The 56191-nt window shown below is 69.6% G+C and carries 52 protein-coding genes and 5 tRNA genes (1 of these 57 cut by a window edge); 26 read left to right on the top strand and 31 right to left on the bottom strand.

Features of this window, described 5'->3' with window-relative positions:
- Nucleotides 1-529 (top strand): hypothetical protein (locus OXI49_15575; GenBank protein MDE2691926.1); only part of this gene is annotated, 529 nt, incomplete at its 5' end.
- Here the strand turns inward: OXI49_15575 and OXI49_15580 are convergent.
- From OXI49_15580 to OXI49_15605, 6 genes are read right to left on the bottom strand one after another with little or no spacing between them, the layout of a single operon-like run.
- Nucleotides 519-1994: a sulfatase gene (locus OXI49_15580; protein MDE2691927.1), complete on the bottom strand. Its 1476-nt coding sequence runs from the start codon at nt 1992-1994 to the stop codon at nt 519-521. The two genes, OXI49_15575 and OXI49_15580, sit on opposite strands and share 11 nt — an antisense overlap.
- Nucleotides 1984-2571, bottom strand: coding sequence for a 2-oxoacid:acceptor oxidoreductase family protein (locus OXI49_15585; protein ID MDE2691928.1), 588 nt, complete (start codon nt 2569-2571; stop codon nt 1984-1986). The genes OXI49_15580 and OXI49_15585 overlap by 11 nt, the downstream gene beginning before the upstream one ends.
- A complete protein-coding gene (locus tag OXI49_15590; protein ID MDE2691929.1) occupies nt 2568-3404 on the bottom strand; it encodes a thiamine pyrophosphate-dependent enzyme in 837 nt (278 codons plus the stop codon). The genes OXI49_15585 and OXI49_15590 overlap by 4 nt, the downstream gene beginning before the upstream one ends.
- On the bottom strand, nt 3397-4659 hold the full coding sequence (locus OXI49_15595; GenBank protein ID MDE2691930.1) for a 3-methyl-2-oxobutanoate dehydrogenase subunit beta: 1263 nt from the start codon (nt 4657-4659) through the stop codon (nt 3397-3399). The genes OXI49_15590 and OXI49_15595 overlap by 8 nt, the downstream gene beginning before the upstream one ends.
- Nucleotides 4656-4964, bottom strand: coding sequence for a 4Fe-4S dicluster domain-containing protein (locus OXI49_15600; GenBank protein ID MDE2691931.1), 309 nt, complete (start codon nt 4962-4964; stop codon nt 4656-4658). The genes OXI49_15595 and OXI49_15600 overlap by 4 nt, the downstream gene beginning before the upstream one ends.
- Complete coding sequence (locus tag OXI49_15605; protein MDE2691932.1) at nt 4954-5940, bottom strand: phosphoglycerate dehydrogenase; 987 nt, start codon at nt 5938-5940, stop codon at nt 4954-4956. The genes OXI49_15600 and OXI49_15605 overlap by 11 nt, the downstream gene beginning before the upstream one ends.
- 67 nt (nt 5941-6007) lie before the next feature.
- Here OXI49_15605 and OXI49_15610 point away from each other — a divergent pair, with 67 nt between their 5' ends.
- Genes OXI49_15610 through OXI49_15630 form a run of 5 tightly spaced genes read left to right on the top strand, consistent with a single transcriptional unit; the run spans nt 6008 to nt 12251 of the window.
- The gene (locus tag OXI49_15610) at nt 6008-7867 is read left to right on the top strand and encodes a DUF3604 domain-containing protein (GenBank protein MDE2691933.1); all 1860 of its coding nucleotides are present in this window, start codon (nt 6008-6010) and stop codon (nt 7865-7867) included.
- On the top strand, nt 7864-9348 hold the full coding sequence (locus OXI49_15615; protein MDE2691934.1) for a VCBS repeat-containing protein: 1485 nt from the start codon (nt 7864-7866) through the stop codon (nt 9346-9348). Before OXI49_15610 ends, OXI49_15615 begins: the two co-directional genes overlap by 4 nt.
- A gap of 13 nt (nt 9349-9361) precedes the next feature.
- Complete coding sequence (locus tag OXI49_15620; protein MDE2691935.1) at nt 9362-10366, top strand: hypothetical protein; 1005 nt, start codon at nt 9362-9364, stop codon at nt 10364-10366.
- A complete protein-coding gene (locus tag OXI49_15625; GenBank protein MDE2691936.1) occupies nt 10366-11361 on the top strand; it encodes a hypothetical protein in 996 nt (331 codons plus the stop codon). The genes OXI49_15620 and OXI49_15625 overlap by 1 nt, the downstream gene beginning before the upstream one ends.
- Entirely contained in the window at nt 11358-12251 is an 894-nt protein-coding gene (locus OXI49_15630; GenBank protein MDE2691937.1) for a hypothetical protein, read from the top strand. The genes OXI49_15625 and OXI49_15630 overlap by 4 nt, the downstream gene beginning before the upstream one ends.
- Here OXI49_15630 and OXI49_15635 read toward each other — a convergent pair.
- The 4 genes from OXI49_15635 to OXI49_15650 all read right to left on the bottom strand — a co-directional run bounded on the left by OXI49_15635 (nt 12248) and on the right by OXI49_15650 (nt 17038).
- Nucleotides 12248-12742: a cytochrome c gene (locus OXI49_15635; protein MDE2691938.1), complete on the bottom strand. Its 495-nt coding sequence runs from the start codon at nt 12740-12742 to the stop codon at nt 12248-12250. The two genes, OXI49_15630 and OXI49_15635, sit on opposite strands and share 4 nt — an antisense overlap.
- Nucleotides 12743-12857: 115 nt before the next feature.
- The gene (gene soxC, locus OXI49_15640; GenBank protein ID MDE2691939.1) at nt 12858-14066 is read right to left on the bottom strand and encodes a sulfite dehydrogenase; all 1209 of its coding nucleotides are present in this window, start codon (nt 14064-14066) and stop codon (nt 12858-12860) included.
- Nucleotides 14067-14094: 28 nt separating this feature from the next.
- Entirely contained in the window at nt 14095-15150 is a 1056-nt protein-coding gene (locus OXI49_15645; protein MDE2691940.1) for a phosphotransferase family protein, read from the bottom strand.
- A 13-nt stretch (nt 15151-15163) separates the two neighbouring features.
- Nucleotides 15164-17038, bottom strand: coding sequence for a PQQ-binding-like beta-propeller repeat protein (locus OXI49_15650; GenBank protein ID MDE2691941.1), 1875 nt, complete (start codon nt 17036-17038; stop codon nt 15164-15166).
- 119 nt (nt 17039-17157) lie between these two features.
- On the opposite strand from OXI49_15650, the gene OXI49_15655 reads away from it, so the two are divergent.
- On the top strand, nt 17158-17574 hold the full coding sequence (locus OXI49_15655; GenBank protein MDE2691942.1) for a hypothetical protein: 417 nt from the start codon (nt 17158-17160) through the stop codon (nt 17572-17574).
- Complete coding sequence (locus tag OXI49_15660) at nt 17571-18860, top strand: PQQ-dependent sugar dehydrogenase (GenBank protein MDE2691943.1); 1290 nt, start codon at nt 17571-17573, stop codon at nt 18858-18860. The genes OXI49_15655 and OXI49_15660 overlap by 4 nt, the downstream gene beginning before the upstream one ends.
- Nucleotides 18861-18874: 14 nt before the next feature.
- Here the strand turns inward: OXI49_15660 and OXI49_15665 are convergent, their stop codons facing one another.
- From OXI49_15665 to OXI49_15675, 3 genes are all read right to left on the bottom strand, one after another.
- Nucleotides 18875-20734: a DUF3604 domain-containing protein gene (locus tag OXI49_15665; GenBank protein MDE2691944.1), complete on the bottom strand. Its 1860-nt coding sequence runs from the start codon at nt 20732-20734 to the stop codon at nt 18875-18877.
- Nucleotides 20735-20851: 117 nt separating this feature from the next.
- Nucleotides 20852-21763, bottom strand: coding sequence for a PP2C family protein-serine/threonine phosphatase (locus tag OXI49_15670; protein ID MDE2691945.1), 912 nt, complete (start codon nt 21761-21763; stop codon nt 20852-20854).
- Between the two features lie 287 nt (nt 21764-22050).
- The gene (locus OXI49_15675; protein MDE2691946.1) at nt 22051-22212 is read right to left on the bottom strand and encodes a hypothetical protein; all 162 of its coding nucleotides are present in this window, start codon (nt 22210-22212) and stop codon (nt 22051-22053) included.
- A gap of 96 nt (nt 22213-22308) precedes the next feature.
- Here OXI49_15675 and OXI49_15680 point away from each other — a divergent pair, with 96 nt between their 5' ends.
- A complete protein-coding gene (locus OXI49_15680) occupies nt 22309-24657 on the top strand; it encodes an ATP-binding protein (protein MDE2691947.1) in 2349 nt (782 codons plus the stop codon).
- A gap of 24 nt (nt 24658-24681) precedes the next feature.
- On the opposite strand, the gene OXI49_15685 is transcribed toward OXI49_15680, so the two are convergent.
- Nucleotides 24682-24770 (bottom strand) — tRNA-Ser (locus OXI49_15685).
- Nucleotides 24771-24795: 25 nt separating this feature from the next.
- Nucleotides 24796-26088, bottom strand: coding sequence for a serine--tRNA ligase (gene serS, locus OXI49_15690; protein ID MDE2691948.1), 1293 nt, complete (start codon nt 26086-26088; stop codon nt 24796-24798).
- Between the two features lie 51 nt (nt 26089-26139).
- Between serS and OXI49_15695 the strand changes: the two genes are divergently transcribed.
- The 5 genes from OXI49_15695 to OXI49_15715 are packed head-to-tail and all read left to right on the top strand — an operon-like array spanning nt 26140 to nt 33700.
- Nucleotides 26140-28005: a hypothetical protein gene (locus OXI49_15695; protein ID MDE2691949.1), complete on the top strand. Its 1866-nt coding sequence runs from the start codon at nt 26140-26142 to the stop codon at nt 28003-28005.
- A complete protein-coding gene (locus OXI49_15700) occupies nt 28002-29117 on the top strand; it encodes a glycosyltransferase (protein MDE2691950.1) in 1116 nt (371 codons plus the stop codon). The genes OXI49_15695 and OXI49_15700 overlap by 4 nt, the downstream gene beginning before the upstream one ends.
- A complete protein-coding gene (locus OXI49_15705) occupies nt 29114-30022 on the top strand; it encodes a glycosyltransferase family 2 protein (protein ID MDE2691951.1) in 909 nt (302 codons plus the stop codon). The genes OXI49_15700 and OXI49_15705 overlap by 4 nt, the downstream gene beginning before the upstream one ends.
- A complete protein-coding gene (locus tag OXI49_15710; protein ID MDE2691952.1) occupies nt 30019-32208 on the top strand; it encodes a glycosyltransferase in 2190 nt (729 codons plus the stop codon). Before OXI49_15705 ends, OXI49_15710 begins: the two co-directional genes overlap by 4 nt.
- A 52-nt stretch (nt 32209-32260) precedes the next feature.
- Nucleotides 32261-33700 (top strand): sugar transferase, encoded by a 1440-nt coding sequence (locus OXI49_15715; GenBank protein ID MDE2691953.1) that lies wholly within the window; start codon nt 32261-32263, stop codon nt 33698-33700.
- Here the strand turns inward: OXI49_15715 and ricT are convergent, their stop codons facing one another.
- The 7 genes from ricT to OXI49_15750 form a co-directional block, all read right to left on the bottom strand.
- Nucleotides 33701-34426 carry a regulatory iron-sulfur-containing complex subunit RicT gene (gene ricT / locus OXI49_15720; protein ID MDE2691954.1) on the bottom strand — a complete coding sequence of 242 codons (726 nt, stop codon included), beginning with the start codon at nt 34424-34426 and terminating at the stop codon, nt 33701-33703.
- Nucleotides 34423-35805 carry a phosphoribosylamine--glycine ligase gene (gene purD, locus OXI49_15725; protein MDE2691955.1) on the bottom strand — a complete coding sequence of 461 codons (1383 nt, stop codon included), beginning with the start codon at nt 35803-35805 and terminating at the stop codon, nt 34423-34425. The genes ricT and purD overlap by 4 nt, the downstream gene beginning before the upstream one ends.
- Nucleotides 35715-36578, bottom strand: a complete 864-nt coding sequence (gene ispH / locus OXI49_15730) for a 4-hydroxy-3-methylbut-2-enyl diphosphate reductase (GenBank protein MDE2691956.1) — start codon at nt 36576-36578, stop codon at nt 35715-35717. The genes purD and ispH overlap by 91 nt, the downstream gene beginning before the upstream one ends.
- Nucleotides 36579-36652: 74 nt before the next feature.
- A complete protein-coding gene (locus tag OXI49_15735) occupies nt 36653-37168 on the bottom strand; it encodes a hypothetical protein (protein MDE2691957.1) in 516 nt (171 codons plus the stop codon).
- Nucleotides 37169-37195: 27 nt separating this feature from the next.
- Nucleotides 37196-37702, bottom strand: coding sequence for an Rrf2 family transcriptional regulator (locus tag OXI49_15740; GenBank protein MDE2691958.1), 507 nt, complete (start codon nt 37700-37702; stop codon nt 37196-37198).
- 162 nt (nt 37703-37864) lie between these two features.
- Nucleotides 37865-39205 (bottom strand): hypothetical protein, encoded by a 1341-nt coding sequence (locus OXI49_15745; protein ID MDE2691959.1) that lies wholly within the window; start codon nt 39203-39205, stop codon nt 37865-37867.
- 60 nt (nt 39206-39265) lie between these two features.
- Nucleotides 39266-40297 (bottom strand): hypothetical protein, encoded by a 1032-nt coding sequence (locus OXI49_15750; protein MDE2691960.1) that lies wholly within the window; start codon nt 40295-40297, stop codon nt 39266-39268.
- A gap of 88 nt (nt 40298-40385) precedes the next feature.
- Here OXI49_15750 and OXI49_15755 point away from each other — a divergent pair, with 88 nt between their 5' ends.
- From OXI49_15755 to OXI49_15765, 3 genes are all read left to right on the top strand, one after another.
- Nucleotides 40386-40670, top strand: a complete 285-nt coding sequence (locus OXI49_15755) for a hypothetical protein (protein ID MDE2691961.1) — start codon at nt 40386-40388, stop codon at nt 40668-40670.
- 135 nt (nt 40671-40805) lie between these two features.
- A complete protein-coding gene (locus tag OXI49_15760; GenBank protein ID MDE2691962.1) occupies nt 40806-41351 on the top strand; it encodes a hypothetical protein in 546 nt (181 codons plus the stop codon).
- Between the two features lie 89 nt (nt 41352-41440).
- Nucleotides 41441-42370 carry a tyrosine-type recombinase/integrase gene (locus OXI49_15765; protein ID MDE2691963.1) on the top strand — a complete coding sequence of 310 codons (930 nt, stop codon included), beginning with the start codon at nt 41441-41443 and terminating at the stop codon, nt 42368-42370.
- Between the two features lie 26 nt (nt 42371-42396).
- Here OXI49_15765 and OXI49_15770 read toward each other — a convergent pair whose 3' ends face one another.
- Genes OXI49_15770 through OXI49_15785 form a run of 4 tightly spaced genes read right to left on the bottom strand, consistent with a single transcriptional unit; the run spans nt 42397 to nt 45094 of the window.
- Nucleotides 42397-43164 carry an HAD-IA family hydrolase gene (locus OXI49_15770; protein ID MDE2691964.1) on the bottom strand — a complete coding sequence of 256 codons (768 nt, stop codon included), beginning with the start codon at nt 43162-43164 and terminating at the stop codon, nt 42397-42399.
- A complete protein-coding gene (locus OXI49_15775) occupies nt 43161-43727 on the bottom strand; it encodes an NUDIX hydrolase (protein MDE2691965.1) in 567 nt (188 codons plus the stop codon). The genes OXI49_15770 and OXI49_15775 overlap by 4 nt, the downstream gene beginning before the upstream one ends.
- Nucleotides 43728-43741: 14 nt before the next feature.
- Nucleotides 43742-43996, bottom strand: a complete 255-nt coding sequence (locus OXI49_15780) for a hypothetical protein (GenBank protein MDE2691966.1) — start codon at nt 43994-43996, stop codon at nt 43742-43744.
- 12 nt (nt 43997-44008) lie between these two features.
- Nucleotides 44009-45094, bottom strand: a complete 1086-nt coding sequence (locus OXI49_15785; protein ID MDE2691967.1) for a glycosyltransferase family 9 protein — start codon at nt 45092-45094, stop codon at nt 44009-44011.
- A gap of 67 nt (nt 45095-45161) precedes the next feature.
- Here OXI49_15785 and OXI49_15790 point away from each other — a divergent pair.
- From OXI49_15790 to OXI49_15805, 4 genes are all read left to right on the top strand, one after another.
- Nucleotides 45162-45235: transfer RNA gene (locus tag OXI49_15790), tRNA-Pro, on the top strand.
- 49 nt (nt 45236-45284) lie between these two features.
- Nucleotides 45285-45361: transfer RNA gene (locus tag OXI49_15795), tRNA-Arg, on the top strand.
- A gap of 31 nt (nt 45362-45392) precedes the next feature.
- Nucleotides 45393-45468 (top strand) — tRNA-His (locus OXI49_15800).
- A gap of 27 nt (nt 45469-45495) precedes the next feature.
- Nucleotides 45496-45572: transfer RNA gene (locus tag OXI49_15805), tRNA-Arg, on the top strand.
- An 11-nt stretch (nt 45573-45583) separates the two neighbouring features.
- Here the strand turns inward: OXI49_15805 and OXI49_15810 are convergent.
- The 5 genes from OXI49_15810 to OXI49_15830 form a co-directional block, all read right to left on the bottom strand.
- Entirely contained in the window at nt 45584-47908 is a 2325-nt protein-coding gene (locus tag OXI49_15810) for a UvrD-helicase domain-containing protein (protein ID MDE2691968.1), read from the bottom strand.
- 4 nt (nt 47909-47912) lie between these two features.
- Nucleotides 47913-49199 (bottom strand): NTP transferase domain-containing protein, encoded by a 1287-nt coding sequence (locus OXI49_15815; GenBank protein ID MDE2691969.1) that lies wholly within the window; start codon nt 49197-49199, stop codon nt 47913-47915.
- Nucleotides 49196-49696 (bottom strand): hypothetical protein, encoded by a 501-nt coding sequence (locus OXI49_15820; GenBank protein ID MDE2691970.1) that lies wholly within the window; start codon nt 49694-49696, stop codon nt 49196-49198. Before OXI49_15820 ends, OXI49_15815 begins: the two co-directional genes overlap by 4 nt.
- Nucleotides 49697-49780: 84 nt before the next feature.
- Nucleotides 49781-50344 carry a GNAT family N-acetyltransferase gene (locus tag OXI49_15825; protein MDE2691971.1) on the bottom strand — a complete coding sequence of 188 codons (564 nt, stop codon included), beginning with the start codon at nt 50342-50344 and terminating at the stop codon, nt 49781-49783.
- Between the two features lie 12 nt (nt 50345-50356).
- Entirely contained in the window at nt 50357-51844 is a 1488-nt protein-coding gene (locus OXI49_15830; protein ID MDE2691972.1) for a glycosyltransferase, read from the bottom strand.
- 13 nt (nt 51845-51857) lie between these two features.
- On the opposite strand from OXI49_15830, the gene OXI49_15835 reads away from it, so the two are divergent.
- The 5 genes in view from OXI49_15835 to OXI49_15855 are tightly spaced (at most 36 nt apart) and all read left to right on the top strand, a layout consistent with a single transcriptional unit that may run on beyond the window.
- A complete protein-coding gene (locus tag OXI49_15835; protein MDE2691973.1) occupies nt 51858-53273 on the top strand; it encodes a glycosyltransferase 87 family protein in 1416 nt (471 codons plus the stop codon).
- Nucleotides 53270-54028, top strand: coding sequence for a tRNA pseudouridine(38-40) synthase TruA (gene truA / locus OXI49_15840; GenBank protein MDE2691974.1), 759 nt, complete (start codon nt 53270-53272; stop codon nt 54026-54028). The genes OXI49_15835 and truA overlap by 4 nt, the downstream gene beginning before the upstream one ends.
- Entirely contained in the window at nt 54025-54873 is an 849-nt protein-coding gene (locus OXI49_15845; GenBank protein ID MDE2691975.1) for a phosphatidate cytidylyltransferase, read from the top strand. Before truA ends, OXI49_15845 begins: the two co-directional genes overlap by 4 nt.
- Nucleotides 54870-56066, top strand: coding sequence for a 1-deoxy-D-xylulose-5-phosphate reductoisomerase (gene dxr / locus OXI49_15850; GenBank protein ID MDE2691976.1), 1197 nt, complete (start codon nt 54870-54872; stop codon nt 56064-56066). The genes OXI49_15845 and dxr overlap by 4 nt, the downstream gene beginning before the upstream one ends.
- A 36-nt stretch (nt 56067-56102) precedes the next feature.
- Nucleotides 56103-56191: the 5' portion of a site-2 protease family protein gene (locus tag OXI49_15855; protein ID MDE2691977.1), read on the top strand. It continues 1222 nt past the right edge of the window; only the first 89 of its 1311 coding nucleotides appear in the window; the start codon lies at nt 56103-56105; the stop codon falls past the right edge of the window.

Genomic DNA, 56191 nt, shown 5'->3' on the forward strand with positions numbered 1-56191 from the left:
GTTCGTCCTCTCCGGCACGCGCGACGTCGGCCGCGGCAATCGCGGCGTCTACGTCGACGACCGGCGCTACGGCCGCGTGCTCGTCTCGTGGGAGGCTCTCGGGCGGCTCGACTTCAGCGACGCGGTCGGAGAGAGCGGCCCCGCCTACGGCGACTTCCCGGCCGGTCAACCCCTCTCAGGCACCGTCACGACGCGAACGGGCACTCGCCTCGCCGGCCGGCTGGTCTTCGACCTGGACGAAAGCGAAACGACCGAAACGCTGGACGCACCGGCGGGCGGCATCGACTACACGATCCCGTTCGCCCTGGTCGCGTCGATTGTGCTTCCGGACCAGGAGGGACGCGGCGACGGCCGCCATGCCGGCGTGACGCTCCACAGCGGCGAGACCCTGGAACTCGAGTGCACCGGCGACCTCGGGGAAGGGAACGCCGGCATGCTGATCTTCACGGACGGTGGCGACAGCGCCGAGTACGTACGCTGGGGCGACGTCGAGCGGATCGACCTCGAGCCCGTCGACGTCAGAAGATGAGCTCGATCGCCTCGTCGTCGACCGTGCCGGCGGTACCCCGGTTGCTCCACCACCGCGGCTCGACGAGTTCGCCTTCCCAGGCGTCGAGAGCGCGCCGGAGTTCGTCGAGGATGGCCTGCTCGTCGTCGGCGACGGGGGACCGCTCGCCGAGGTCGTTCGCCAGGTCGTGCAGCCGGTTCAACTGGCCGAGCGGCGACCCGTGGGGCGCTTCCCAGTCAGGGAAGAGAGCGCCGAGCAACTGGAGCGAAGCGACCTGTTCCTCCGAGGCGCGGTTGACCTGCCAGAGCTTCCAGTCGCCGCGACGGACGGCGCGGTTCGGGCCGGCCCGCCAGAACAGGGTCTCGTGGGGAACGCCGTCGACCTCGCCGCGCAGGTAGGGAAGGAGGTCGACGCCGTCAAGCGGCTTCTCGGGAAGCGGCGCGCCGGCAGCGGCGGCAAACGTCGGCAGCAGGTCGAGCGACGACACCGCCGGCTCGTAGACCTGTCCCGGCTCCACGCCCGCCGGCCAGTTCAGCAGGAAGGGCACGCGGATGCCGCCCTCGAAGAACCAGCGCTTGCCGCCGCTGAGCGGACCGTTGGTGCACCCGCCCTGGAGGTAGAAGGCGCAGCCGTTGTCGGAGAGGAAGACGATCAGGGTGTCGTCCTCGACGCCGTGCTCCCGCAGCCGGGCCCTGACCTCGCCCACGCTGTCGTCGACGGCCGAGACCATGGCCGCGAAGATGCGCACCCTCGGGTCCTCGATGTGCCGGTAGCGGTCGATGTACTTCGCGGTCGCCTGCAGCGGGGTGTGCGGCGCGTAGTGGGCGAGGTAGAGAAAGAAGGGCCGGTCGTGGTGCCGGTCGATGAAATCGAGCGCTTCGCGGGTCAAGACCTCCGTCAGGTACTCACTCTCCTCGACGACCTCCCGGCCGCGGAAGATGGGGCGCTCCCGCACCTCGGCGAGCGGCAGCGGGCTCCAGTTCTCGACCCCTTCGGCGGACGGCTCAATGTAGATCGTGCCGCTCTGCATGCCGAAGAACTCGTCGAAGCCGCGGTCGAGGGGGTGCTTGCCGTCGCCCCAGCCGAGCTGCCACTTGCCGACGGCGCCGGTCGCGTAACCGGCGGAGCGCATGACCTCGGCCAGCGTCGTCTCGTCCGGGTTCAGGCCGTAGTCCCGTCCCGACGGGTTGAACTCGTAGCCCTGCCGCTGCGGGTAGCGGCCGGTCATCAGGCCGGCCCGGGACGGGCTGCAGACGGCCGCGGTGACGTAGCCGGCCTCGAAGCGGACGCCGCCGCGGGCGAGTTCGTCGATGTTCGGGGTGTCGATGATCTCGCTGCCGTAGATGCCGACGTCGCCGTAGCCGAGGTCGTCGGCGAGGATGAAGACGACGTTGGGCGGGCGGCTTGCCTGTTCGGTGGCCGGCTCCGCGGCGCAGCCGAGTGCGGCGACGAGGACCGCCGCCAGTACGAAGTGTTTACGCAACACGGTATTCCTCCGGATCGATCTGCGACACGGCCTCGAGCACCGCCCGGTTGCCCGGTAGCAGCTTGTGACGCCACACCGGCAGGTAGTCCTCCATGCCGGCGAGCAGCTCATCGATGGTGAAATGGCCGACGATCAGGTTGTAGAGCCCGAGCATGCCCATGTTGGCCAGGCCGGGCGCGCCGCCGTCGCGGGCCAACTGGAAGACGGGAACGCCGTACGAACGGACGCCTTCGAGCGCCGGTGGGTTCCGGACCCGGGAGCTGTCCCAGAGGATGAGCCCGCCGGGTTCGACGCCCGGGCCGTACGACAGGTAGCCGGCGTGGTCGAACGCGAGCACCGCGGTGTAGGTCTCGATCACCGGGTTGTCGATCGGCTCGTCGCTCGAGAGGACGACCGTGCCCTCGACCAGGCCGCCACGGGTCTCCGGGTTGTAGTCGGAGGTGTAGGCCATGTGCCAGCCCTTCGCGGCCGCCGCGTAGCCGAGCGTCTTGAGGCAGGTCAGGAGCCCTGCGCCGCCGGTGCCGGCGCCGCCGACACGCTCCACGATGCCCCCGGTCGGACTCGCGTCGACGCTCATCGGACCCGGATCGGCGGGTAGCCCTCGGGCACCGTCGCCTCACCCATCTGGAAGTACTTCATGATCTGGTCTTCGATGAACTGGTTCGAGCTCTCCGGCGTGAAGGTCACGCCGCCGCCCTTCCAGTTCACGTTGCAGTTGCCGAGACAGTCGATGACCTTCATCCCCTTGATGCCGGCGAGGTGGATGTCGAACGCGCGCCGGATCATCCGGCTCGCCTCGCGGTAGCGAACACCCGAAGTCAACGCGCAACGCCCCGCGTACACGACGCCGGGGAAGTGCTCCAGCGTCTTGATGATGTCCATGGGATAGCCCATGACCTCCTCGTCGCGGCCACCCTGGAAGGTGGTCGTCGGCACCTCCTTCGTCGTCGTCGGGCCCATCTGGCCGCCCGTCATGCCGTAGGCGTTGTTGTTGTAGATGACGACGATGAAGTTCTCGCGCCGGTTGCAGGCGTGCATCAGGCCCGCCAGGCCGATGCCGCAGGCATCGCCGTCGCCTGAGTACTGGACGACGATCCGCTCGGGCGCCATGCGGGAAACGCCGGTCGCCGTGTCGCTGGCGCGGCCGTGCGGCGAGAGCACGGTGTTCACCTCCATCTGCGCCGCGATCGTCGAGCCGCAGCCGACGCCCAGCGCCAGGATCGTCTTCTCCGCCAGGTCGAGCTCGGTCACCAGGTCGCAGAGGATCTGGCTCACCGAGCCATGCCCGCAACCGGGGCACCAGGACGACGGCAGCCCGGTGTGGACATCGAGTTGCGGCGAGATCTTGCGCGCTTCGACGCCCTCCGGAGGCGTGTAGCGGGCCGGCGCGCGGGCGGCTGGTTCACTCACGTCCGACCTCCGGGATCACGGTGTTCTTGCGGATGCCGAGCAGGTTGTCGAGCATGGCCTGGGCGCCCTCCTGTCCGCGCCGGGCGGCGAGTTGGTCGAGCATCTGTTTCCTCGCCGGCGGATGGGTGTCGGCGAGGTGAAAGGCGGTCGGATGGACGTCATGGAAGCCCCGGGGTTCCACCGGTTGCCCGGCGGTCATCTGACGGATCGCCGCGAGCACGGCCCGGGCCGGGATTGCCAGAGCCGGCTGTCCGAAGAACTGAACAGGACACCGGCCGGCGACGGCAAGGCGCACATCGGTGAGGACCTGGCCGAAGTTGATCTCGACGGTCAAGACCTCGCGGACCTGGGAGGCGAGCTCCCCGAGCGGCGCTTCCGGGAACGGGAACAGGGTGACCGGCCGGAACAGGCCGACCTTGATCCCTTCCTCGCGGGCCTGCTTCACGACCTCCTTCGCGATCCGGGCCATGATCCCGTAGGCGACGACGACGAACTCCGCGTCGTCGCAGCGGTAGCTGTCCCAGCGCGTCTCCTCCGCGCGCATCCGCTCCAGCTTGTGCTGGATCTCGTAGCAGACCATCGTGTCGAGTTCGGGGGTCCGGGCGGCGCCCACGACCCGCCGCTTCTCGCGCAGGGAACGGTCGAGCGCCCAGCTCTTGTCCGGCAGGTCGCGTTCCGGCACCTCGAACGGCTGCAGCGTCTCGATCATGTTCGCCATCTTGCCGTCGATGCAGACCACGGCCGGGATGCTGTAGAGGTCGGCCACGTCGAAGGCCTCGGCCGTGAGCTGCACCGTCTCGGTGATCGTGGACGGCGCGAACAAAGGCAACTGGTAGTCGCCGTTGCCGAGACCGCGGAGCATGCGGATGTCCGACTGCGCCGGATAGAGACCGCCCGAGACGCCCACATGGGCGCGAGTGAGCGCCCCCAGCACCATCGGCGTTTCGGCCCCGGCGGCGTTCGTCAGGCCGTCGATCATGAGGGTCAGCCCCGGGCCGACCGACGCGGTCATCGCCCGCTTGCCGCAGGCGGCGGCACCGAACACCGCCATCACGCTCGAGATCTCGTCGCCGAGTTGCTGGAAGACGCCGCCCTGCTCGGGCAGGGCTTCGGCGACGTACTCGAGCAGTTCGGTCTGCGGCGTGATCGGGTAGCCGGCGAAGTAGTCGAGGCCCGCGGCCATCGCGCCGATGCCCATCGCGTGGGCGCCCATCGTCGGCTTGCCGATCGGCGGCACGAAGGGTTGCTCGCTCATGGCAGTTCCTCGTGCGGGAGCGGCTGGTCGAAGCGGAACACCTCGATCGCCTGGTCGGGGCAGACCATCGCGCAGAGGTTGCAGCCGATGCAGTACTTCATCAGGTCCGCCTCCACGATCACCGGCCGCCAGCCCATCATGTTGGCGCCCTGCCCGGGCTCGATGATTCGCACCGGGCAAGCCGGGATGCAGAGGTCGCAGCCCTTGCAGAGCTGCTCGAAGATCTCGATGTAGCCGCGCTGCGCGTCGGGACGCGGCACCTCCTTCGCCTCGATCAGGTGGCCCGATGCGCCGTCAGCAGACACGATGATGCGGCTCCTCCCCGCGCAGGACGCGGTTGATGTTGGCGATGCTCTCCCGGATCGCGTTTATCACGCATTCGTTCGTGCTGCCGCCGCTGTGGGGAGAGAGAAAGGCGTTCGGCGCGCCGAGCAGCGGGTTGTCCGCCCGAATCGGCTCGACGCTGAAGACGTCGATGGCGGCTCCGGCGATCCGGCCCTTCGCCAGCGCGTCGGCGAGATCGTCCTCCTTCACGATGCCGCCGCGCGACGTGTTGACCAGGAACGCCGAAGGCTTCATCAGCGCGAGTTCCGAAGCGCCGATCAGATCCCGCGTCGCGCCGGTGAGCGGTACGTGGACGCTGACCACGTCGGCCTCCCGCAGCAACTGCTCGAACGGAAGCCGGACGACGCCGAGCTCACGTTCGCCGGCGCCCGGCTCCAGCCCGCGCTCCCGCTCGCGCTCCGGAGCGCTTGCCGAGAGCAACTCCATCTCGAGCGCCAGGGCCCGCTTCGCCACTTCGTGCGCAATCGCCCCGTAACCGACGAGTCCCAGCTTCTTGCCACGTACCTCGTTGCTGCCCCGGGCGAACAGGGACGGGTAGGGGTTCTCGAACCGGCGCAGGGCCGCCGTCGCGTCCGCCATGCGTCGCAAGAGAAAGATGCACGCCATGATCACGTACTCGGCCACCGACACGGCGTTCGCCTGGGGTACGTTGCACACCGGGACACCGAGTTCCCGGGCCGCGTCGACGTCGATGTTGTCGACGCCGACCCCGACCTGCTGGATCAGCTCCACGCCGTTCAGGAGTTCCAGTTCGGCCCTTCCCACCAGGTAGGGGTGCGTGGTCAGCAGGGCGCGAGCGCCCTCCGTCAGCTCGGCGGTCAGGTCGTCGTTCCGGTGGACGAAGCAGGCCTCCCAGTGATCCGGAAACCGGGCGATCCGGTCACGCGGACCCGGCGGCACGAGACAGATCACCTTGTTGCCCCGGTTTCCGCTCATCTTTCTCGTTTCTGCCTGAGGAGTACACTCTGCATCCTACTCCCAACCACGTTCGAGAGATCCCTCCATGAGATGGAACCGCCCTGCGGCCCTCACCGTGCTCCTCCCCGCCCTCCTCATCGGCTGCGGGAGCCCCGCCGGCGACACCGACGACGGCCCGGACGCGCTCGACCAGGCAACCGCGCCGCAGCCCAATCCGCTGCGCGATGCCTACTTCGGCGACCTGCACGTCCACACCCGCTTCTCGATGGACGCGTACATCTTCGACGTGCGGGCCACCCCGGACGACGCCTACCGCTTCGCCCGCGGCGCGCCGCTCGTTCATCCCGCCGGCCACACGATGCAGCTCCGCCGGCCCCTGGACTTCCAGGCGGTCACCGACCACGGCATCCTGCTCGGCGTGCTGCCGGCGATGGACGACCCCAACGACCCGCTGTACCAGGTGCCGCTGGCCAGGGAACTCCGCGAACTGGGGCCCTCCGAGGGCTTCCAGCGCGGGCTCCAGGCCTACCGCGACGGCGAGTTCCACAAGATCGACGGGCGCAAGGCGAACCGTACCGCCTGGCTGAGAATCGTTGAGTCCGCGGAGCGCCACAACGACCCGGGCGCCTTCACAACCTTCATCGGCTACGAATACACCACCACCGCCGCCGACACGGGCAACCTCCACCGCAACGTGATCTTCCGCGGCAGCGAGGCGCCGGAGGTGCCGTTCTCGGCGATGGACTCGGACAACCCGGAGGATCTGTGGGCCTGGCTCGACAACCTCCGCGACAACGGCGTCGAAGCGCTCGCCATTCCCCACAACTCGAACGGCAGTAACGGCAACATGTTCAGGCTGTTGACGTTCGGCGGCGCCCGGCTCGACGCGGAGTACGCCGAGACGCGGATGCGCAACGAGCCGATCGTCGAGGTGACCCAGGTCAAGGGCACGTCGGAGGTCCATCCGATGCTGTCGCCGAACGACGAGTGGGCCGCCTTCGAGATCATGCCCTTCCGGGTGAGCAGCACCCTCCCGAGCGAACCCCAGGGAAGCTACGTGCGCACCGCCTACCTCGACGGGCTGCTGCTCGAGGAGACCCAGGGCTTCAACCCCTTCCGATTCGGCCTGGTCGGCGCGACGGACAGCCACAACGCCGGCGGCACGCCGGACGAGGACAACTACCACAGCAAGGTCGGCAGGCGGGACGGCACGCCGCAGCTTCGCGGCTCCGTGCCGCTCGACGAACCGAACCCGGACGGCTCCCCCGCCTACGCCCAGACCTACTTCCAGATGTGGGGCGCCTCCGGCCTGACCGGAGTCTGGGCCGAGCAGAACACGCGCGACTCGATCTACGACGCGTTCCGGCGCAAGGAGACGTTCGCGACGACCGGGCCGCGGATCCAGGTGCGGTTCTTCGGCGGCTACGACTTCGACGCGGGACTCGCCGACGACCCCGACCTGATCGCCAGGGCCTACGAGCAGGGCGTCGCGATGGGCGGCGAGCTCCTGGCGGACGGCAAGCGAGCGCCGAAACTGCTGTTGTGGGCCGCGGGCGACCCGGAGGGCGCCGGCCTGCAGCGGCTCCAGGTCGTCAAGGGCTGGGTCGACGGCGGCGAGGCGCACGAAACCGTCATCGACGTCGCCTGCTCCGACGGCGGCACGCCGTCGGGCGACCCGGCGCGCTGCCCCGACAACGGCGCCACCGTCGACCTGTCCGACTGCAGCATTTCCGAGGACCTCGGCGCCGCCGAGCTCCACGCCGTGTTCGAGGACCCGGGGTTCGATCCCGGCCAGCGGGCGGTCTACTACCTGCGGGTGCTCGAGAACCCGACCTGCCGCTGGTCGACCTGGGACGCGATCCGCGCGGGCGTCGAGCCACGGCCCGGCCTGCCGCCAACGATCCAGGAACGCGCCTGGTCGTCGCCGATCTGGTACCGGCCATGAGATCGGCCTCTCTCATCGTTGCCCTTGCCCTGGCGCTGCCGGCCTGCCAGTCCGCCACCGAGCCTGCGACCTCCAGCCTCGTAGCCGACACACCCACTCGCGCCCAGTCCGCCGACGGCCAGTGGATCTCGTGGCGCGAGCACATCATCGACGACGTCGCGACCTCCGGCGTGCCCATCCGCGGCGGCGACGGACTCGAGATGGCGGACCTGGACGGCGACGGCCACCTCGACATCGTCTCGGTCCACGAGTCGGACACCGAGTACGGCAACGTCGGCCAGGGCCACGTCCGCCTGGCCTTCGGCGGCCCCGATCCGGACACCTGGAACCTGGCCACCCTCGCCGAAGGGGACGAAGCCGCGGCCGCCGAGGACGTCGCGATCGCCGACTTCGATGGTGACGGCGATCTCGATGTCGTCGCCGCCTGCGAGCTGGCCCATCTCATCTACTTCGAGAACCCCGGCACGGCCAGCGAGGAGGCGACCGCCGCCCTCCGTAGCGGCGACTGGCCGCGGGTGATTCCGGCAGTCACGAAGGACCGCGGCTCCTACATCCGCGTGTTCGCCGGCGACCTCGACGGCGACGGCCGACCCGAGGTCGTCGCCCCGAACAAGGGCGCGCAGAACCCGGATCGGCGGACCACGGAGAAGCACGCGATCTCCTGGTTCGACACGACCGCCGACGCGATCTCCGGCGACTGGGTCGAGCACGAGATCGTCCGGGTGATCTGGCCGATCAACTCGCAGACGGTCGATCTCGACGGCGACGGCGACACGGACATCGTCGGCGGCTCGACCGGCGAGGGTCGCATCTTCTGGTTCGAGAACCGCAGCGCCGGCGACGGCGGCGTCGACCTCGTCGAGCATTCGATCAACATCGACGGCACGACGACCGCCGAGGACACTTCCCGGCCGCCGAACGCGCCGTCTACCGGTGCCCTGCTCAACGGCTTCAACATGGCCTTCGTCGACCTGTCCGGCGACGGCCTACTGGACCTGGCGACGGTCGAGTTCGGCGGCGTGCTGGTCTGGCTGGAGCGACCCGCGGATCCGGCCGACTCCTGGCGGCTGCGGCCGATCGGCCGCCTCACGCCCGACAACCTCGTCGGCTTCGCCTTCGCCGACATCGACGGCGACGGCGACCTCGACACCATGTCCGGCGCCTACAGCCGCAGCGGCCGGGCGGAGGACGGCGAGGTCGAGCCCGACACGCCGCTCGGGCGGCTCGCCTGGTTCGAGAACCCGGGCGACATCGACGGCGAGTGGACCCGGCACGACATCTCACGCCGCAAGCGCGGCATGTTCGACAGCTTCGTCGCCCGCGACCTGGACGGCGACGGCGACATCGACTTCGCCGGCACCCGGGGCAACACAGCCGAGTTCGACGGCGTCTACTGGCTCGAGCAGGTTCGCAGCGACGAACCGGTCGCCGCTTTCGACCAGGCGCGGGAGGTCGAAAGCGAGCAGATGCCGCTACCGTAAACGCCGAGTGCGCTTGAGCGAAGGCACCACAAACGGCGACGAGCACGTGTCGACCGAGGTCGAAGCGACGGCAACAGATCTCGCCATCGACCTGATCGGCTACGCCTCGACGACCGATCTCGAGCAGCGCCTCGACGCGCGTCACCGGCCTTCCACGCTGAGCCCGGAGGCCCGCACCCTGATCGTCCTCGGCAAGCGCACCCTCCGCGGCGTGCTCTGGGCGAAACACCTGCCCAGCAAGCAGCTCGCCGGTGGCCGCACCCTCCGCGCCCTGGAGTTCGCCGCCGAGCGGATCGCCTTCGACCTCGAACGTCGAGGCGCTCTCGCCCTGCCCGTCTCGCCGGCATCGCTCGACTTCGAGAAGAGGACGCCGGGCGACCTGCTTCCCGCCGGCCAGGGCTCGCCGCTGCTGCGCGAGGGCGCGGTGCTCGCCGGACTAGGCACGCTCGGCCTGAACCGGATGGTGCTGACGCCGGAGTACGGTCCGCGCGTCTTCTTCGCGGGTGTCCTGACCTCGGCCGAGGTCCCACCGGGATCCGAACTCGACGAGGAGCTCTGCCTCGGCCTCGAGGAGTGCGGCCGCTGCGCAGCGATCTGTCCCGCCGACGCAATCCCAAGACGCGCCCCCCGAGATGCCGACGTCGCCTCGATCCGCGGCCTCGACGAAGGAGCCTGCGCCCGGAGCTGCCAGCCGTTCGGCTTCGAGGCATTCAGCGACCACCTCGCGTCGATCTTCGACGCCCGCACCGGCGACGAGATGTGGCAGCGGATGCGCGGCCGCAAGTCCGGCGAGATCTGGTCCGAGATGGCGATGATGAAGGAGGCGGCGCTCACCGGCTGCAGCGAGTGCGTCCAGGTGTGTCCCGTCGGCCGCGACTACGAGCGCCTGCACACGTCCGCCCATCGCCGCCACGACCTGCCCGACCGCCTGCCGCGCCGCGAGGCGGACGGCCTCGTCGAGATCGAGAACCTCGGGCCGCAGATGCGACGCCGCACGACCTGGGAGCAGGAGCGGTAGTGAGCCCGAACCTGAAGCAGGACCTCGCCCGCTACGCCTTCGAGCGGGGCGCCGACTCGGTCGGCGTCGCTGACGTCGCCGCCTACACCGCCGCTGTCGAGAGCGGCCAGGTGCCCGACTATCTCTGCGAGGGAATGAAGAGCATCGTCGTCGTCACCAAGCACCTGCTGACCGGCGCGATGGCGCTCCAGGACGTGGCGACCCAGTCGACGAACTCGCACCTGGCGCTCGACTCGGCCGAGGAGACCGCCTGGGAGATCGCGGAGTGGCTTGAGGAGCGCGGCCACTGCGCGCTGCCCGTCTCCGGCGAGTACGCCGACCTGGACCTCAAGTGGACCGGAGCGGGCCTGCTCGACCTCAAGTGGACGGCCGAGTTCGCGGGACTCGGTCACGTCGGCCTCAACCTGAACTTCCTGACCCCCGAGTACGGCTCCCGCGTCTACCTGGGCGCGCTGATCACCGACGCCGACCTCGAGCCGGACGCGCCGCTCGACCGCGACCTATGCCCGGGGCTTCGCTGCGGCCGCTGCGCGGTGATCTGCCCGCCCAAGGCGATTCCGCTCAGGGCCGCGAAGGAAGAGAGCGTCAACGACATTCGGGACCTCGACCAGCGGGGCTGCTCGCAGGCGGCGATGCGGATCAGCATCCGCTCGCTCTACGTCGTGTTGCGCAAGCTGCTCGGCGCCGAGGTCGACCTCGACCTCTCCGAGGTGCTCGACAACCGCTACTGGCGGGACTTCTTCCTCGCCACGAACAGCAAGCGCGGAGCGTTCGCCGCCTGCTTCGAGTGCATGTACATCTGCCCGGTCGGGTCGCAGGACATCCGCAAGATCATGCGCATCCCCTACCGCCGGCAGGACCTGCCGCCTGGCAGCGTGGTGCACATCCGCGGCGACGAGGAACACGAACTCGTCTTCCGCGGCCCGCCCGGCGAGCGCGACCCCGAGTACATCCGCGACCGCGATTTCGACCACCTGGTACACCTTGGCGGATGAGCGCTCCGGCGGGCGGCAACGGCGCGGGTCCGGCCATCGACGCCGAGGCGATCCGATCCCGGGCGAAGACCCTCGGCATCGATCTGGTCGGCTTCTGCTCCTGGCAGGAACTCGAGACGGAGGCCCCGGACTACGACAAGCCGTCGCAGCTCTCGACCTACCTCACGCGGCTGGTCGTGCTCGCCAAGCGCTACCCGACCGGCGTCGCCCGCTCGCCCGACGCCGCGTTCCGCCAGTACGCCGTCGGCCGCGTGGCACGCCATCTCGAGGAGGCCGCCGGCGGGCTGGCCTACTGGCTGGAGCAGCGTGACGCGATCGCCTGCATCCTCTCGGCGGCGATCCCCGACCTGCGGCGCCAGCCGATGGCCTACGCCGGACCGGGCGGCCAGGGCTCCCTGCTCCTGAGGCAGGCCGCGGCCGCGGCAGGCCTGGGCACGCTCGGTCTGAACGAGATGATCCTGACGCCGGAGTACGGACCGCGCGTGTTCCTTGCGGGAGTCCTGACCGATGCAGCGGTCGACTGCGGGCAGCCCTTGGAAAAGGACCTCTGCCCCGGCCCGGAGGAATGCGGCCGCTGCGCCGAAGTCTGCCCCGTCGCGGCCATTCCGGACTCAGCGCAGGACGGCGCACCGCTGGCGGAGGTCCGCGGACTCGAGGCCGAAGCCTGCGCCCGGGCCTGCCAACCGTTCGGTCCCGACCGGATGGTCGAGCACCTCGCCGACCTGTTCGCGTCGAAGTCCGCCGCCGAGGCGGTCGAGATCGCCGAAAGCCCGGCAACGCAGCAGATCTTCTACAACCTCACCGTGCAACGGCAGGGGGCCTACACCGGCTGCCAGAGCTGCCAGATCGTGTGCCCGGTCGGCGAGGACTACGCGGGCCTCGTCGACTAGTTGGTATCCGGCCGATCGTCCGGCACGAAGCCGTCGCGGTTCGGCATCTCGACCCCGGGCAGGGTCTCCTGGTCCAGTACCGCGTCCGCGCCGACGATGCCTCCCAGGTGCAGCAGGTGGGCGACGACGGCGTAGATCTCGTCGTCGCTGAGCGAGCCCGGCGACTCATAGGGCATGGAGCGGCGAATGTAGTCCCAGAGGCTCGTGGCGTACGGCCAGTAGCTCTCGACCGTGCGCCGCGGCCGCTCTGAGGTCAGGCTGTCGCGGCCGCCGACGAGCGCCGCGGCCTCGTCGCCTTCGGCGTTCCGGCCGTGACAGGCGGCGCAGAACTGCTGGTAGACGGCCTTGCCCTCGCTGACAGTGCCGCGGCCTTCGGGCAGACCCTTGCCGTCGGGGAAGACGGTGTAGCCGGCGGCACCTAGTTCTTCGGCGGTGGCTTCGTGGCCGAGACCCGTGCGCTCCGATTCGTCGGCAGCGTGGGTAACTGGCACGGCGAGAAGGAGGAGGACGGCGCAGAAAGGAGCGAGGCTGACGCCTCGCGCGTTTCGACGCCGCCTTCGGCGGCAGCGGGTCAGAGGACCCGCGCACCCAGCGAGAAGCGAGCCCCTAAGCCTCGGCATTCGTCACCTCGCCCGACTCCTGGACCTCCCAGGCCTTGATCCGGTTGTTGTGGTAGATCGTCGACCTGCCTCTCGCCTCGAGCAGCGCCGCCAGGGTCGGCTGAACGTAGCCCGTGTCGTCCGTGGCCCGGGACATCAATACGTGCCGGCCGCCGTCCCAGCGCCAGGGCGAGCGGAAGCGGGTGAACGCCTTCGCAAGGCGCGGCCCCTCGAGTTCGGCATCCGTCCACGAGTGGCCGCCGTCCGTCGAAACCTCGACGCGGGAAATCGCGCCGCGGCCGGACCAGGCCAGGCCGCGAATCTCACAGAAACCGGGGCGGTCCAGCTTCTGCTCGCCCGAGGGCCGGGTGATGACGGACTTCGCGTCCATGACCAGCGTGAACTGGCGCGCCTTGCCATCCGGCAGTAGGTCCGTGTACTTCGACGTCTCGTCGCGGGCCATCGAGGGCATGTGGGCGACCTCGATCCGGCGCAACCACTTGACGCTGATGCTGCCTTCGCAGCCAGGCACCAGAAGCCGGAGCGGGTAGCCCTGCTCCGGCCGGACCGCCTCGCCGTTCTGGCCATAGGCGATCATCACGTCGTCGAGCGCTCGCTCCAGCGGCACGCTGCGACTCATCAGCCCCGCGTCCGCGCCCTCCGCGACGACCCAGCTCGCCTCCGGCTTGACTCCGACCTCGTCCAGCAGGTCGGCCAGCAGCACGCCGGTCCACTCGCTGCAGCTCGCCAGGCCGTGGCTCAACTGCACGTTCGGCGCGCCGGCCGGCGACCACTCGCGGGCGCTGTTGCCGGAGCACTCGATGAAGTGGAAACGCGACACCGAGGACATCCGCACGAGGTCGTCCATCGTGAAGACGAGCGGACGGTCGACGAGCCCGTGAATCGTGAGCCGGTGGGTGTCCGGGTCGATCGCCGGCACGCCCGTGTGATGGCGCTCGAAGTGGAGCCCGGATGGCGTGACGATGCCCTCCAGGTCGGCAAGCGGCGTGTTCGAGGACGACGCCGTGGCGTCGGGGGCCCGGCTCCAGCGCTTCGAGTCCTCGAACGGCGATCGCTTGCCGTACTCGGTGGGGGTCTCGCCGAGATCGCGGATGGCGCCTGGCGTCTGGGCACGCGCAGCGGGGTGGAGCGAACTCGCCGCGGCGGCGCCGGCGAGTCCGAGGAAAGCGCGCCGGCTTGGTCTTCGCTTTCTCATGCCACTCTCCTCCTGAATGTGAGTTCGGTCAGAGACGGTTGACCGCTTCTTCCGCCAGGTCGAGCGTCCGCACGATGCGCTGGCGCATCTCGGGCAGGTCGACGCCCGCAGTGCTCTTCTTGCCTTCCATGTAGCGGGCATACACGCCGTGCACGATCGCCGCCGACTTCCATCGGTTGAAGCCGACGTAGTAGTCGAGATTCGAGAGGTCGCGGCCGGTCCGCTCCGCGTAGCGGTCCAGCAGTTCCTCGCGCGCGGGGAAACCGGGCGCCGCGGTGGCGCCGCCGGCGCCGGTGGGCATCGTGTCGGTCACCGGCATCCACTGGTTCATCGCGTAGGCCAGGTCGGCCAGCGGATCACCGAGGGTCGAGATCTCCCAGTCGACGACGGCGGCAATCGTCGAGTCCGGCCCGACCAGGCAGTTGTGCAGCCCGTAGTCGCCGTGGACGACCCGCGCCGGCCCCTGGTCCGGCAGGTGCTCGAGGAAGTAGCGCTGCAGCTCGTGCGCCCGGGGATCGTCGAGCTGCGCCGGCTCGACGGACGCCGTCCACGACCGGTACCAGGTGCGAAGCTGCCGCCCGACATAGCTGTCGCGTTTGCCGAGCTCGCCGAGGCCGACCTCGTCCGGGTCGACGGCGTGGAGTTCGGCCAGGACGTCGATGAACGAATGCGCCAGCTTCGGGCGGCGCTCCCGCGGCACCCACTCCTCGGTGTGGGCCGAGCTGTAGAGCGGCCGGCCGTAGACCAGGCCCATCACGTAGAACCAGGCGCCGGTGACGTCCGGGCTCTCGCAGAAGGCGATCGCCGGCGGCACCGGCACCGGGGTCGGTCCGAGCGCCGAGATCAGCGCCCACTCGCGGCTCATGTCGTGCGCCTTGGGCAGGAGCTTGCCCTGCGGCGGCCGGCGGATGACCGCGGCGCGGCCCTCCGTGTCGTCGATCCGGTAGGTCAGGTTCGAGTGTCCGCCCTGAAGCCGGGTCCACTGGAGGGGCGGCGCCAGGCTGTCGACGTGGTCGGCGATCCAGGCCTCGACTGCGGGTTGGTCATAGCCCTCCGGACCCGTGCTTTCGTCGTGTGTCGACATGATCGTCGGAACTCTACGGTAACCGGAACGCGACCAGCTCTTCCGTCGCCGTCACCGCCACGTACTGCTGGCCGTCCGCTGCCAGGTAGGTCATCGGGTTCGCGTTGCCCAGGAGCGGCAGCTCCGCCGACCACAGTTCCTCGCCGGTCTCCACGTCGAGCGCCCGGAAGCGGCGATCGTCGGTCGCGGCGATGAAGGCGAGCCCGCCGGCGGTGACGATCGCCGAAGCGCGGCCCGGGCGGCCGGTCTCCCGCCTCTCCGCCGGCAGTCCCTCGGTGACGCCGAGCGGCCGCCGCCACGCGACTTCGCCGGTATCGGCATCGACCGCGGTCAGCGTTCCCCAGGGCGGTTTCTGGCACGGCCAGGACACGTCGCCGATGCGGACCGCGAAGGAGAACGGCCGGGCCACTCGCAGGACGTACGTCGCAAGATCGGCCTCCGTGTCCTCCTCGACCCAGCCCATCGTGCCGACGTCCTGGCTGAAGGCGAGCAGCCGGCGCGTCGCCGGATCGAAGGCGACGCCGCCCCAGTTCGGCCCGCCGGCCAGGCCCGGGAACAGTAGGGTGGCGCCGCGATCCTCGGCCTCACGGTGCATCCAGGGCGTATACGGGCCCGCGTTGTGAAGTGGTCCGGCGCTCTCGACCAGTTCGGCGCAGGCTTCCGCATGCTCGGCGGTCGTGTCGTCGGCGGTCACCAGGTCCTCCGCCTCGTAGCCGACTCGCCCCAATGCCGGCGTCACACTCGGAATCGGCTGGCTCGGGTGGGTCTGCTCCCCGGGCACCTCGCTCGGCGGCATCGGCCGCTCCTCGACGCCGAAGACCGGCTCGCCGTCCTCGCGGCCAAGGACGAAGAGGTAGCCGGACTTCGTCGTCACGGCGAGGGCGTCGATCGTCTCGCCGCCCCGCTCGACCTCGAACAGCACCGGCGGCGCCGGCGGATCGTGGTCCCAGATGTCGTGGTGGATCGTCTGGAAGTGCCAGCGATACTCACCGGTCCGGATGTCGACGGCGACCACGGCGTTCGCGAACAGATTGGCGCCGTGCCGGTCGCCGCCGTAGGCGAAGGGAATCGGCGCGGCGAGCGGCAGGAACACGATCTCCCGTTCCTCGTCGACCGTGAAGTAGAAGGGCCAGGCGTTCCCGCCCAGGCGACCACGCCAGCTCTCGCCCTCCCAGGTCTCGTGGCCGACCTCGCCCGGCCGGGCCACGGAGTTGAACTCCCAGAGCTTCTCGCCGGTGACGGCGCTGAACGCCCGGGCGTTGCCGATGCCGCCCGCGGTTCCCGGCGGCGTGTTCGCGCCGACTACGACGATGTCCTCCCAGACCAGCGGCACGGAGTTGTAGGGGACGCCGATGTCCACCGCGCCGCCATCGCCGAACTCCGTCGCCGGCGCCCCGGTGGCCGCGTCGAGCGCAATCAGCCGCGCGCCGGCGCAGAACACGATGCGAGGCGCCGCCGCGTCCGCGCCGCCGCCCGGCCAGTACGAAACGCCCCGTCGCGACGGGGCGCCGTCCGCCACCGTGTGGCGCCAGACCTCCTCTCCGGTCGCCGCGTCGAGCGCGACCACCGCGGCGGCCGCCGGCAGATAGAGCACGCCGTCCACCGCGATGGGCGTCGCCTGGGAGCGCGCCGGCCGACCGGGATCGCCCACCGCACCCTCGCCCGCGGGCGAAGAGGCGAGCGCGAAGCTCCAGGCCGGCTCGAGGCTGCCGACGTTGGCAGTCGTGATCTCGGCCAGCGGCGAGTACCCGGTTCCCGCGGCGTCGCCGCGGTACATCGGCCAGTCGGCGCGCGCCGGACCGCCCGCGGAACCGCCGCCGCAGCCCAGAACGGCCACCGCCGCGATCGTCGCCGCCAGAGGCCGTATGATCCTCGCTCCAGACTTCATCGCTGTAGTTCCGGGAGTACCCGCCGGGAAGGGACTAGACTGTAGCCGAGACCCGTTGCCGGCTCTAGTCCAGACTGCTGAGGCGGCGCGGGTCTCTCGGTTTGAAAGGAAGAGAACGCATGAACACACGTCCCCGGTTGGCCTTGGCTCTCGCGCTGCTGGTCGCCGGCGCGGCCGGCGCACCGCCGGTGGGCGGACAGGACGAGGAGCAGGTCGACTACGCCAGGGACGTGCAGCCGATCCTCGAAGCGTTCTGCTACGAGTGCCATGGCGAGGACAGGTCCCTGCGCGAGGCGGATCTCCGCCTCGACATCAAGGAGATGGCCTTCAAGGACCTCGGCGGCTTCCCCAACATCGCCCCCGGCGACCCGAACGACAGTGAGCTCTACATCCGCGTGAGTTCGGAGTTCCTGGAGATGCGGATGCCGCCGTACGAGGCCGGCACCCAGTTGACCGAAGAGCAGATCGAGACGATCCGGCTGTGGATCCTGCAGGGAGCCGAGTGGCCGGAGAAAGTGGAGGGAGACGGACAATGAAACGAAAGACCGCAACTCGAATGACCCGGATCGCCGTGTTCTTCCTGGCCGCCGCCATCGCCGGCCAGGCCGTCGCCCAGACGGGCTACGGCGGCGGCCGTAGCGGCCTTGCCCGCGTCGAACTGCCGGACGAGCCGTGGATCATGAACACCCACCTGATTCCCGAGGTGAAGGTCTCCGTCGTCGCCCGCGGCATCAACCGGCCCTGGTCCCTCGCCTTCCTCCCCAAGGGCGACATGCTGGTCACTGAGCGCGGAGGCGACCTGCGCCTGATCCGCGACGGCGTGCTCGTCGACGAGCCGATCGCCGGCGTCCCCGACGACGTCCTCGCCCGCAGCCTCGCCGGCATGATGGAAGTCGCCATCCACCCGCACTTCGCCGACAACGGCTACGTCTATCTCACCTACACCCGGCAGGTCTCCGGCCGGGAGGGCACCGTCGCCCTGGTCCGCGGCAGGCTCGACGGCACCTCGCTCGTAGACGTCGAGGACGTGTTCGTCGCCGAGCCCTGGGGCGGCTCGATCGCCGCCGCCCGGCTCGCCTTCGTTCCCGGCGAGAACATCATGTACATGACGATGGGCGGGGCCTTCGGCGCCGACCTCGTCGACGGCACCCAGAGCTTCTTCGGCCACGCCAAGCTGGCCCAGGACCCCAACAGCCACGCCGGCAAGACGCTGCGGCTGCGCCTCGACGGCAGCGTGCCCGACGACAACCCCTTCGTCGGCAAGGAGGGGCACAAGCCCGAGATCTACTCGATGGGCCACCGCAACCAGATGGGTCTCGCGCTCCACCCCGAAACCCACCAGCCCTGGACCACCGAGCACGCCCCGCAGGGCGGCGACGAACTGAACGCGATCGAAGCCGGCAAGAACTACGGCTGGCCGGTCGTCTCCTACGGCCGCCACTACAACGGCGTGCGCATCTCCGAGCGCTTCTGGGCCGAAGGCATGGAAGAACCCGCGATCTTCTGGCTGCCCTCCATCGCCCCCTCCGGGCTCGCCTTCTACACCGGCGACGCGTTCCCCGAGTGGAAGGGCAACCTCTTCGCCGGCGCCCTGATGACCGGCCGGATGCCCAACACCGGCCATCTCGAACGGCTCATCTTCAGCGAGAAGGGCGAGGAACTCGGCCGCGAGTGGCTGCTCAAGGAGGTCGGCAAGCGGATCCGCGACGTCCGCCAGGGCCCCGACGAGTTCCTCTACGTCATCACCGATGAGCGGGACGGTGCGGTGATCAAGCTGGAGCCGGTCAAGAAGGCGGAAGAGGCGGAAACCGCCGCCGGGTAGCCCCACACTGGGAACTACGGCGTGTACCAGATGGGCGAACTCCACGCCCGTTCCTGGTGGATCGCGTGGAGATCGGGGTTCGGTTCGATGCCGAGGCTGAGCGCGTCCCAGGTCGACCAGCGGCAGGTCGGATTCTCAAGCACGCGGACGTAGTAGAAGGAGCGGGCGCCGGCGTCGAAGTCCGGGTCGGTCCAGGTGGTCCGGAGTTCGACGGCGCCCTTGTCCCGGCTGATCGAGCAGTCGTCCAGGTTGACCTGGGCGCCGTTGTCGTCGCAGCGGTGGGTCTCGGGGTCGGGCTCCAGGCCGTCCGAGCAAACGACGTCGTAGACGCGCTCCTGCGCTTCGCCGTCCTCCAGCCAGCCCTTGATGACCTGGGCTCGCTGCAGCCAGGCGTTCTCCGGGTCGCGGAGCGCCCAGACCAGGAAGCTCGGCGCGTCGTCGTTCACGCCTTCGAGGTCGCCGCCCATCGGCACGCCGTGCTCGTAGGCCGCGGCGACCGGGTCCGCTGCCTCCGCCACGGCCTCATCGAGCCCGAAGCCCCCGAAGAAGCGCACGCGGATGCGCGTGCCCGAGGTGGCGAAGGACTCGCGTCGCTTCAGCGCGTCGAAGATCGCGGAGCGCGTGTTCCCGTCCGCCCACGCCCCCGCCAGGCCGCCGGTGCCGTGGGTGGCCTGGCGCGGCGTCCAGAAGTTCTCCCAGCCACCGTCCTCCTCGCGGTAGGCCGAGCCGCGCGCCTGGGGCGTGTTCGTCCTCGACGAGAAGCGGTTGTCCTCCTCGTAGGAGCCGGCGGAGACGTGGCTGTCGCTTGAGCCGACCGCGCCGAGGGCGTAGGGGTTCACGCCCAGTCGCTCCTCCATCTCGAGGCCGGTCAGCAGCGCGTCCCGCCAGTAGCCGCCCTTGAAGACCGAGATCGGGTCCGTGTTGTTCACCCGGTCCAGGTAGTACTGGACGATCTGGAAATCGGCCCACTCGTCGTTCGGCGACAGCGACGGATGGACCTCCGAGGTGCCCTTCTGCTGGCTGATCTCGGCCACCGGTTCGTTCCGAATCCGCTTGGCAGCGAATTCCGCGTCGATCTCCGCACCCTTCCAGGTTTCCCGGTCGGAGAAGGCCAGGCCGTCGCTCTGGTTCATGTTGTGCGGCATCGCCAGCGCCTCGATCCCCTCCTCGCGCAGGCCGTCGAGCCAGTTCCAGAGATCCTCGGGGTCGCCGTCCAGGGAACTGAAGGGCAACTCCGGCGCTTCGCCGCCGCGGAAGATGACGTTCCGGTGCACGTGGCGGCCACCGACCCCCTTCGTGTACTCGTAGCCGATCAGGGCAGTGAACCGACCCGGATCGTTGTGGCGCTCGGCGGCCTCGATGACCCGCTGCCAGGCGCTCGCCCGCACCTCCGGCCCGTTGATCGGGTCGCCAGTGGCGGCGAGTTCCCGCAACCGGCTCAGCGCTCCCAGCCGCGCCCGCGCGTCGCGGCCCTCGCCGCTGAACAGATCCTCGGTCAGCGGATGTCCATAGGTGGGACTGTCCGGGTCGATCAGCGCCGGCAGGGCGCCCAGGTACTCCGCGTGGTCGGTCACCGCGAGGAAGTCGAGCGGCGCGCCGGAAAGCCGGACCGATTCACCCGACGGATGAGGAATCGCCTCCCCCCTGGCGAACCGGTAGGCGTCGTCCGGCGTCGTTCGCACGGTGCCCATGAACGCGTCGTGGGAGTACATCGTGTGGATGTGCATGTCGCCGAACAGGGCGACGCGGTCCGCCGGCGAGGCGGAGGTGGCGCCGCCGGCGCCTGCGCCGGACGGGCCGTAGGCGTCGTCGGCCGACGGGCCGGCACAGGCGAGGACGGTCAGGGCGAGAGCGGGCAGACCGGTTCTGGTCATCGGCGGGGCCCTCCTTGTGAGTGGGGGCTTCCACGATAGCGGAGGAAGGAGCGAGGCCGGCGGCCTCGCGCGTTTTCTTCAGAAAGCCGGCGGGGACGCCGGCGCACCCAGTTGTACCTACGCTGTCTTCTTGATCACCACGAAGGTGATGTCGTCCTCGGGCGCCGCGAAGGCCAGCAGGTCCGTCCTGAGCCGCTCGCAGATCTCCGGCGCCGGTTCGGCGCGCACGGCCTCGAGCAGCGCCTCGGCGCGTTCGTCGAGATACCGGCCGCCGCCGTGCTCGGCGAAGCCGTCGGTGTACAGCAGGAGCAGGTCGCCGGCCTCGAGCAGCTCCACCTCGCTGACCTCGTAGGGCCGCTTGTAGCCGAGCGGACCGGGGTCGACGCGCTCGTCCATGTAGGCGTTCGACGCGAACATGCCGACCGGCGGGAAGCGGACGAGCTGGTCTTCCGGCAGGTGCTCGATGCGGCCCGGACGGCCCGCGAACACCAGGGGCGCCGGGTGGCCGGCAGAGAAGAAGCGGAAGCTGCCCTGCTCGGACACCTCTCCGTAGACCATCGTGAGGTACTTGTTCAGCGTCGTCGACTTGAAGAAACGCTGGTTGATGTGCTCGAAGAGCCGCGTGGTGATCTCGCCGAAGAGGTCGAGCTCGTAGTACGCCCCGAGCAGGAAGGCCTGGTGCAGCATGGCCGCGACCAGGGCGTCGGTCACCTTGTGCCCGGAGACGTCGGCCACCAGGACGCCGGTCCGCTGCCGGCACTTGCGCAGCCCGGCGACGACTTCCGCGCGCCCCGCTTCTTCCGCCTCGCGAAGCCGGCGCTCCAGGTCATAGCGCTGCTTGAAGTCGAGGTAGATCAGGTGGTCGCCGCCGATCGCCCGCAACAGCGGTATCGAGATCCCGTGCACCTCCACGCCGCGCAGGTTCGGCAGGTCGCCGGACGAGGGCTTCGTCGCCAGGCCGATCTCCTCGAGATTGGCCAGTTCGGCGCGGATCTCGGCCTGCCAGGTGTCGGTCGGAATCTGGGCCACGGTGGCTCCCCCTACTGTCGACGACCGTGGCAGGCGGACGGATCCGCCGCGCGGTCGAAGTGCGGAATGGGTTGCGCCGGACAGAGGCCGACGCCCCGACAGGGAGTCTACGCGCACCCAGGGGCACCAACAACAAGAAACCGGTGGCGGGCCATTCGACTGGCGAAGGCCCCCTTGCGGTTAGCGCGAGGTGGGGCCGCCCGCCCCCGTCGACATGGTGTCTGTGCGCGCGGCGGTGGATAAGCCCTCCCCACAGCCGGGCCGCACTGGACGGGCAGCCCCGGAATCTACGGTTCTCCCATCATCTCGACGATGGTGATGCCCTCTGAACACGCCCAGACGAAGAGCGCCGAACAGACCACGGCGAACATGGCCAGAATGCCGGTGAACAGCGCGATCCACCGAAGGAGTCGCACGACCTGCTGCTGCTCGGGGTAGAGAAGGTTCATGGCGCGGATCCGCGCATCGATCCGCACACTTACTAGACGAGAGCGACCGTGTCGTGATGTTTGAGCGATCAATCGGGAACAAGGCATAATCGCGCAATGGTGCAGAGCGAGAAGCCCGAGGAACTTCGGCAACGGATCGCAGTGCTGGAAGAGCGTCTCTCCGCTCTTCCAGCCGCCGTCATGCGCGTCAGCGGCAGCCTGGACCTCAAGACCGTCCTGCAGGAGGTCCTGGACAGCGCCCGAGCGCTGACCGGTGCGAGCCGCGGCGTCATCGCAACCGAGGACGAAGGACAGGCTGAGCACCTGATCACGTCCGGCTTCGAACCCGAAGAACACGATGGAATAGTGGCGTGGCCCCACGGTGCCCAGTTGTTCGCGCACTTCCGGGATCTTCAGAAACCACTGAGGCTGGCGAACCTGCAGGACTACGTCGGGCAACACGGCTTCCCTTCCACGCCGATGCGGTCTCAGACACTGCAATGCACGCCGTTGCACCACCGCGACGTGTACGTCGGCAGCTTCTTTCTCGCCGACAAGGACGGTGGACAGGAGTTCACGGAGAGCGACGAGGAGGTTCTGGTCCTGTTCGCCTCCCAGGCGGCCACGGCCATCGCCAACGCACGCGCCCACCGGGACGAGCAGCGCGCAAGGGCCGATCTGGAAGCCCTCGTCGAGATGTCGCCGGTGGGTGTCGTCGTGTTCGACGGCCAGAGCGGCAAGCCCGTGTCGTTCAACCGGGAAGCCCGGCGGATCGTCAGCGCTCTGCGAACACCGGGAGATTCCCCGGAAGAGCTGCTGGACGACGTGATCTGCCGCCGCGACGACGGACGCGAAGTGACTCTGGCCGAGTTTCCGCTGGCGCAGCAGTGGACCGATCCCGAAACGGTGCGCGCGGAGGAGATGACGCTCTCCGTACCCGATGGCCGCAGCGTGACGACGCTCGTCAACGCCACGCCGACACGCTCGAAGGAGGGTGCGATCGAGTCGATGGTCGTCACCCTGCAGGACCTGACGCCCCTCGAGGAGCTCGACCGGTTGCGAGCCGAGTTTCTGAGCATGGTCAGTCATGAGCTCCGGGCGCCCCTGATCTCGATCAAGGGCTCCACGGCCACCGTGCTGGGCGCCGCGCCGGCTCCCGATCCGGCGGAGATGCTGCAGTTCTTCCGGGTCATCGACGATCAGGCGAATCAGATGCGCAACCTGATCGCCGACCTGCTGGACCAGGGGCGTATCGCGGCGGGCACCCTCTCGGTCTCCGCCGAGCGCGCCGAGGTGGCCGGCCTCATCGATCAGGCCAGGAGCAGCTTCACCGGGGCCGGAAGCAGGCGCAACCTGACCATCGACCTGCCAGAGGACCTTCCGTTCGTTCTCGCGGACTCGGGCCGCATCGTCCAGGTGCTCAACAATCTCCTGTCGAACGCGGCGCTGCATTCCCCTGACTCATCGCCGATCACGGTTGGCGCGTCACTGGACGACGACCACGTAGCCATCTCGGTAACCGACCGCGGCAGTGGCGTGCCGCCGGAAAAGCTGCCTCACCTGTTCCGCAAGCAGACGGACGCATCCGGCGAGAAGGGAGTCGGCCTCGGCCTCGCCATCTGCAAGGGACTCGTGGAGGCGCACGGCGGCCGCATCTGGGCAGAGAGCGGCGAAGGGGACCGCGGTACACGGTTCACGTTCACGCTTCCGGTGGCCGTCGAGGCCGGCGATGTCGCCCCGAGCGCTCTCTCGCGCCGACCTCGTTCCTCGAAGCGGAACGGAGCGACGCCCATCCTCGTTCTCGACGACGACCCGCAGACGCTGCGGCGCGTTCGGGACGCGCTTTCCGAGGCGGGCTACGCGGCGATACTGACCGGCGATCCCAACGAACTCCCCAAGCTCATCAGGACGCACAGACCTCGACTGGTCCTGCTCGATCTCGTACTGCCCGACACGGACGGTCTCGAGTTGATGGAGACCGTCCCTGAACTGGAAGACGTGCCGGTCATCTTCATCTCCGTCTACGACAGGGACGAGACGATCGTCCGGGCGCTGGATGCGAGAGCCGCGGACTACATCGTCAAGCCCTTCTCTCCGTCGGAGCTGACCGCGAGAGTGCGGGCGGCGCTCCGCCGACAGGCCGAGCCCAAGCCGTTCCGCCTGGGCGACCTGTCCATCAACTACGAGGAGCGTGAGGTCACGATGGACGGGCGGTCCGTGGCACTCACCGTTACCGAGTTCGAGGTGCTCCGGGTGCTTTCCAGCCACGCCGGACGCGTCGTGACGTACGAATCGCTGCTGCGCCAGGCCTGGAGCAAGCGCGCCCGGAGCACCGAGGACCCGAAGCTCGTGCGCGCCATGGTGAAGAGCCTCCGCCGCAAGCTGGGCGACGATGCCGCCCAGCCGGCCTACGTGCTCAACGAGCGCGGCGTCGGCTACCGCATGCCCCGGCCCGGCAGCGAGTAGGTCACCGGTCGCGCTGTCAGAACATGGCGGAGGGGGTGGGATTCGAACCCACGGTAGGGATTACCTACGCCGGTTTTCAAGACCGGTGCTTTCGACCACTCAGCCACCCCTCCGGACGGCCGGCGAGACCTCAGGCGCCTAGCCTGACACGATCTCCTCCACCCCGCCGACATACGGCCGGAGCGCCTCGGGAATGCGCACGGAGCCCGACGCCGTCTGGTAGTTCTCCAGCAGCGCGACCAGCGTGCGGCCGACGGCCAGGCCGGAGCCGTTCAGGGTATGGACGTGGCGCAGGGCGCCGCCGCCCTGGGGGCGATAGCGGGTTCGCACTCGCCGTGCCTGGAACGCTTCCGCGTTGGAGCAGGACGAGATCTCCCGGTACGTCTCCTGGCCCGGCAGCCAGACTTCCAGGTCGTAGGTCTTGGCCATGGCGAAGCCCATGTCGCCGGTGCTCAGGCAGACGACCCGGTAAGGCAGTTCGAGCCGCTGAAGCACCTTCTCGGCATGAGCCGTCAGTTGCTCAAGCGCCTCGTCGCTGGCCTCGGGCGTCGTCACCTGCACCAGCTCCACCTTCTGGAACTGGTGCAGGCGGATGAGCCCGCGGACGTCACGGCCATAGGAACCCGCCTCGGCCCGGAAGCAGGGCGTGAGCGCGGCGTACCTGAGCGGCAGCCGGTCCTCCTCGAGCACTTCGTCGGCGTGGAGGTTGACCAGAGGCACCTCGCCGGTAGGGATGAGGTAGCGCTCGTCCGGCTGGACGTGGAAGAGATCTTCTTCGAACTTCGGGAGCTGGCCGCTGCCGACCAGGCAGTCCCGTTTCACCAGGAACGGCGGCAGCACTTCGGTGTAGCCGTGCTCCTCGGTGTGAAGGTCGAGCATGAAGGCGGCGAGCGCCCGTTCCAGGCGCGCGCCCCAGCCCATGTAGGTGACGAACCGGGCGCCGGCCAGCTTGGCGCCGCGCTCGAAGTCGAGAATGCCGAGTTCCGGGCCGATATCCCAGTGGTTCCTGGGCTCGAAGTCGAAACGGGGCGGTTCGCCGACGATCCGCTCGACCCGGTTGACCGACTCGTCGGCGCCCACCGGAACGGACTCGTGGGCGATGTTCGGCACCTGGAGTGCGGCCTCGGTCAACTCCGCCTCGGCCTTCTCGACCACCTCCTCGAGGTGGTCGATGCGGACCTTGAGCCCGGTCATCTCTAGAATCAGATGTTCGGTGTCTTCCTTCTTCGCCTCGCCCTGAGCCTTCAGCCTGCCGATCTCCTGGCCTGCCAACCGCCGGCGATGCCGGAGTTCCTCGAGTTCGGTGAGCGCCTCGCGGCGTCGGCGGTCGCTGGTCGTCCACTGGTCGATCAGTGCGGGATCGACGCCGCGCGCTTCGACCGCCGCGGCAACCCGCTCGGGTTCGCTTCTGAGCAGTTCTCGGGGCAACATGGCGGTGGCAGTCTTCCAACGTTCGTCCCTCAGGGCAAGGATCGCTAACTGATGACCGACCCAGAGCCAGCCTCGACCTCCGGCGCGCCTCCGGCGCCGACCTTGGCAGGCGCCCTGCCGCCTCTGCTCGCGGGGTTCGCGATGTTCGCCCTGGCCGGCGTTGAGCGCGACCCGCAGGCAGCCGCCGAAAGCCAGTACCTGGCGCTCGCGGCGACGACGGTTCTCCTGGCCGCGGCCGGGGTGGCCCGGCGGCCGTTTGGCGCACCGGCGCTGGCCCTGCCGGTCCTCGCCGTGGTCGCGTTCGTCGCCATCCCGCCCGCCGGCCCCGCCCGCGGCGCGGCGATGGGAGCCCTGCTCTGCCTCGGCCCGGGCGCACTGCTGGTCGACAGCCTGATCGCCCGGCGCGCCGAGCTGTTCGAGCCGCCCGGCTCGCTCGAACCGGCCCGCCTGTTGCGGCTGGGCGTCCTGCTGGCGGCGGCGCTCATCGGGCTCAACCTGCTCCTTCGGCAGGGAGAGCTGCTCGGCGGTTCGACGCTCAGGCTGCTGGTCGTCCTGGTCGCCATTCCGGCCGTGGCGACGGTGACCGTCCTGGTGCTGTTCGCTCGCTTCGGCGCTCCGGCCCTGGCGGGGACGGCGGCTCTGCTACTGGCCGCCGGCGGCGTGCGCTCGAACGTCGTCCTGGTGCTGGCGGCGGCCGCCTGCGCCGACGCCCTCGCGCGCGCCCTGGAGCAACGCTGGCCGGCGGCGGCGGGAGCGGCCGGTCTGGCGCTCGCCGCCGTGCTCGGTTTCGTCCTGGTCCGCGAACCCGCTTTCGGGGTACTCATCGCCGCCATGGCCGCAGCGATCGCCTGGCCTCGCTTCGCCTTCGCCATCGTCCTGGTCCTGGCCGGCGCCCTGACCGTGTGGCAACCGGTCGACGCGGGCGCGTTCTGGCCCGAAGTGCTCGCCGGACTGCCTCTGGTGCTGATCGCGGCACCGAGCCTGATCGGCAGGGGAAACCTCCAGACAGTGGCCGCGGCCGCACTGCTGGCCATCGCCGGACTGCGGTTCCTGCCGCCGCAGCAGGCGCTGCTGGCGGGCATCGCCCTTTGGACCGTGCTCTACGCGAAACGATCGGACGGCCTGTCCGCCGAGGAACCGCCGGTCGGGCCCTGGCACAGTCTCGCGCTCCGCGGCGACGCCGCCGTGTTCGGCTACTGCCTGCAGGGAGGCCTGCTCGCGTTGGCGACGCTGTCGGCGACCTATCCGTGGCTCCAGCCGGCCCATCTCGAGGATCGGCTACGCGCCTTCGGACTCGGCGGCGGGCTCGAGCACTGGTTTGCCCTGGGCGGCATCCTCCTGCTCGCCCACGCGTCGGCCGCGCTGGTCCGCAGGATGTCGGCGCCGCGGGTGCTGGTCCTCGCCCTGGCCGCCGTCCTGCTGACGACGGCCGCGCTCGGCGCATGGGACGCCTTCAAGCCGCGGCGGACGCTGCTCAACTCGCCCCGCCAGGTGCTGACGGCGGACAGCCCCCGCTGGACGGCGCCTGCCGGCGGCTGCGGGAAGCTGATCCTCGACACGGCGGTCGCCAACAGCGGCGGGGTCGCCACCGGTCAACCCGTGGCGCGTATCGGCGTCGGCGCCGCCGGGGACGCGGGCGCGGGTACCGGACCTGGGGTCGCCATCCTCCGGCACGGCGAGGACACCGGCGAATGGTCGGCCCGCGCGACCGGCGACATCGCCGGCCTGAAGCCCTGGCTGCACTGGGTGGCCGCCGGCGAAGGCGAACCGTTCTTTGGCACCCGCTACCGGAGCGAAGTCGACCTGACGCCCTTCTGCGGCAAGGGCGACCTGGTCGTCGTCCGGGACCCCGGGCTACCGGAGCAGGTGGAACTGACGCTGTTCTTCGCCCTTCAACTCGGCAAACCCGACGCTTGAAGAGAGTACTGAACGAGGCTGACGCCTCGCGCGTTTCAACGCCGCCTTCGGCGGCAGCGGGTCAGAGGACCCGCGCAACCGGCAGTGGGGCAGCGCCGTCGCTGTCCTACGTCGTACCGACCATCGGCGTCTCGGAGCACCTCGCAAACTGCCTGGCGTCGATCTACCGGGACGGTCAAGACCTCGATGCACCGTCGGAGCTGGTCATCGTGTGGCAGGCCCCGGTGGCCGCGGACGCCGGGGACGCAGAGGGGTCGGCGGCCCTGCGCGAGCTGTGCGAGCGGATCGCGTCGGCTCGGCCGGGGGCGATCGACGGGCCGCCGCGGATCGTCGAACTCCCCCGGCCCGCCGGTTTCGCTCGCGCGGTGAACGACGGCATCGCGGTCGGCAGCGGCGACTGGATCGCCCTGGTGAACGACGACGTCGTGCTTGAAGCGGGATGGGCGCGACGGCTGCTCGAGGCCGCGGGGGCTGCTTCACGAGTGGCCGCGGCGCAGGGGATCAACCTGATGGCTGGCGGCGAGGACGACGGCGAGGCTGCACGAATCGACGGCGCCGGTCTGGCGTGGAACCGGCGCTGGCAGGCGGTTCAGCCTGGCCGCGGGGAGACGGTGAAAGCGACGGAACCCGTGATCGGGGTGTACGGAGTGTCGGCGACCGCGGCGATCTACCATCGTGGCGCGCTCGTGGACGTGAGCGGCGCGGGCAGCGAACTCAGGCCGTTCGAGGAGCGGCTCGACAGCTACTACGAAGACGTCGAGCTGGCGGACCGGCTGCATGGGGCCGGCTACGGCGCGCTGATGGTGCCGGCGGCGCGCGCGGAGCACGCCGGGGCGCTGTCGAGCCGGAGCCAGCCGGCCGCGCGGCGCAGGACGCGGCGTGTCTACGCGAACCGCCTGCTCGTCGTGGCTCGGCGTCTGGGCCGCGGTTTCTGGCTCAACCTGCCCGTCCTCCTGGGGCGGGACGTTGTCGACGCGCTGAGGCAGCCGGCCACCGCGCCGATGCCGGGGGACCTGGAGCCGCCGGGCATCGTCGACCTGGTGTGCGCCTGGAGCCGGGCGGCCTGGCTGCTGCCGCGATTCGCGCACTTCGGACAGGGGATCCGGCGATGACCGAAGACGCGCCGGTCCTGAGCGCGGTCGCCCCGCACTGGCACGACGAGCAGCACCTCGCCGAGCTGGTGCGGGACTGGCCCGACGACGCGCGCTTCGAGTTGATCGTCGTCGACAACGGTTCGGACGACGATCCGGGCGAACTGGCAACCAACCGGTCGAACGTCCGCGTGCTCGATCCCGGCCGCAACCTGGGATTCGGAGCGGCGGTGAACCGCGGGGCCGCCGAGGCCGGCAGCGACCTGATCCTGATCCTGAACACGGACGCCGTCCCGGAACCGGGGGCGCTGGACACCCTGGTCGAGGTTATGGCGAACCACCCTGAGGCCGCCGGCCTCGCGCCCCGGCTGCTCGGCGCGGACGACGCCACCCAGGCGTCCTGGCAGCTTCGGCACCTGCCGACGCTTCGCACCCTGATCGGCTACTGCTGCTTCGTGGAGCCCGCGTCGGTCACGGAACCGGCTAGCGGTGAGCCCGTCGAGCAGCCGGCGGCCTGCGCGCTGCTGCTCCGGAGAGACGCGTTCGAAAGCGCAGGCGCCATGGACGAACGCTTCTGGCCCGCCTGGTTCGAGGACGTCGACCTGGCGCGCCGGCTCGCCGACCGGGGCGAACGGGTGCTGTACTGGCCGGAGGCCGTGTTCCGCCACGGCCTCGGCGCGTCGGTGCCCCGGCTGGGCTACGGCGCGTTTCTTGCCGCGTACTACCGGAACCTGGACCGCTACGCCCGCAAGCACTACGGCCAGGGTGTAGCTCTGATGCTGCGGGCCGTGCTGGTTCAAGCGGCGGTGTGGCGTCTTCTGGTGCTGCCACTTCGTTGCCCGGGGCGGGCTCGCGGTCGCGGCGAGGCGTTCGGCGGGCTGGGGCGCCTGGCGTTGGCGGCGGCGACGGGCTGGAGGGAGCGGTGAGCAGTGGTTCCGCACTGGGTGCGCCCAGTGTCGCGGTCTGTACGGTCACCTGGAACGACGCAGAGAATCTGCCGCGGTTCTTCGACGCGCTGGCGGAGCTCCAGGGGCCCGCGTTCCGGCTGATCGTCGTCGACAACGCGAGCAGCGACGGTACGGTGGAATCGCTGCGCGGGCACGCCGGGACGGCCGGCTTCCCGGTCGAAGTGATCGCCCTCGACGAGAACACCGGCTTCGCCGGCGGCCTGAACCAGGCCATCGAGAGCGCGTTCGCAAGCGACCCGCAACCCGAGTGGGTGCTGAGCCTGAACGCGGACGCCTGGCCGGCGCCGGACTACACGGAGCTGCTGATCGAGAGAGCGCGGCGGTTTACGACTGGCCAGGAACCCGTCGGCGCGGTCACCGGGCGGCTGTTGCGAGCGCAAGCGGAGAAGGGTCCGCCTTCGGCGGATTGCACCGACACGGGCGCCGACAATCCCGTCATCGACGCCTGCGGTATGACGCTGACCCGGAGCTGGCGGCACGTCGACCGCGGCTCCGACCAGATCGATCACGGCCAGTACGGGGTCACCGAGCGGGTGTTCGGCGGCACCGGCGCCGCGACGCTGTTCCTGGGGGCGGCGCTCCAGGACGCGGCGATCGAAGGCCGCGTCCTGGACGACGACTTCCACTCGTACCGGGAGGACGCCGAACTCTGCTTCCGGCTCCAGGAACGGGGCTGGCAGGTGCTCTACGAACCGCGGGCCCGCGCGGTCCACCGCCGAGTCAACCTCGCCCGGCGGCGGCGGCGGATGTCGCCGGAGGTCAACTTCCATTCCCTCAAGAACCGGTACCTGCTGCAGTACTACCACCGCTCACTCGCCGATTTTCCGCGCACCTTCCTGGCGACCGCGCTCCGCGAACTGGGCATCGTCGCCTACGTCCTCCTTCGGGAACCGTCTTCGCTGGCCGCCTATGGATGGCTCTGGCGCCATCGCGGCCGCCTGCGGCAACGGCGCCGCCTGATCCGGTCCCGCCGCCTCGTCCCTGGCCGCGCGGTCGCACGCTGGTTCGGGCGCGCCGCGCTGCCCGCGGACCCGGAGCGGCCCCGGATCCTGATGCTCGGCAGCCGCGGCATCCCCGCCAACTACAGCGGCTACGAAACGATGATCGAGGCGCTGGCGCCGCGGCTGGCCGAGCGCGGCTGGCGGGTGACCGTGTATTGCCGTTCCCACTACGTGGACCGGCGGCTGCGCTCCCACCGCGGCGTGGAGCTCGTCGTCCTGCCCACGCTCAGGACGAAGTACGGCGACACGCCGGTGCACACCCTGCTCTCCTGCCTCCACGCAGCGCTGTTCGCGCGCGGCGCGCGGGCCGCCCTGGTCGTCAACGGCGCCAATGCGGTATTTCTACCGCTCCTGTGGCCGCGGCGCATCCGCACCGCCCTGCACGTCGACGGCATCGAGAAGCGGCGGGCCAAGTGGGGCTGGCCGGGACGCCTGGTCTACGCCGTCTCCGAGCGGCTCGCCTGTCTGCTGCCCGGCGTGACGGTGACCGACGCGGACGTGATCGCCGCTCACTATCGCGCCCGCTACCGGCGCGAGTCGACGATGATCCGCTACGGCGTCGAACCCGAACCCCTGCCGGGCCATCCGATCCTCGACGAGCTGGGCCTCGAACCCCGCGGCTACTTCCTCTATGTCAGCCGGTTCGAGCCGGAGAACAACCCGCATCGGGTGGTCGCGGCCTACAGGCGGGTCGGCGGCGACGTGCCCTTGATCATGGTCGGCGACGCGCCGTACGCGAACGACTTCATCGCCGCGATGAAGCGCGGCGCGGACCCGCGGGTGCGATTCCCGGGGACGGTTTTCGGCGAGGGCTACCGGGGCCTGCTGTCGTCCGCGCTGGCGACGGTCCACGCCACCGAGGTCGGCGGCACGCACCCGGCGCTGGTCGAGGCGATGGGCTACGGCAACTGCACACTCGTCAACGACGAACCGGCCAACCGCGAAACGGCAGGCGACGCCGGGGTCTACTTCGAGGTCGAGGACGAGGCCTCGCTGGTCGCCGCCTTCGAGTTCGCCCGCGCCGATCCGCCGCGGGCCCGCGACCACGGCAGGCGGGCGGCGCGGCGCGCGGCCGAGGAGTACAACTGGGACCGCGTCGCGGAAGAGTACGAGGAGCTCTTCCGGCGTCTCTCGAACCGCTAGGAACCTGCGCGGGCCGCGCTAGAATCCCTGCCAGCTTCCGCGAGCCGGAGTCATGCTCAAGCAGCGCGTTCGCCTACAGACGGCCCTGATCCTGGCCCTCGACCTCTCCCTGGTCGCGGCCGCGTTCTTCCTCGCCTACTGGATCCGCAGCGGTCTCTTCCCGCTCGTGCTGCCGGGGCTCTACCCGCAGCCGCTCTATCCGCTGAGCGACCACCTGCCGCTGTTGCCGCTGGCCCTGGTGACCTGGGGGGCGCCGCTCGTCTTCACGCGGCGCTACCGCTCGCACCGGACGGCCGATCTGAAGACGGAAGGGACCGCGATCCTCAAGGTGGCGGCGATCGCCACACTCCTCACGCTGTTCGCCGTCTTCGTGCTACGGCTCGACCAGCTCCTCATCCAGGACAGCCTCAGCCGAACCTGGCTGCTCCTGTTCACCGGTCTCGCCTTCCTGCTGCTGCTGGCGGACAAGATCGCGCTGCGCCTGGTCTCGCGCGACATGCGGCGGCACGGGCTGAACCAGCGAACGGTGCTCATCGCCGGCGCCCCGGAGGCCGCGGCGCAGCTCGCCGAGTCGATCGAGGATCACCCCCACTGGGGTCTCCAGATCATCGGCCTGGTCCATACCGGCGGCAGCCCCTCCGAAGAGGCCACCGGGAACGTGCTGGGCAGCATGGCCGACGTGCTGCGCATCGTCTCGGAACACGTGGTCGACGACGTGTTCTTCACCGTAACGCCCCACGAACTGCCAGCGCTCAAGGACATCATCGACGGCCTGCAGGAACAGGGCATCCGGACCCGCATCGCGCTCGATCTGCTGCCGCCGGCCCACACCAAGGTCGACCTCGAGTACCTGGACGGACGGCCGGTCGTCACGCTGTCGCCGGCTCCCTCGAACCTCCTCCTCCTGCTGTTCAAGCGCGCCTACGACTTCAGCATCGGCGCCGCCCTTCTGGTCATCAGCCTGCCCGTCATGCTGATACTGGCGCTGCTGATCAAGGCGACCTCGTCCGGCTCCGTGCTCTACCGGCAGACCCGCTGCGGTCTCAACGGCCGCCGCTTCACGATGTACAAGCTCCGCACGATGGTCGCCGACGCCGACCAGAGGAAACGCGAACTGGAGCACCTGAACACGATGGACGGCCCCGCGTTCAAGGTCCGCAGCGACCCGCGGATCACCCCGCTCGGCCACTACCTGCGCAAGTTCAGCCTGGACGAGCTGCCGCAGTTCTGGAACGTCGTGCGGGGCGACATGAGCCTGGTCGGCCCGAGGCCGCTCGAGGAGAAGGAGCCCTACACGCGGCGGCAGCGGCGGCGCCTCTCCATGAAGCCCGGCATCACCTGCCTGTGGCAGATCAGCGGCCGAAACGACCTCGACTTCAACCGCTGGATGGAGCTCGACCTGGAGTACATCGACACCTGGTCGCCGCGACTCGACTTCGTGATCCTGCTGAAAACGATCCCGGCGGTGCTCAGCCGGCGCGGGGCGTCGTAGTCAGGTAACGACGGGCAGGGCGGCCTTGCCGGTGCGGCGGCCCCGGTAGTTGTCGTCCTCGTAGGCGAGGCAGCAGAGAAGGCGGCCGCACTGGCCGGAGATCTTCGACGGGTTCAGGCTCAGCCCCTGCCGCTTCGCCATCTGGATCGAGATGGGCCGGAAACCGTCGAGCCAGGTCGAACAGCAGAGCGTGCGGCCGCAAATGCCGACGCCGCCGAGCAGTCGGGCCTCGTCGCGCGGCCCGACGTGCACGAGACGGACCCGGGTCTTGAAGCGGGACTTCAGGTCGCGCAGCAACTGCCGGAAGTCGACGCGCCGGTCCGCCGTGAAGTAGAAAGTCGCGCTGCGGCCATCCAGACTGAAGTCGACCCGCGACACCTTCATCTGCAAACGGAGCGCGCGGGCCCGCTCCCGGCAGAACGCCTTGCCGCGGACCTCGTTCGCCAGTTGCTTCTCCCTGGCCGCTCGGTCGGCGTCGTCGGCCCGGCGGATGACGGAGCGCGCGCTTGACTTCTGGCACGGCTTGAACACCGGCATGGGCGACTTCTCGACCCGTCCGTAGGCGGGGCCCGGCTTCATCGACACGATGACCTCGTCACCGCGAGCGAGCAGTTCGCCGCCGGTGCTGCAGAGCGTCAGGTTCGTCTCCTCGCCGAAGCGGACACCGACGAAGGTGTCCTCCGTGGCGGTCGACTGACCGGCAAAGCTGCAGCCTTTGCAACTCATCGCGGAGCCTCGACCCCGGCGCCCCCGTCGAGCACCCGCCGTCCGATGTCCGAGCGCATCGCCTTCGACGGCCAGCGGATGCGAACTGCCGCCTCGTAGGCCCGTTCGAGCGCCTGCCCGAGGTCGTCACCCACCGCGCAGACGTTGAGAACCCGTCCACCCGTGGCGATCACGGCACCTCCGTTGCGGCCGGTGCCGGCGTGGAAGACGACGACGCCTTCGCAGGCGCGGGCGTCCTCGATGCCTTCGATCGGGTCGCCCGACGCCGCCTTGCCCGGATAGCCCTGGTTGGCCAGCACGAGGCAGGCGGAAGCGCCGGCGCGGAAGGCGAGTTCCGCGCGTCCGAAGTCGCCGCCGGCGCCGGCGAGGAAAAGGTCGACGGGGTCCTCGTCAAGGCGAAGCAGCAGCGCCTGAGCCTCGGGATCGCCGAGCCGGACGTTGAACTCGAGCACCTGCGGGCCGTCCGTGCTCATCATCAGGCCGGCGTAGAGGACGCCAGAGAACGGCGTGCCGTCCGCCGCCATGCCGGCCACCGTGCGCTCCATCACCTCGCGCATGATCCGGTCGACCTCGCCGGCCGAGACGATCCCCGCCGGGCTGTGGGCGCCCATGCCGCCGGTGTTGGGCCCGGAGTCGCCGTCGCCGATCCGCTTGTAGTCCTTGGAGGTGGCGAGCGGCAGCACCCGGCGACCGTCGCAGAAGCCAATGAAGGAGACTTCCTCGCCGGGCACGAAGGGCTCGATCAGGATGCGCGCGCCGGCATCGCCGAACCGGCGCTCCACGAAGAACTCGTCCAGCGCGGCCTCGAGTTCCGCGGGCGTGGAGACGATCAGCACGCCCTTGCCCGCGGCCAGGCCGTCCGCCTTGAGCACCGCCGGCAGCCCGAAGCGCTCGGCCGCGCGCCGCGCGGCCTCCCGGTCGCCCGTGACCTCGAAATCGCAGGTCGGCACACCGTGCCGGCGCATGAACTCCTTGGCGAAGACCTTTGAACTCTCGAGGCGCGCGGCGGCCCGGGTGGGGCCGAAGATGGCCAGGCCGCGCTCCCTGAACGCATCGACCACGCCCAGCGAGAGCGGCACCTCGGGGCCGACCACGGTGAGGTCGATACCGCGTTCGGCGGCGAACCGGGCAAGGCCGTCGATGTCCGTGACGTCGAGCGCAACGCTCTCGCCGCATTCCTCGGTGCCCGGACTGCCAGGCGCGCAGTAGAGCTCCGTCTCCGGCGACCGCTCCCGGATAAGCCAGCAGAGCGCGTGTTCGCGACCGCCGTTGCCGATGACCAGGACTCTCAGGGCGCCGTCTCCAGGATCGCAGCCTCGACTTCCTCGATCATCGCGTCCGGAGTGGAGGCACCGGCAGTGATACCGACGGTGCGGCACTCCTCGAACCAGGTTCGCCGCAGGTCGTCCGAGTCGTGGACGAGGTGGCTCCGGGGCTCGATCTCCCGGCAGATCTCCCACAGGTGACGCGTATTCGCACTCCGCCGGCCGCCGACGACGACGATGCAGTCGATCTCCGGGTCCGCCGCCAGGGCGCGCGCCGCGTCCTGGTTCTCCTTCGTGGCGTAGCAGATGGTGTCCGCTCGCTCGGCCTCTGCCGCGCGCGCCTCGATCGTCCGCGCGACCTGCTCGTACTCCTCGCTGTTCAGCGTGGTCTGGTAGAAGATCTTGACCTTCGGGTGGCGCTCCCAATCGATCCGGGAGACGTCGGCCGCGGTCAGCACGACATCATACGCCTCGGGATCGAGATCCCGCGTGTAGCCGATCACCTCTCGGTGCCGCGCGTCGCCGATGAACACGAGGTGGTAGCCCGCCTCGAGCGCCAGCCGGGCCTCTTCGTGGACGTCATAAACGAACGGACACGTCGTGTCGACCACCACGAGACCCCGTTCCAACGCCCGCCGATGAAACGAGGGCGGCACGCCGTGCGCCGAGAAAACGACCGTCCCGTTCTCGACCTCGTCGAGCGCGGCCGCCGTGCCGAAGCCGAGCTGCACGAGGTCGGAGACGACCCGCTCGTTGTGGACCAGTTGACCCAGGATCTGCCCACGCCGTCCGCCCGCGGCAAGTTGGCGCACCGTGCGATCGGCGATCCGCACACCGGCGCAGAATCCGTACTTCTCGGCGCGCCTAAGGGTCAGAGGACCCGTCATCCCTTGGTTTCCAACTAGCCTAGCCGACCGACCATACGGTCGGCGAAGCGTGAATGCTAGCAGCGTTCGGAAACTCAGGGCTTCGCGTACTCGAACCGCGCCGCCGAATTGCCGGGCGTCGCGCCCGGTTCGACCGTCACTTCGACCCATTCCTCGCCGCGGCGGAAGGTCATCGACGCTCCGAGCGTCGCCCGCCAGCCCGCGGCCTGCGCCTCGCGCAGCAGCCATTCCCGGGCGTCGGGCGCACCCAGCGGCAGGAGCAGGCCGACGTACTCCGCCGTAGCGGGCTCGCCTTCTTCCGCCACCACGTCGCCGAAGTCGACCACTGTGGAAGCGTCCGGAACGGGGAAGCCGTCCGGGAAGGCGCCGGGAATGCGGCCACCCAGCTCCGCCTCCGGCGCCCGTTGCTCCCGCACGTCCTCGTCCGGCCGGAGAATGGAGTCCGCCGGCTGCCCCACTACCACCGTGTCCAGGTCATTCTCGTCGAGCGCGGGACGATCCGAGGGGACCGCGCAGGCCCAACCGGCCGCGAGCGCTACGGGAGCAACGCAGGCAGGCGCGAACCGCGCAACGCGGGAGCCGGTCAGCAACGGCGAGTTCCGGCGTTCTCGGGCGGCTCAGTCGGCGATGACGTGCAGCGGCCGGCCAGTCGACGTCGAGAGCCGCTCGGGCGGCAGGTCGTGCGGGATCTCGATCTTGCACTCGCAGACTTCCTGCTGACGCGCGGCCAGGTCGGCGAGGCTGTAGTTGCACAGGATGGTCTCGACCGCCTCCTTCACGCTGAGGAAGACCTCGCGGATCGCGCAGTGCTTCGGTCCCACGCCGATCGTGCAGGGTTGGGCGAGGATGTGGTCGATCGAGGTCGTGTGTCCCTCGAGCGCGACCAGGATGTCGTGCATCGAGATCTTCTCGGCCGGCCTGCCCAGCAGGTGGCCGCCCTGGGGACCGCGGTTCGAGCGGATCAGGTGATCCCGGGCGAGCGCGGCCAGGATCTGGCGCAGGTAGGGCTCCGGGATTCCTTGGTTCACGGCGATCTCGTGGCTGGGCACCGGCCCACCGTTCGCGTGCATCGCCACGTACAGCATGGCGCGAATGCCGTACTCACCCTTGGTGGAGATCTTCATTGCGCACGCCCCAGCATCAGGCAGTGTAGCAGCGCGGCCAAGGCGCGTGTACGTGGGCGCCAGCAACACCGGACCGCTCCCGTCACGGTCCCAGCCGCGTCGTCAGCCCTCCGCAACGCCGCCCATCGTGGCGAGCATCCGGCCCGGCGGCCGGACGGCGGTCTAAGGGGGAGGAATGCGACCCTCTTCCGGAGGGAACGGACGAGGTTGGCGCGGCGCCATGAGTGCGCCGACCTCTTCGCCGGCCCCGAAGGGCAGGCTGATGTCCTTCGGCCATGTGACCTTGATTGGGGAGGCGCCGCGCCGAGGCGCTTCCACAACCAGGTCGGTGTGGTCGAACTGGAACTCGATCCTGAGGCGGTCCTCTGTGTAGTGCACCACGGAATCCATCTCAGGCGCCTCGGTTCCGGTCGCAAGGACCGTTCGCCACACGGGGCCCTCGCCCAGAGGAAGAAGAGCGTAGCGTCCGACGAAGATGTCGTGGTTGACCACGGCAAAGAGCTCGTCATCGACCGACTCGATCAAACCCGACTTGATGGTGGTGCCCCCAGCACTGAAGAGCGGCCGGGCCGAGGTGGTCGGGAGCGTCCGTGAGTCCAGGAGTCGCTTGCCGGTTCCGGCATCGATCAGCTCGACCCAGAAGTCGCCGAGACCTCCGTGGGGGGGAAGTGGGCGCACGCCGTCTACATGTGCATAGTGATATCGCGCCACCAGCGTTTCGCCGTACCACGTTTCGGTCGGGTAGCCCTCGTCGTTCGTGACCACGTGGGCAATCCGGCCGACGGCATCGTACGAGGCAACGGCTGGAAGCGGTGCAGTGTCACAAGCCCAAGGACCGTCGCAATCCTGCTCGAGCCGTGCCGTCTCCGCAAGGCGGTCGTGTCGCAGTCCCCCGCGACTGTCCGTGATTCGCAGCCACTCCTCATCGAGGCGCTTCTCGCCGAGACGCGCCGACTCGACCTCCATCTCCTGGTGAAGCAGCCGGAAGACTGTCCGGGCGCCCCCGTCGTCGCGCTCCTTCCAGTGGTGCCCCCAGGGATGAGCGGGATCCGGAGCGGCCCCGTCAACGGGGCGTGGTCGACCTCGCCGCAAAGCCAACTCCGTCCTCGGGGAAGTTCCGGGCAGCGGAGGCAAGCGTGAGAGGAAGCCATCCATTCTCTCCCTGCTCATGTTGCGGCCCCGAGCGAGAGGGAATCGTTCGCCTCCATCGGCCGAGCGTTGACCATAAGCCAAGCGCTCCGTGACGCTTCTGCCGTCGGGATAGCGAGTGACCATTCTCTCGACGTTGCCGTGCTCGTCGAAGAAGTCGTCTACCGTACGACGCGCGCCATCGAAGCGCTCGACCAAGACACCGTCGTCGTCACGGAATCTGAGCGTCGTGCCGTGCTCGCTGGCCGAAATGATCTCCACTTCCGTCTGCGCCGACAGCGGTCCCGATGACAGAAGCACGGCACCGGCAACTGCAAGAATTCCGACTAGCGCGTGAAAGGTCTGTTTCCACATTGGAAGACTCTCCTCATCTGCTGGAGTAGGTGATCCGGTCTCGTGCTCTCGACTTGACGATCAAGGACATGCGTTCATCACCGCCTGATGGAAGAGGCCCGGGCCGCCAAGGTCCTCGTGGTACGTGCCGGCGAGATGGAGCATCTCATGAAGCACGGTGTCTGCTCTCAGAGAATCTGAGCCTCTATAGAAGAGATCACAAGTGAAGATCGTGTCGGCCACGCCTCGAACGGTGTATGCCGAATCACCGGGGTCGGTACACCGACCGCGGCTATCGCTGTCGTCGAAAAGGACTCGGCCCAGCGCGCCCACGATGTCCGGTTCTCCGTTGTCTTCAAAGAACTCCCTGCAAGTCTGATTCCGTGCCCGAGCGGTGGCGTCGGCCCTGGCCGTGCTCTCCTTCTGCTCGTCCGTTGGTTCTTGCGGCGTCACAGGTCCGCCGGTAGGCCCTCCGTCGCCGTCGCCGTCGTCATCCAGATTCCCCTCACCCCCAGGAATGACGACCTCCACGCAAGAACCCGGGACGACGATATCGGTGTCGGCCCCGCCGCGGTCTTTCTCGCAAACACGAAGTCGAATAGGCCCGCCCGCCAGCGGTGCCGAACCGAACCCCAACGTCTCGGTTGCCGTGACGGTCAATGAGTAGTCCCCCGGGCCGGGGTCGTACGGGTACACCACGACACTATGGTTGCCCTGATCCAAGTCGCCGCTCCAGGAATCGTCTTGGCTGCCCCAACGGTTCGTGCACCGGCTGCTTCCTACCCTGCAATCGAAGTCGATCGTGAGGCCAGTAAGGGCCACGTCCACATCGGCGGGCCCGGAGAGCGTGAAGCTCTGGGTCTGGCTGGTGGAGACTCCCGTCCTGCTCACGTCGACCAGCGTCGTCACCTGGGTCCTCCTTCCCGTGCCGCCGCCTGTGCTCGGCGCCCCGGCGCTGATCGTCAGGGTGTAGTTTCCCGAACCCCCTCCGTATGGATAGACGACGATCTTGTGCTCGCCCGCGTCCAGCGTTCCGGTCCAGGAATCGTCCCTCGTACTGCCCCGGTTGGTGCAGCGATTACCTGAGACCGTACAGTCGAAGTCGGTGGTCATGCCGGTCAATTCTACCGAGACGTCGGCCCGGTGAGAGAGCGTGAACGGATAGGTCCTTGAACTCGACACGTTCACTCCCGTCTTGACGATGGGACCACGGTTCGTCGTCGGCGGAGACGGTGTCGACGTTGGTCCAGTCGGCAGAGGCGAGGTGGTCCTACCGCTGACGCTCAACGTCCAGTTCCCGGAGCCACCGCCGTACGGATACACGGTCACGGTGTGCGTACCGGCGCTGAGCGTGCCGCTCCAGGAGTCGTCCTGCGTTCCGCCGCGGTTGGTGCAGGCGGAACTGTTCACCCGGCAGTCGATGTCACGGTTCATGCCCGTCAGGCTAACGCTCACTTCCGTCCTGGCCTCCAACCTGAAACTGTAGGACTTCTCGCCCGAACCGCTCTCGGACGCCGTGAACGGCAGTCTGTACGTCGCTTGCACGGTCACGGTTGGAGGATCAGCCGGCCGTATCGTGCCGGGCGGTGCCGGGTCCAGGCGGATCGTTGACCTCGGGGCCGTGACCGTCGTGGTGAACCTGACCGTAGTACCTACAGACCCGTCAACGATCGTGCCCGAACTGTCGCGGGCCGTGAAGACGACCCTGTACGCCGTGTCTGCCGTCACCGTCGGCAGCGTTCCGCTCGCGCCGCGGGTGGACGCATCGAACGTGATACCCGGAGGCAGACCGGACACACTGTACCTGTACGGCGGCACGCCTCCCGTCGCGGCAGGGAACGTCGTGTTCACCGAGCCGCCGGACGGCAGCCGAAAGTCGGGAATGCTCGGCAAGGAGAGCCCGGTCGCCGTGAGCACCGACGGCATTCCGGTCACAAGCGACAGAAGCAACGGACATGCGGCGCTGGGGCGTCTCACGGTACTCTTCCTCCTCGAATGGTGCCGGACAATTGCCATTACCCGGACTACGCGGCGCGCGAGAGGCGAGAATCGGGCGGAAACGAGGGCCAGCACCACCTACCATCGGGGAGGTTTCAAGCACCAGAGGCGGCCAGAATGGCCGTTCGTAGACCCGACTCGACGTGGGTTCGCCCGATCGGGGGCTTGACATCACCGATTTTGTGGAGGACAATGGCAATTATCTGACCTTCGTCGAAGGCGAAACCGCGAGCTGGTGTCCGTGGAGACCACCGCACGATGAAGAAGACGGGAGCAACCACTGCAACCGCGCTGCGGTCGGCCAAAGCCGTGTTCAAGGACGCCTACTCAGCCAACACCCACAAGGCCTACGCCCAGGCCGTCAAACGCTTCACGGCCTACCTGGGGGACCGGGAGGCCGACGACGAGACCGTTGCCGCGTTCCTTGAGAACGAAGCCGAACGGGGACTCGCCCCGGCGTCGCTGTCACTGATTCACGCCGCGATCGGCGCCGCCGCGCGATTCTCCGACGCGGACGACCCGCGCGGGCGGCTGACGGCCCGCACCCTCCGCACCCTGAAGCGGCGACACGCCGAGCGAGGGCGCGGTCAGGTCGACGGCCTGAGACGTAGGGACGTCGACGCGGTCGCCCGCCTCGCGGCGGCCGAGGGCACGTTGCTCGGCCTTCGCGACGCGGCGCTGCTCCGCCTCGGCAGCGACGCCTTCCTGAGAATCAGCGAACTCGCCGCCGTCGAGGTGAAGCACCTGGAGGCGGGAGAGGACGGGAGCGGAAGTCTCAGGCTGCCCCGGAGCAAGACGGACCAGGAAGGAGAGGGCAAGACCCTTTACGTCTGTCGAGCGACGATGGCAGCCATCGGCGCCTGGCGCGAGGCTTCGGGCGTCTCTTCCGGACCGCTGTTCCGCGGCGTCTCCAGGGACGGAACGCGCGTCAGCACAACGGCGCTGAGCGAGAGCTCCGTCCCGAAGGTCATCCGGCGGCGCGCCCGGGCCGCGGGCATCGAGGGCAGGATAAGCGGACACTCGCTCCGTATCGGCAGCGCCCAGTCACTCGTAGGCAGAGGAGCCTCCACCGCCGAACTCATGCAGGCCGGCAGGTGGACCGACGAGAGAACCGCGATCCGCTACGCCGCCAACGAACTCGCGGCGAACGGCGCCGTCGCACGCTACTTCGAAGACCGCGACGACTAGGAGAGGCCCATGCGGTCCGACGCAACTCATGTAGTCGGAGAACGCGTGCTCTCAACGTGCGCTATTCGCGGCACGTAGTCGAGCAGATCTTCCAACGAGCCGATATCGCCGCCCGCAGGGTTCAGCCACAGCGCCTCGAGGCCGGCCGCCAGCGCTCCTTCGCGGTCCTCGACCTTCGCATCGCCGACGTGGAGCACGGAGGCCGGCTGAAGCTCCAGCTCCCAGCAGGCGGCGAGGAAGATCGGCTCGGCCGGTTTCGCCGAGCCCACTTCCTCCGAACAGATCACGGCGTCGAGGTAACGCCCGAGTCCGAGGTTGGCCAGCACCCGCGGCAGGCGCCGGTCCCAGTTACTCGTTACCGCGACGCGGAGGTCCCGGCGACGCAGCTCCGAGAGGACCTTCCGGCAGCCGGGCCGGAGTTCCCAGGCGTCGGCGCGCTCGAAGCGGGCGAACAGTTCCGCGACGGCGAAGGGTCCCGGCGCCTCCCGCTCGAGCAGGAGACACATGCGCTCCAGCAGATCGCCCCAGAAACCGCGAGCTCCGTTCGGATGGCTGTTGTACCGGTCCTCGCCGCGGGCGAGGCGGCACTCGAACTCTCTCCAGGCGGTCAGAAAGCCCCGCTCGATGTCGGCGGCTGGGAGTACGAGACCGTGGCGGGCGAGGACTTCGGCGTAGATCTCACCGCGACGAGGGCAGGCGATCAGCGTTCCGGTCGCGTCCAGCGAGACGCCCCGGAGCCGCGGCCGGCCGTCGCGACGCGTGGCGACGGGACTCTCTCCCCGGCGCCCGTTCAAGAGAAACCGTACCGGCGGGCGAAGAAGTAGAAGGCCGTAACGACGAGGGAATGGCTGATCTCGCCGCTGGCGATGCGTTCCGGAACCTCCCGCAGCGGCACGTGAACCACCTCGATCTCTTCGCTGCCGTCCCCAATCGGGTCGCCGGTGTGGACCAAGTCGCGGGCCAGCCAGAGCGAGCAGACGTTGTCCAGGATCGCGGGGTTCGGCTCGACCTCTCCCAGCCGTTCGATCGTTCCCGCCCGGTATCCGGTCTCCTCGTGGAGCTCCCGCGCCGCGGCGACTCCCCCATCCTCGCCCGGCTCGACGATGCCGCCGGGGATCTCCAGCGACTCGGCGGCGCGGCCGAAGCGCCACTGGCGGATGAACACGACCGTCGCGCCCTTGCCGTCCGCCCCGGGTTCCGCCTCGATCAGCGGAATCACGTTGACCCAGTCCGCCGACCGCAGGACGACCGCCTGACGCCGGTCGGCGCCGGCGCGCAGCTCCTGCGCCTCGAGCTGCAGAAGGGGGTGGTCGAACTCGGTGCGCGCGACCTCGACCTGCCAGGGACGGACCTTCATCCTGGGCTCAACCTTCAGTCCTCCCGCTCGAAGGGCGGACGCAGGTACTCGAAGCGCAGGACGCGGATGGCCCGGCCGCTGAAGAAGATGAGGACGGCAATGCCGGCGCCGCTCGACAGCGCCATCAGCCAACTGAAATCGCGCCAGAGCATGACGATCCCGATCGTGAGTCCGCCCACGACGATCGCCGCCGCCAGCAGGCGGACGGCGGTCCGGTCGAACGTCGGCGGCCGGACCAGCGTCGGGGCGTGGTCTGGGGTTTCCCGCATCTCCCGGGGAGCTTATGCCGTGTCCAGCCTGGTCAGACAGGCTGCCACGACGCGGTCGGCATCGAGCCGCTCCATGCAGGCGAAGTCTCCGCGGCTGCAGGTGCGGCGCCAGCACGGCTGGCAGTCCAGCGGCTGATCGAGCTGTACCGCAGCCGACCGCGGCCCATAGGGACCGTTGCGGGCAGGATCGGTCGGGCCGAACGCCGAAACGCAGGGAACGCCCAGGGCAGCCGCCAGGTGGGCGGGACCGGAGTCGCAGCCCAGGAACAGGGCGGCCCGCCCCAGCAGCGTCGCCAGTTCGCGGAGGTCGGTCGGCGGCGCCGGCAGGACACGGCAGCCGTCCCCGGCGACCGTGACGATCTCCTCGGCCGCCCGTCGCTCCTCTTCGCCCGCCCAGGCGACGACGACCGGCAGGCCGCGCTCGCTCCCGAGGCGCCGGACGGCCGCCGCGAAGTGCCGCGGAGGCCAGTGCTTCGTGCGCCAGATCGTTCCGGGCGACACCACCGCGTAGCGGCCAACGCTCAGATCATGGCGCTCGAGGAAAGAGAGCGGCCCGGGCTCGGCGTAGTCGGGCAGCCGCCACTCCGCGACCGGGTGCTCGTCGACGACCAGCCCCGAAGCGCTCAGCAGGGCCAGATTGCGGTCGACGACGTGCCTCACCCCCAGGCCGACGACGAAGCGCCGGTTGAGGAACAAGGCGTTCACTTCGCGGCTGCCCATCGCCGGCCCGCCGCGGAAGCCGACCCGCTCCCCGGCGCCGCTCCACCAGGCGACCAGGCCGCTCTTCGTGAGGCCCTGGACGTCGACCGCGACGTCGTACCGGCAGCTCCTGAGTTCGCGGCGAAAGCGCCTGAGCGCGTCGAGATGGGCGCCGACGCCACGGGTCCGTCGCGGATACAGGTGGAAGCGGTCGACGCCGGTGTAGCCACGCAGCAGGATCGCGGCCGGTTCCTGGATGGCCCAGCCGATGAACGCGTCCGGATGAGCGCGGCGGAGCGCCGACGCCACCGGAGCCGCATGGAGGCAGTCGCCGATCGCGGAAAGGCGAACGAGCAGGACGCGGAGCGGCCGGTGCGGTTTCTGCTCCGTGGCGGTCATCCGGCCAGAGCATAAGGGGCGGCGCCATCCCGCGCCGCAGGCTGCTATCATTCGCCGCCTTGCCTGTCGGGGCGTGGCGCAGTCTGGTAGCGCACCTGCCTTGGGCGCAGGGGGTCCTCAGTTCAAATCTGGGCGCCCCGATATCGCTCGCTAACCCGGACCTCGGCTAACCTGTCGCTGTCGCTTTCGCCTGCCTGTAGCTCAGCTGGATAGAGCGGCGGCCTTCTAAGCCGCGGGTCGGGGGTTCGAGTCCCTCCAGGCAGGCCAGATCGTTGAGAGTTCGGTTCGAAGATGTCTGGTGGATGTAGCTCAACCGGTAGAGCGCTTGATTGTGGTTCAAGTGGTTGGGGGTTCAAGTCCCCTCATCCACCCCATCCCGATTCCGAAACCGTTCCGTTCGCGCGCCCGTAGCTCAGCTGGATAGAGCGACGGCCTCCGGAGCCGTAGGTCAGGGGTTCGAATCCCTTCGGGCGCACCACGGCACCCCCGCTAGAGCACCTCGAGCGGGGCGTAGCGGCGGACGAGCTTCCGCTTGCCGGCCTTGTCGAAGAAGACGGTCAGCTTCGCGTTCTCGCCGTCTCCGTCGAGCTGCAGAACGACGCCCTTGCCCAGGGTCGCATGGCGCACGACGGCGCCGGGCCGCAGGACGCCGGCGATGCCTTCGGTCGGCGGCTTCCGGACGCGCCGGGCACCCGCGCGAGACGCTGCCCGGAAGGACGCACCTCCGCCGGCGCGGTCAGCGCCGAAGTAGCTGCGCACGCCGGCGGTCCGCGGGCCGCCCCAGAGTTCCGTGCTGCGTGTGGTTTCGACGAGTGCCTCCGGCAGGTCGGCGAGGAAGGGCGACGGCTGCTGGTCCTGGAACTGTCCGGCGACCATCCGGCGCCGGCAGCCGCTGAGGAACAGGCGCTGCTCGGCCCGGGTCATGCCGACGTAGAACAGCCGCCTCTCCTCCTCGATGTCCCGCGACGCAAGGCCGGCGTGGAAATGCGGGAGCAGGCCGTCTTCGAGACCGGTGACGAAAACGGCCGGATACTCGAGGCCCTTGGCGCTGTGCAGCGTCATCAGGGCGACGCCCAGTTCGGCGTTCAGCCCGTCCGTGTCGCTGACCAGGGAGACGTAGTCCAGGAAGTTCACCAGGGGACTGACGGCCGGCTCGGTCGCTTCGTCGAAGAGCGACGCTTCGCCGGCGTCCGGGCTCTCTCCATCGCCGGGAACAGCGACGATCCTCGCCGGAACGCCGCTCAGGCCGTGAAGGGTCTCGAAGTCGTGGGCCGACGACACGAGCTCGTTCAGGTTCTCCAGCCGTTCCTGGGCCTCCTCGTCGCCTTTGCCGTAGAGCGCCTCGAAGCCGGCGGCGACGATCGTGCCCCGCACGAGTTCGGCCAGGGGCTGACGCTCCGCCTCTCCGCGCAGCGCCTCGACGAGGCCCTTGAAGTTCCGGACCGCGCGCAGGCTGCGGGCCGGCAGCTCCTGCAGGGGATCGAGGCGGATCGCGTCCCACAGGGAGTTGCCCATTTCGGCGGCGCGCTCGAGCAGCACCTGCTCGGTCCTGCCGCCAATGCCCCGGCGCGGCTGGTTCAGGATCCGGCGCAGGGAGAGGTTGTCCTGCGGGTTGGCGATGACCCGCAGGTAAGCGATCAGGTCCTTGACCTCGGCGCGCTCGTAGAAGCGGATGCCGGCCACCAGGCAGTACGGGATCTCGCCGCGCAGCAACTGGTCCTCGATCGCCCGGGTCTGCGCGTTCGTCCGCACCAGCACCGCCATGTCCCCGAACTCGAACCCCTGCGTGCGGAGTTCCGCCAACCGTCCCACGACCCAGCGCGCCTCGTCCTCGTGGTCGCCGGCGTAAAAGAGCTCCAGAGGGTCGCCGGCGCCCTTGTCCGTCCACAGGGTCTTGCCCCGGCGCTGTTCGTTGCGGGAGATGACGGCGCCCGAGGCGTCGAGGATGTTCTGGGTCGAGCGGTAGTTCCGCTCCAGCTTGCGGACCCCGCCGCCCGGGAAGTGCTTCTCGAACCGGAGCAGGTTGTCGAGTTCGGCTCCGCGCCAGCCGTAGATGCTCTGGTCCTCGTCGCCGACCGCGGTCAGGCCCGAGACGGAGCCGTCCGGGTCGAGCACCAGGTTCTTGACCAGTTCCAGTTGGGCCGTGTTCGTGTCCTGGAACTCGTCGACGAGCAGGTGGCGGAATCGTCCCCTGACCCGCCCGCCGACCTCCCCGTCGTCGCGCAGGAGGCGCACGGCGAGCGCGATCAGGTCATCGAAGTCGACGCCGCCAGTACGTCGGAGCTCGGCCTGATAGCGGCGGAACACGAGGGCGACGTGACGGTCGAAGAAGTCCTCGGCCTCTTTCTCGAAGCCGGGCGGCGTGAGCAGGCGGTTCTTCGCCCCGCTGATCCGCCCCTGGACCGCGCGCGGCTGAAACGCCTGTTCGTCCAGGTTCTCCGCCTTGAGCGACGCCTTGATCAGTCGCAACTGGTCCGGCGCGTCGACGATCGCGAAGTCCGGCCGGAGACCCACGCGGTCGCCATAGCGCCGCAGCAGGCGGACGCAGAAACGGTGGAAGGTGCCGACGAAGACATTGGCATTGCCGCCGACCAGGTCGAGCGCCCGGCCCCGCATCTCGTCCGCGGCCTTGTTGGTGAAGGTAACGGCCGCGATCCGCCACGGCTCGACGTTCCGCTCGGCGATGAGCCAGGCGATCCGGTACGTGATGACCCGGGTCTTGCCCGATCCGGCGCCCGCGACGACGAGCAAGGGGCCGCCGTCGTGGGTGACCGCCGCGAGTTGCTCCGGGTTCAGGCGGGAACGGAAGTCCACGCCGTCACCGGGGCCGGCGCTTGAGGTTCTTCTGCCGCGCGCGCCCCACCGCGAGCGACTCGTCGGGCACGTCCTTCGTGATCACCGATCCGGCGCCGGTGTACGCGCCGGCGCCGACTTCGACCGGCGCCACCAGGATGCAGTCGCTGCCGACGAACGCGCCCTCGCCGATCACCGTGCGGCTCTTCTTCTTGCCGTCGTAGTTGCAGGTGATGACCCCGGCGCCGATGTTGGCGCCGGCGCCCACCGAAGCGTCGCCAAGATAGGCGAGATGCGACGCCTTGACGCCGGGACCCAGCGTCGCCTTCTTGACCTCCACGAAGTTGCCCACCTTGGCGCCGTCCTCGAGCACGGCCTCCGGGCGCAGACGGGCGAAGGGACCGATCGTGCAGTCGGCCGCGACGCGCGCGCCGTCGAGCACCGAGTAGGGCAGCACCTCGACGCCGTCGCCGAGAACGCTGTCGCGAATCCAGGCGCCGGCGTGGACGGTGCATCCGCTCCCCACGCTGGAGGCGCCCAGCAAGGTGACGTTGGGGTGCAGTATCGAGTCGGCGCCGACCGTCACGCCGGCGTCGATCCAGACGCTCTCCGGGTCGAGAACCGTGACGCCCGCGGCAAGCAGGGCATCGACGCTGCGCCGGTAGAAGACGCGCTGAACGGCAGCGAGGTCGGCCCGCGACTTGACTCCCAGCACCTCCGAGGCGTCTTCGACCCGGACCGTCGCCACCGGTTGCTCGCGAGCGGCGGCCGAAACGGCATCGGTCAGATGGAACTCGCTCCGGGCGTTGCCGGTGTCGACCTTCGCGAGCCGGTCGAAGATCTCAGGAACGGGGAGTGCATAGTGGCCGGCGTCGACCGTGCGAAGCGCGAGCGTGTCGTCGTCGACGACCGCAACGCTGCCCCAGCCGGCGCCGGCGGCTTCGAGCAGGGCTCGCAGGGTCCCCGGGCGGACCAGGGGCGCGTCGCCCGAGAGGACCAGCGCCAGTCCCTCGGAGCGCAGGGATTCGCGAGCCATCGACAGCGCGTGCCCCGTGCCCCGTTGCTCCGGCTGCTCCACCCAGACGATGTCGTCCGTGCCCCCGTCCTCGCTCTCGAGCACCGAACGGACCTCGTCCGCCCCGCTACCTGTGACGACAATGATCGGAGCGCAGCCCACGTCGCGCGCGGCCTGAACGACCCAGGACACGAGCGGCCTGCCGCCCACCCGGTGAAGGACCTTCGGCTGTTCCGAACGGAGACGCTCGCCACGACCGGCGGCGAGAACGACGGCCGCGACGGTCCTGGACGTCATCCTCCGTCGCTGTGGTCATGGACGAGGCTCTGGAAGCGCTCGTCTTCGTTGAGGGAAGCGAAGTCCGTGTCGTGAAACGCCCGCACCCGGTTCGTCGGATCCAGCTCCACCGCCTTCGCCAGCGAATCGAGCGCCGGCGCCGATTCGCCCAGCAGCGCGCGGATACAGGACGCGAGATAGACGAAGCGACCGTCCCTGGTGCGCGACCCCGCCGTGCAGATCTTCAGCGCGCCCTCCAGGTCGCCGTCGTTCCGGGCCATGACCGCCTCGAGGAACGCGTCGTTGCCCTTCCCGTCCCTCACTGCCCCGGCCCGGTCGCATGCCGCCAGGTAGTCCCTGGCGCGGCTCGCGAGCCGGCTCTCCGCCCCGGCGGCGATCACCGCCTCGAACTCGGTCCGGGCTTCAGCGACCCGATCCCCGTGGAACAGCTCGATCCCGGCTTCGAGCTTCTTCAACGCGGCGTCCGCCGCCTCCGAACCAGCCTCACTGCTCGCCATCCGCTACCTCCGACTCGACGCCTGCCGACCATTCGGCCTACCGACCACTGGGAACGCGCAACCCTAGCGCAGAACTGTGGCACGCTACAGCGGAATGTAGTCCTCGCGGAGCAACGCGTACAGGAAGTGGTCGGTGCGCCGGCCCTGCAGCACGAAGTAGGAGCGGAGCCTGCCTTCGCGCACGAATCCCAGCTTCTCCAGCACCCTGCGGGAGGCGTCGTTGTCGGTCGCGCAGCGGGCCTCCAAGCGCTCCAGCGGCGTTCGCAGGAGGAGTTCGGGCAACAACTGGCCGAGCGCGGCGGTCATCGTTCCGCGGCCATGATGCCGGGTCGCCAGCGCGTAGCCAAGTTCACCCAGGCCATGCTCCCAGTTCACGACCGCCAGGGTGACCCAGCCCGAGCGTTCGCGGTCGGTTTCGATCATCCAGGTGTAGCGCTCGCCGCGACCGCGGTAGAGGTCCCTGGGGCGCTGCGCGGCAAGGTCCGCACGCAGCCTGGCAACGGACACGTTGTGGAGGGGCTGGTAGCGGCGCACGGCGGGTTCGGCGCGCCAGCGACGGAGGAACGCCGCATCCGAAGGCCGCGCCGGCCGCACGACGACATCGACTGCCCGGGAGGGCGGTGGGTGACGTTTCAGGGGGCTGGTCATCGTCAGGGGGCGCTAGGTGGTCCCGGCGCGGCGCCCCAGCCGGGGTAGCGCGCCGCCGAGGGCGATCAGGCTATACCCCTGGGCGAACAGGTATAGGAAAGGCAGGGACCACCAGCGACCGTAGAGTCCCGCGGCGGCAACGCAGGCCCAGAAGTAGAGCGCCAGAGTCGCTTCGCCCCAGAGACTCCATACCGCAGCCGATCTGTAGAGCGCAGGCGGGTTCCGGGCGGCGGCCGGGATCTTCGGCGTCCGGGCGAAGACGCCGCCGCGGCGCAACAGACCGCTGATCGTCGCGGCCGAGTTGTTGAGCGACAGGCCGATGCCGATGGACATCGCGAGCGGCACCTCGAACCAGAACCGGGATCCGCGCCTCCCGGCCCGGCGCTGGCCGGCGGCATAGCAACCGGCGACCGCCACCGTCCCGAGCAGGAACAGGGGCGCGTCGATCCACAGCAGCAGGTGCGGCGACTCCTGCCGCTTCAGGATCGCCGGCAACAGGAGGAGGCCGAGAGCCACGAGCAGCGGGTAGCAGATGCCCGACGTGAGGTGCGCGGCAGCCGCCAGCTTGACCCGCGGCCTCACCCCGCTGCGCAGGATCCGCCCGAGCAGCTTGCGCATCGTCTGAGCCGATCCCCGGGCCCAGCGGTGCTGCTGGCTCTTGAAGTCGTTGACCCGGGCCGGCAACTCCGCCGGCACCGCGACGTCCGTCATCAGCATGAAGCGCCATCCGGCGAGCTGCGCCCGGTAGGAGAGGTCGAGATCCTCGGTCAGGGTGTCGACCTGCCAGCCCCCCGCCTCCTCGATCGCCCGCCGCCGCCAGACGCCCGCGGTGCCGTTGAAGTTGAAGAAGCAACCCGCCCGGTAGCGAGCCGCCTGCTCGACCAGAAAATGGCCGTCCAGCAGTACGGCCTGAGCGCGGGTCAGAAGCGAATCCCTGCGGTTCATGTGGCCCCAGCACGCCTGGACCATGCCCAGGCCGCGATCGCGGAAAGCCGGCACCGTCCGCCGCAGAAAGTCGGGTTCCGGCACGAAGTCGGCATCGAAGATCGCGATCAGCTCCCCCCGCGCCTGCTCCAGACCGGCAGCCAGCGCGCCGGCCTTGAAACCCCGCCGATCCTCCCGCCGCAGGTGCCGAATGATCGGTAGCGGCCGGTTCCGCCCGGACGCCCGGGCGAGTTCGGCCTCGACCCGCTCGGCGGTGTCGTCGGTCGAGTCGTCGAGGATCTGGACTTCGAGCCGATCCGCGGGGTAGTCGAAGTCGAGAACGGCGGCGATCAGCCGGGCGGCGACGTAGCGCTCGTTGTAGATCGGCAGTTGGACGGTGACCAGGGGCCACTCGACATCCCGCTGCGTACTATGTTGGACGCCAGCGGAGTCCGCGCCGCCATCCTCGCCGCCAACCGACGATCGCGACACGCGAAGCACCAGGAGCAAGACCAGCCGATGCAGTCCGTAGAGAGCGAGCGTACCGAGAACGGCGTAGTAGACGGGCAAGAGCACGGACGTTGACGATATGGCAAGGCGACCAGGGTTCGGATTGCTGGCGGCGGCCTGGCCTCTGGTTGCCTGCTTTGCCGCGCTCCTGGCGCTCGACCTCGCCGGGTTTGGACCGACGCCGGGCGCGCCGGGCGCAGGCGTCTCCTTCCTGCTCATCCTGGTGCTGGCGTTCGCCGCGCTGTGGTGGGGGCTGCGGCGCCTGGGCGCGGCGAAGGGCTCGCCGCGTGAAGTTCCGGTCGCGGGCATCCTCGCAGTGGCCGTCGTGCTCCGCCTGCTCGCGCTGCCGCTCACGCCGAGCCTCTCCGACGACGTCTACCGCTACCTGTGGGACGGACGGGTCGCCGCCTCGGGATCGAACCCGTATCTCCTGACGCCGGACGACGAGAGCCTCGCCGGGTTGCGTGACGACCTCTGGTCGAAGGCCGGGCATCGCGAGATCGCCACGGTCTATCCCCCGCTAGCACTGGGAGTTTTCGCCGGCGCCACAGTCCTTCCCGAGCCGCTGCTCGCCTACAAGCTGGCTCTGGCCGGAGTGGACCTGGCCGGCTGCGTGTTGTTGCTGGCGCTGGCGCGGCGTCGCGGTAACGGCCTGGTGGCTCTCGCGTACGTCTGGAATCCGCTTCTGGTTGTCGAGGGCGCCGGCATGGGGCACGTCGATGTACTCGGCGCCTCCCTGGTCATCGCCTGCGTCTGGCTGCTCTCGGTGGGAAGGAACGCCGCGGCCGCCGGCGCCGCCGCGTTTGCGGTGCTGGCCAAGCTGGTGCCTCTGGTCGCGCTGCCTCTCTGGTGGCGGAGTGTGCGGCGCCGGGGACAACGGATGTTCGCGGCTGGCACTGCCGGGCTGCTGCTTCCGGCGACGGTCGCCGTGCTGCTCTGGACCCGCGGCGTTCCGCCGGGCCTCGTGGAGTACGCGCTGCGCTGGGAGTACAACGGTCCCTTCTACGAGCCGCTGTGGCGCCTGATCGGAGTGCTGCGGCTCGACCTGGCCGCTTCCGGGGTCGTCCACCTGGTCCGGGTGATCTTCGGCGGCGACGTCGAGGAGACTCCATGGAGCACGCTCTACTCCTACGCCTATCCCCAGTTCCTCGCCCGCCTCGTTCTCCTGGTCGCCGCCGCCGTTCTCTGGCTTCGCCTCTGGCGGCGGCGCCCGGAACCCGTCCAGGCTGCGTTCGGAGTCTTCGGCGTCGTTCTCCTGATGAGCCCCACGTTCTACCCCTGGTACCTGATCTGGATCCTCCCCTGGGCGGCGCTGACGGGCGCCCGCGCCGTCCTCGTGCTTGCCGCGACGCTGCCTCTGGCCTATCTTCCGGCTCTTGCCGGACTGCCGTACTTTCCCTGGGTCTACGGCGCCGTCTGGCTGCCGCCCATGACTCTGCTGCTGCTCGAACGCCGACGGCGCGGAAACGCGCGACCCGAGCCCCCGTCACGATGAAGTACCGCCTGCTGATCGCCTACGACGGGTCGGACTACGCCGGCTGGCAACGCCAGGACAACGCCCTGGCGATCCAGCAGGTCGTGGAGGAAGCGGTAGCGGCGGTAGCAGGCCGGAGCGTCGACGTCCATGGCGCCGGCCGCACCGATGCCGGCGTCCACGCCTCCGGCCAGACGGCGCATCTCGACCTCCCGGCCGGGAACCTGCCGCCCCGCGAAACCCGCCGGGCGCTCGTCCACGGCGTGAACCACCATCTCCCGGGGGCGATCCGGGTGCTTGCCGCCGACGCCGTCGACGACTCGTTCCACGCCCGCAAGAGCGCGTCGTTCAAGCTCTACGGCTACCGGCTCTGCACGACGCCGGTGATCGACCCGTTCCGGGCGCCCTTCGTCGTCCCGGCACCGCGCAGACTCGATCTCGAGGCGATGAAGAAGGCCGCCTCCCTGATCCGCGGGCGGCACGACTTCGCGGCCTTCGCCAAGGCCGGCGGCAGCCACCGCAGCACGGTGCGAACGATTCACGAAGCCCGATGGACCGAACAGGGAGACGAGCTCCGGTTCCGCGTCGCCGGCGACGGCTTCCTGCGCGGCATGGTGCGCGCCCTCGTGGGCACGACGCTGGAAGTCGGCCTCGGCCGCCGGACGCCGGCCGATCTGGCGGCGCTTCTTGCCGGTCGTCCGCGCGCCGAGGCGGGCCCGAACGCACCCGCCCGGGGCCTTTGCCTGGAGCGCGTGGAATACGATCACTCGCAATGAAACGCGTCGTCACTGGTGTCGTGACCGCGGCGCTGGCGGCAGCCATCGTCCTTTACCTCAAACCCGTCTACTTCGCAGCGGCAGCCACCGCGGTGGCCGTCGTGGCGGCTTCCGAGTACGGCGCCCTGGCACGCCGTATCGTGGTCTCGCGAACCATCACCTGGGCGCTCTGGCTTGCCGTCTGCGTCCTGGCCGTCGTCAGCGCGACCGCGAACGGCCTGGTCGACGTCCCCCTCGGCACCGTCCTGACCGTCGCCGACGCCTGGTTCGCCGCGGCGGCCGTCGTCCTTGCCCTGGCGATCGGCGTCGGTTTCGACAGCCACGCCGATGTCCGCAACCGGCTGCTGACCTCGTCACTGTTCGCGTTCGGAGTTCTGTGGCTCGGACTGTTCCTGGTCGCCGCGATCAACCTGCACGCCTCCTCTCCGGTCCTCCTGTTCTGGGTCCTCGCGGTCGCCTCCCTGGGCGACATCGGCGCCTACTACGGAGGCCGCCGCTTCGGCCGCCGTCCGCTGGCGCCGGTGCTCAGCCCGAAGAAGACGATCGCGGGCGCCGTGAGCGGCCTGATCGCCAGCGCCGTGACCGGCGTGGCGGTGTTCCTGCTCTGGCGGGGGTTCGACTCGTTGAGCATCGACATTCCCGTCGTCGCGCTGCTGTGCGGCGCCGCGGCGCAGGCCGGGGACCTGGTCGCCTCCATGCTCAAACGAGCCGTGGAGGTCAAGGACACGGGCGCCCTGCTTCCCGGCCACGGCGGCCTTCTCGACCGCCTCGACAGCGTGCTGCTGGCTACGCCCGTCCTCTACATCGCGGCTCAGGCCGGGGCGACGCCGTCGCTTCAGCCGTGAGTGTGCGCCGCCTGGCGGTCCTCGGCGCCACCGGCTCGGTCGGCGAGGCGGCCCTTGCCGTGGCCCGCCGGCACCCCGAGAAGCTCGACGTGTGCGTGCTGGCGGCGAGGGGCACGAAGCCCGCGCGGCTCGCGGAGCTTGCGCTCGAGTTCCGGCCTCGCCGGATCGTCGTCGAGACGGAAGAAGCGGCGCGGCGCCTGCGTGCCGACCTGCCTCCGGGCCCAGACGTCGGTTGGGGCGAAGCAGCCCTGGTCGACGCGGTCGGGGACAGCCACGTCGACCTGGTCCTGACGGCGATCGTCGGCGCGGCCGGACTCAGGCCCGCCGCGGCGGCCCTTGCCGCCGGCGCCGACCTGGCGCTTGCGAACAAGGAGGCGATGGTCGCCGCAGGCCCACTCCTGCGCCGGCTGGCGGCCACGTCGGGCGCGAAGATCCTGCCGGTCGACAGTGAACACGCCGCGATCCACCAGGCGCTGCGCGCCGGGCGGCGCCGGGAGGTGAGGCGCCTCGTGCTGACCGCCTCCGGCGGCCCGTTCCTGGACCGCGACCCGGCCACCCTCGACACGGTGACGCCGGCCGAGGCAACGGCCCATCCGACCTGGAACATGGGGGCCAAGATCAGCGTCGACTCCGCGACGCTGATGAACAAGGGTCTGGAACTGATCGAGGCCAGCTACCTGTTCGACGTGCCGGGATCCCGGATCGACATCCTGATCCACCCCCAGTCCCTCGTTCACTCGATCGTCGAGTTCCGGGACGGCAACTCGATCGCCCAGATCTCTGCCAACGACATGGAGTACCCCATTCGCTACGCCCTGTCCCATCCCGAACGGTGGTCGCTCCCCGACGACGGCGCCGCGAACGGGCTGAGCGAGCTGCTCGAGGCAACTTCCGAACTCAGGTTCAGAAGAGTGAACCCGGAGGTGTTCCCGGCGCCGTCCCTGGCCCGCGAAGCGCTCATCCGGGGAAACGGCGCGCCCGCCGCGCTCAACGCGGCAAACGAAACGGCGGTCGCGGCATTCCTGGGCGGCACCGCGTCCTTTTCCGCCATCGTGCCGGCGGTGGCGGAAGTGCTCGACCGTCACGGCCGCGAGGCCGGCGGCGGGGAGCCGGCGACGATCGACGAGGCCCTGGAATGGGACTCCTGGGGTCGCCGCCGTGCCCGGGAAGTCCTCGCGCAGGTTGGCGGTTAGCATCCACGGAGAAGCGCCACCGCGGCCTCCCCAACGATGAACTTCCTGAGCAACATCCTGGCCTTCCTGGTCGTGATTGGAGTGATCATCTTCATCCATGAACTGGGGCACTTCCTGGCCGCGAG

It is taken from the genome of Acidobacteriota bacterium, assembly GCA_028875725.1.
GTDB lineage: Bacteria > Acidobacteriota > Thermoanaerobaculia > Multivoradales > Multivoraceae > Multivorans.

Bases quoted from the DNA above. Each gene is read 5' to 3' on its own strand.
- OXI49_15705 (MDE2691951.1), top strand. From the start codon at position 29,114: ATGACCGAAGACGCGCCGGTCCTGAGCGCGGTCGCCCCGCACTGGCAC.
- OXI49_15585 (MDE2691928.1), bottom strand. From the start codon at position 2,571: ATGAGCGTCGACGCGAGTCCGACCGGGGGCATCGTGGAGCGTGTCGGC.
- soxC (MDE2691939.1), bottom strand. From the start codon at position 14,066: ATGAGAAAGCGAAGACCAAGCCGGCGCGCTTTCCTCGGACTCGCCGGC.
- OXI49_15740 (MDE2691958.1), bottom strand. From the start codon at position 37,702: ATGAAGATCTCCACCAAGGGTGAGTACGGCATTCGCGCCATGCTGTAC.
- OXI49_15695 (MDE2691949.1), top strand. From the start codon at position 26,140: ATGACCGACCCAGAGCCAGCCTCGACCTCCGGCGCGCCTCCGGCGCCG.
- OXI49_15660 (MDE2691943.1), top strand. From the start codon at position 17,571: ATGAAACGAAAGACCGCAACTCGAATGACCCGGATCGCCGTGTTCTTC.
- OXI49_15630 (MDE2691937.1), top strand. From the start codon at position 11,358: ATGAGCGCTCCGGCGGGCGGCAACGGCGCGGGTCCGGCCATCGACGCC.
- OXI49_15595 (MDE2691930.1), bottom strand. From the start codon at position 4,659: ATGAGCGAGCAACCCTTCGTGCCGCCGATCGGCAAGCCGACGATGGGC.
- OXI49_15675 (MDE2691946.1), bottom strand. From the start codon at position 22,212: ATGAACCTTCTCTACCCCGAGCAGCAGCAGGTCGTGCGACTCCTTCGG.
- truA (MDE2691974.1), top strand. From the start codon at position 53,270: ATGAAGTACCGCCTGCTGATCGCCTACGACGGGTCGGACTACGCCGGC.
- ricT (MDE2691954.1), bottom strand. From the start codon at position 34,426: ATGAGTTGCAAAGGCTGCAGCTTTGCCGGTCAGTCGACCGCCACGGAG.
- OXI49_15615 (MDE2691934.1), top strand. From the start codon at position 7,864: ATGAGATCGGCCTCTCTCATCGTTGCCCTTGCCCTGGCGCTGCCGGCC.
- OXI49_15780 (MDE2691966.1), bottom strand. From the start codon at position 43,996: ATGCGGGAAACCCCAGACCACGCCCCGACGCTGGTCCGGCCGCCGACG.
- OXI49_15665 (MDE2691944.1), bottom strand. From the start codon at position 20,734: ATGACCAGAACCGGTCTGCCCGCTCTCGCCCTGACCGTCCTCGCCTGT.
- OXI49_15785 (MDE2691967.1), bottom strand. From the start codon at position 45,094: ATGACCGCCACGGAGCAGAAACCGCACCGGCCGCTCCGCGTCCTGCTC.
- OXI49_15755 (MDE2691961.1), top strand. From the start codon at position 40,386: ATGGGACCACGGTTCGTCGTCGGCGGAGACGGTGTCGACGTTGGTCCA.
- OXI49_15605 (MDE2691932.1), bottom strand. From the start codon at position 5,940: ATGAGCGGAAACCGGGGCAACAAGGTGATCTGTCTCGTGCCGCCGGGT.
- serS (MDE2691948.1), bottom strand. From the start codon at position 26,088: ATGTTGCCCCGAGAACTGCTCAGAAGCGAACCCGAGCGGGTTGCCGCG.
- OXI49_15820 (MDE2691970.1), bottom strand. From the start codon at position 49,696: ATGGCGAGCAGTGAGGCTGGTTCGGAGGCGGCGGACGCCGCGTTGAAG.
- OXI49_15655 (MDE2691942.1), top strand. From the start codon at position 17,158: ATGAACACACGTCCCCGGTTGGCCTTGGCTCTCGCGCTGCTGGTCGCC.
- OXI49_15765 (MDE2691963.1), top strand. From the start codon at position 41,441: ATGAAGAAGACGGGAGCAACCACTGCAACCGCGCTGCGGTCGGCCAAA.
- OXI49_15650 (MDE2691941.1), bottom strand. From the start codon at position 17,038: ATGAAGTCTGGAGCGAGGATCATACGGCCTCTGGCGGCGACGATCGCG.
- ispH (MDE2691956.1), bottom strand. From the start codon at position 36,578: ATGACGGGTCCTCTGACCCTTAGGCGCGCCGAGAAGTACGGATTCTGC.
- OXI49_15680 (MDE2691947.1), top strand. From the start codon at position 22,309: ATGGTGCAGAGCGAGAAGCCCGAGGAACTTCGGCAACGGATCGCAGTG.
- OXI49_15775 (MDE2691965.1), bottom strand. From the start codon at position 43,727: ATGAAGGTCCGTCCCTGGCAGGTCGAGGTCGCGCGCACCGAGTTCGAC.
- OXI49_15750 (MDE2691960.1), bottom strand. From the start codon at position 40,297: ATGACCACCGACTTCGACTGTACGGTCTCAGGTAATCGCTGCACCAAC.
- OXI49_15845 (MDE2691975.1), top strand. From the start codon at position 54,025: ATGAAACGCGTCGTCACTGGTGTCGTGACCGCGGCGCTGGCGGCAGCC.
- OXI49_15645 (MDE2691940.1), bottom strand. From the start codon at position 15,150: ATGTCGACACACGACGAAAGCACGGGTCCGGAGGGCTATGACCAACCC.
- OXI49_15825 (MDE2691971.1), bottom strand. From the start codon at position 50,344: ATGACCAGCCCCCTGAAACGTCACCCACCGCCCTCCCGGGCAGTCGAT.
- OXI49_15745 (MDE2691959.1), bottom strand. From the start codon at position 39,205: ATGTGGAAACAGACCTTTCACGCGCTAGTCGGAATTCTTGCAGTTGCC.
- OXI49_15610 (MDE2691933.1), top strand. From the start codon at position 6,008: ATGAGATGGAACCGCCCTGCGGCCCTCACCGTGCTCCTCCCCGCCCTC.
- OXI49_15815 (MDE2691969.1), bottom strand. From the start codon at position 49,199: ATGACGTCCAGGACCGTCGCGGCCGTCGTTCTCGCCGCCGGTCGTGGC.
- OXI49_15835 (MDE2691973.1), top strand. From the start codon at position 51,858: ATGGCAAGGCGACCAGGGTTCGGATTGCTGGCGGCGGCCTGGCCTCTG.
- OXI49_15715 (MDE2691953.1), top strand. From the start codon at position 32,261: ATGCTCAAGCAGCGCGTTCGCCTACAGACGGCCCTGATCCTGGCCCTC.